The sequence below is a fragment of the Methanolobus sp. genome (assembly GCF_030682845.1).
In the GTDB taxonomy this organism is placed as follows: Archaea; Halobacteriota; Methanosarcinia; order Methanosarcinales; family Methanosarcinaceae; genus Methanolobus.
On record NZ_JAUXNK010000049.1, the window covers coordinates 1 to 57354 of the forward strand.

Here is a 57354-nt window from a genome sequence, read left to right on the forward strand (position 1 = left end):
TACTGCTTTTTCAGGCGCCAGTATGCCAATGAATTTAACTGCGTTCTTATCGGAATTAAGAGAGAACGGATAATCAGGTTCTATCTTCAGGGAAACAGCATCCGCGCGGCCATAGCCTACGTTTTCTACTTTGATTCGGACATCCACATATTTACCTATCTCGGCAGGGTATGGGTCATAGTCCAGCACGTCCACTTTCAGATTTGCACCGGAACTTGCAGATACCGGTGTGAATAATGTAAATATCATTCCAAGGCAGATCAATGTGCCTATAATCTTTCTTATAGTATCGTTTATCTCAGTCATCAGAACCACTTCAGTTATTTTTTATATATCCGTCTTTTATGAGCACGACCCTGTCTACATATTTTTGCATTTCAGGGTCGTGTGTGATCATCACTATAGTGCAGCCTTTGCGATGCAATTCAGAGAAGATACCCAGTATTTCTTCACTGGTCTTTGAATCCAGGTTACCTGTAGGCTCATCGGCAAGGATAAGGGAAGGTTCATTTATCAGGGATCGGGCTATGGCAACTCTCTGGCGCTGCCCTCCTGAAAGCTCCGTTGGCCTGTGGTACATACGGTCATCAAGACCAACCAGCTTTAGCAGGTCCTTTGCCCTTTGCGGGGCATTATGGCCCTTTTTTGAATTGGAGTAGGTAGGAAGCAGCACGTTCTCGTATGCACTCAGCCTCGGTATGAGGTTGAAGCTCTGGAACACAAAACCGATCTCAAAACCCCGAAGTTCTGCAAGCTCGTTTTCAGAGACGGAACATGTGTCCTTCCCCATGAGCACGACCTTGCCGCTTGTAGGCCTGTCCAGGCATCCGATCATGTTCATCAGGGTGCTCTTGCCGGAACCGGATGGACCCATTATAGCAACAAATTCCCCTTTCTTCACGCAGAGATCGATCCCGTGGAGGATCGGGACTTCCATATCCCCCAGACGGTAGCTCTTCTTTAGATCGCAGATATCGATCACAACTGTGCTTTCTGAAACTGAACTCTCCAAGTTCTTGCCAACCATGCATATACCTCTAGTAACCAGTCGAAAAACTCGTCTATTTTTCGACAAGTTAGACTATTGTGGCTTAGTACTTAAGAGTTTCTATGAATCGTCAAGTAGGTCTAATTACAAAAAGAGTGCAACTAATAAAAAAGTGCAACTAACATTACTCATGCCTCAAGGCTTCCACAGGATTCAGACCGGCGGCCCTGCTGGCAGGATAGACACCTGCAACCAGGCCGACAATAACTGAGATGAAAAAGCCCAGGAAGATCAGGTACATTGGAAAGATGCGCGGGATATTCAGATAGGTCTCGACGATGAACGATCCTGCCATTCCAAGCAGGGTTCCCAGGATACCTCCTATCACACCTACAACAATGGATTCCAGCATGAAGAGTGTCAGGATGTCAGACCTGGCATAACCCAGGGATTTTAACAGACCGATCTCCTTTGTCCTCTCGGTCACAGTCACAAGCATGATGTTCATGATTCCAATAGAACCTACAAACAGAGCCACCAGAGCTATTATCGTTATCAGTATGGTAAGGGAATTGGAAAGCATGTCGAGTTGCTCCAGGATATCTGCCTGGTTGAATATGCGGTATGGCTTTGCATCCTCATTGTCAAGATCCCTCGCAGGGACACCGAGATTGCGGGCAAGACGCCTGTCCACTTCCTCAGACACCGACCTTACTGATTCCACGCTTGCAGTCTTTGCAGAAAAGCCGCTGTAGTCATCCACGCCCAGAATGTCGTTCATGGTCTGGATCGGGATATAGATGCTCACATCCCTGTCAGGCCCGCCTTGGACAAAAGTATTGTCCTCGCCTGTCAGTACGCCTTTGACCCTGAACTTCTGGGTCACGGTCGTACCGTCATTCCTGCGGAAAGTGATATCAACGTAATTCTTTACAGGGATACTCCTGCCAAATTTCTCTTCAGCTACATCTTTTCCAAGGACAGCCACATACCGGTCCTTGTCTGTGAGGAAACTGCCGGATTCCACACGCAGGTTGGATATTTCCTGCGCATCCGCACTCACTCCCTGGACATCTATCTGCCGCGTCGAGGAAAGATAAGTGACAGCAGCTGTTTGCTGATTGAAAGCCGAAGCTCCCACCACACCAGGAGTGTTCTTTATCACTTCAAGCTGAGCGTCATAGAAAATATTCACATCCTGGCTGTATATGATTATGAAATTGGAACCAAGCGAACCAAGTTCATCAGTGAAATACTGGTTGAAGCTGGCGCCAAGCGAGACATTGGCAACTACTGCTGCCACACCTATGATAATACCAAGCGTGGTGAGGGCTGAGCGCAGCTTTGCACTCTTGATACTTCCAAGCGCTATGACCAATGCCTGCCTGATATCTATCATATATTAGTCCTTCCTCAGTGCTTCGACCGGGTTCATCCTTGCCGCCTTATTGGCAGGATAAACACCTGCTATCAGACCAACACCTACAGCTACCACAAAACCAATAGCAATCTGTCCTATGGGGAAGATGTTAGGCAACTCAAGATAACTGTTCACCGCCAGAGCTGCGGTAACTCCTAGTACAACACCAAGCACACCACCTATCAGCCCCACTACCATCGACTCTATGATAAACAGCACCAGAACATCCTTTTTAGTAAAACCCAAGGCTTTCATCAGACCTATCTCCCTGGTCCTTTCAGCAACTGTCACCAACATAATGTTCATTATGCCGATGGAACCTACCATGAGCGAGATCAGTGCAACCGATATCAGAAGGGAGGTCAGGGCCATAGATAACTGCCCTGTTTGCTCCAGTATCTCAAGCTGATCAAAGAGCACATAGGGTTTTGCATCATCATTATCAAGGTCCCTGTTTGGCACCCCGAGGCTGCGCGCCAGACGCCGGTCTATCTCGTCCCCGGTGGTCCCTACAGCTTCAAGACTCTCGGCCTTGATGAAAAAACCTCCATAATAGCTGACCCCGAGTATCTCGTTCATGGTGGCGATAGGTATGAAAATACGAATCTCCGGTTCGACTCCGGTCTGCGCAAAAGTTGTATTGGGATCTTGTATCACACCTTTGACTATAAATTTCCGGGTGACTACGCCTCCGTCCTCACGCCTGAAGGTAATCTCGATAGGATTCTTGACCGATATCCTCTTATCGAACTTCTCGTTGGCCACATCCGCACCCAGCACAGCCACGTACCTGTCATTATCGTCCAGGAATTCCCCCGATTCCATTACTATATTGGCGACCTCATCGTAGTCCTCGTTCACTCCCTGGATGTCTATCTGCCGAGACGTGGAAAGATAGGTTACCCTCGCCATCTGCTGATTTATAGGAGATACCCCGACCACCCCCGGAGTATTGCTTATAAGTTCAAGCTGGTTATCAAAGAAGATATTAGTGTTCTGGCTGTAGATGACAATGAAATTGGACCCCACAGCACCGATCTCATCGGTGAAGTACTGGTTGAAGCTGGCACCAAGGGTAACATTAGCTATCACGGCAGCTACCCCTATGACAATACCAAGCGTTGTAAGGGCCGATCTGAGCTTGGAACTGCCAATACTTCCCAGCGATATACTGAATGACTGCCTCAGGTCCAACATTAACTCAGCACCTATTGCTTTTCCTTCCTTCGCTTATAAAGCATGTAGCCTCCGACGGCTATTGCTGCAAGCAACAGGAGAGCCAGTGCAATACCAAATCTGTTGTCCTCTTCCACAGAGACATTCCTGAGCTGCCGGACACCCACCTGACTTGAATGCTGGTTAGCTCCATTCCGATAGTCAGCGATTATGGTCAGGTTCCTCGGAGAAAGAGAATTGTTGTCTGAGGAAGTTGCCTGGAACTGGATGGTGAAGAGCTCATCCGGGTCCATTGAACCTATGAAATACTCCGAGGGGGAGAACTCAACGCCTTGCGCCTCAAGCCGTACGCTCACAGAGGAGAGCCTGTTGGGATGGATGTTCGCGACATCGAATTCAAGCTCGCCTGCACCATTCTCAAGAACAAGAGGGCTTGAAGGTATGACCCTTACAGAAGATGAGTCGATTCTTACCGGGATTCTCCAGCTGTTACTTAAGGCATGAGAATTTCCCACAACCACAAGGTTAAGATAATACGTGCCATCCTCGATATCATCGCTCACTCTGATATTGTAGGTGAGGTTCACGGATTCCCCCGGACCTATAACACCGCTGCTTTGATAGGTGCCTGTCATTACTGTTATACCGTCAGTGCTCTCAAGAGAAGCAGATTGTATCCTGGCATTGGTATCAAATTCCTCTCCCCCTATAACCACAGAGCCGGAGATGGCGGTGTTGGCTAAACTGAACCTGATAGTTCCTCTGTCACCGGGCATGAATACTTCTGGCTCCATGACAGGGCTCCCCATGATCTGCACACTGCCCCTGCTGTCAAAGGTAACCGAGCCGACTCTTATATCGAACTCTTTCTGGTACCATACACCTTCAGTACCTTCCTGGTACCACACTTCTATTGATTCGATGCCATCCCTTGCATTCTCATCAACAAAAAGACGGTACTCATGCACAGCTGCCCTACCCGGACTCAGCACCCCTGTGGTCTTGTCCGCATTCCCGGGAGAATCCAGAGTAAAAGGGTATTCAGGTACCATTCTTACTGAAACATCTTCTGCCCGTGAAAAGCCCCTGTTCTCCACCTTGACCCATACGGTCACATATTCCCCTATCTCGGCAGGAATTGGCTGGTATTGCAATATGCTGACATCCAGGTCTGCTCCGGTTGCAGCTGTACACGGAGAGCAAAACAATACAGTTAATAAGATGAGCCCAATCGCCCAGGTCGATATTCTCCACATTCTATGATAACTATATGACATCTGATATCTCCTCCTCAGGTTGCACCAATCACTCCGTCCTTTAGATGAACCACCCTGTCAGCATATTCCGCAAGATTGGGGTCATGGGTGATCATTATGATCGTCCTGCCTTTACTGTGAAGCTCTTCAAAAATGTTCATGATCTCCTTTCCGCTCTTTGAGTCAAGATTGCCGGTTGGCTCATCGGCCAGTATGAGAGAAGGGTCATTGATCAAAGCCCGTGCAATTGCCACCCTCTGTTGCTGTCCGCCGGAGAGCGCCGTGGGTTTGTAATTCATGCGGTCCTGCAATCCTACCAGCCCTATGAGTTCCTTTGCCTTCTTCCTGCCGTCTATTCCTTCCTTTTTGTTGGCATATGTCGGTAGCTCCACATTCTGAAGAGCACTAAGCCGGGGAACAAGGTTAAAGGTCTGGAATACAAAACCGATCTCAAAACCCCTGAGTCGTGCGAGTTCGTTATCTGTGAGCTGGTTGACGTCTTTTCCCATTATGAGGACCATTCCACAGGTCGGCCTGTCCAGACATCCTATCATATTCATAAGAGTGCTCTTCCCTGAGCCGGACGGGCCCATTATCGCGACGAACTCGCCCTTTTTCACGGACAGATCTATGCTTTTCAGGATAGGCACTTCCATATCCCCAACCTGATAACTTTTGCACAGGCTGACAAGTTCAATAACAGGCTCTCTTTTATCGATGGTTTCGCTTGACTCAGCCATAGTTATTCCCCGCACATAACACTGGATTCATCTTTCCGGGGTCTAAATATCCGGCCCGGAATGTCTTTACAAATTAATAAATGAAATAAACGATTACAGATAAAGAAGACATGTCTTAAAATATAAATTGTTGCTTTGGATTGAAGTTCTAAAAACATTAATAGCAAAATATAAATATATCTGTCGCCTAAAAGAGTTGGCTATTAATAGTCAAGTTTGAATATACACATATCAAACCTGATTTCGCGGAGGTAGAAATATGCTGGAAGTACTGACAGACCCAAACGGGTTTTTTAAAAGAAAAAATAATGAAGAGATTGAATTTAAAACGCCTTTGTTGATAATACTGCTGATGGCAGCGGTCGGGGCCATCACTGCTGTGATAGTGATGCAGAATGTGATAGGAGGACTTCCAGAGGAAGCCGCAGCTTTTGCCGGGATTGGAACAGTGTTAGCGGTAGTAGGTGCAGTAATTGGAACTTTTGTTATGTGGGCGGTTTACAGCGCAATATTTTACGTGATCTCCATGCTCTTCAACGGTGAAGGAAGTTTTAAAAGAGTAATGGAATTTGTATCATACGGATTTATACCTTCCATCATAAGTTCCATAATTTCTGCGATCTTTACAAGCAGGGCCTATTCTAACATTGACTTCACCGATCCAATGATCGCAGATACATTGCTCTCTGATCCAACCCTTCGGATTGCCGGGATAGTGGGAATAATTTTCATGCTATGGAGCGCGAATATATGGATATTTGCACTGGTCCATTCCAGGAATTTGTCTGTTAAGAATGCAGCAATTACCGTGGGAGTGCCTATACTGCTATACGTTCTTTATACATTATATACACTCAGGATATTTGGTGCATGAAAGTGAGAAATGTCTTCAGAACACTTGTTGCGGCCTTCCTTGTTATGGTCGTATTTTCCACTTTTTCCCTTGCAGCTACCAGCGAAGTCCGCCCGACGGTCACGCTGAGCTATGAGATCGAACCTGAAGTATTCATGCCGGGGGATACAGGCACAATCACTGTCATCCTGCAGAACATGGCCACCGGAGGGATGTACGTAACCGAGGATGCTAAAACACTGAGCATGAATGCGTACATCGCCAGTGCGACCATAGGCGGGAACGGTAATTTTGAGATACTTGACAGTGGCTACAGCAACATCGGCCTCCTTGGACCAAAGGACTCACTGAAGCTTTCCTTCAATGTCAAAGCAAAGAATAATGCTGCCTTAGGAACACATTTCCTGAATCTGCAGCTCATCGGCGGGAGCAATATGTACGACCTGAACTACAGGATCCCTGTCAAGGTTGATGACCGTGACCTGAAGATCATTCTGTCAGATGTACCTTCCACTCTTATGAACGAGGTTTCCACCATTAGTGTAGAAGTAGTTAACAGAAGGCCAAATGCAGTAACAAGCGTCATCATAAGTCCGGAATGCGAAGGTATGGTATTTACACCTTCCGAATATTTTATCGGGGCAATTCCTTCAGGAGAGAAATCAACTGCTACCTTCACGCTGAACACTATGTACAGCAGTGCGGAGAAAAGGGATATGTCCTTCACAGGATCCTACTTTAATGGTGACAACCTCCGCCAGACCGTTAAGACCACAAGAGAAGTGGAGGTCATTGAACAGCATTCCCTCATTTTTACATCGCTTGATGTGAGCAGAACAGGAAACCGATACACAGTCTCGGGAGACCTGAACAATTTCGGGACCACTGATGCAAGGAATGTGATGGTGTCTGTGGCGGAGTCTGACAATGTGGTACCTGCCCAGCCTTATGCAAGATATTATATTGGTACGCTTGAAGCGGATGATTTCAGCAGTTTCGAACTATCTGCACAAGTATTATCCAGTGATACCTCAAGCATACCTATCGTTATCGAGTTCAGGGACCCAAATAATGCATACATGTCGGTTCGGGAGAACATCCCAATTGGCAGTAACACCCTTACTTCTGCTTCCACCAGTGCAGAGGACATGGACAGCCCGATGCTCCTCTGGGCAGTGGCAGGAATACTTGCTATCGGAATAACTGCACTGATCTATAATTCATGGAAGAAGCGCAAGGAAGATGAAGGCAGTTTGCAACCTGAAGAAGAAGAAGAAGAGGAAGACGATGGGGAGATCCTTGACTCTTGAAAGGTGCCAACATGCCAGAAACCATTGCAGACATCAGAAAAGTGACAAAGATCTACACTCTGGGCGAGAATAAGATATATGCCCTTAACAAGGTGAGCGCAAAGATAGAGAAGGGAGATTTTGTCACCATAATGGGCTCTTCGGGCTCCGGTAAGAGCACCCTCCTTAATATGCTTGGCTGTCTTGACCTGCCCACAAGCGGAAAAGTGCTGATCAATAATACAGACCTTTCTAAACTCGATGATGAAGGGCTTACCTCCCTCAGAAGGAACAATATCGGCTTTATTTTCCAGCAATTCAATCTTATCCAGACCCTTACAGCTGTGGAGAATGTGGAAATCCCCATGATATTCAACGGGGCTTCTCCCGGAAAACGTAGAAAGAGAGCACTGAAGCTGCTACAGAGAGCCCAGCTTCCACCGGAGTATGCTGATCACAAGCCCAATGAACTATCAGGAGGGCAGCAGCAGAGGGTCGCAATAGCCAGGGCCCTTGCAAATAACCCCACGATACTGCTTGCTGATGAACCCACAGGTAACTTGGACTCTAAGACAGGACACGGTGTCATGGAGCTCCTCAGGGAACTCAACCAGGCAGGCACCACCGTGATAGTGGTCACCCATGATCCCAGGATGGAAGAGTATTCCCGAACTACTATAAGGCTGCAGGACGGAGAGGTCGTTAATGAGAATCCCTGATCCCCTGAAGAACAACATGTATGCAGAACTTGCCAGAAGAAACCTTAAAAGGCAGGCAGTCCGCACGGTACTTGCAGCTATCGGCATCATCATAGGGGTTATAGCAATATCCTCAATGGGAATACTTGGTAACAGTCTGAAACTCTCAGTCACGGATTCCTTTTCAGATATCGGGGATAAGATCATAGTTTCGCCAGTTCCCGGAGAGGATTTTATTACAGACAAGCAGGTAGATCAGATCAAAAAGGTCAGTAACATCGAAAGTGTAATACCTGTGATATCCGGCGGGGAGATAGTCGAATACAAAAAAGGCGGAACCACTATACAGTATTATGTTGCAGTCTATGATATAAAGAAGGATGATCTGGATAAACTTGCCGACCTCCAGGAGGGCCGCCATTTCAAACCGGGGTCCACTGAATGCGTGGTGGGTTCCAGCATAGCGAAGAACCTGGATCTTAAGCTCGGTCAGAAGATTGAGATAGATGGCTCAAATTTAAGAGTTGTCGGAATACTCAAGGAGAGAGGACTTGGATTTGATATCAATACAGACAGCGGAGTTTTCACGTCCTCCGAAATGTATGGAAAATTATACCCTGACGCAGATGAAGGTTATGGTACGGTCATAGTTATAGTGAAGGATATCGACAAAATAGATAGTGTTATGAAGGATATCAAGGAACGTATCAACAAAAAAGATGAGCTTGTCACAGTCTTTGCCACGAACTCAATAACCGAAAGCCTTGACAGTGTCTTCAAGTCCATTTCACTTTTCCTAATGGGCATAGGCTCTATATCATTGCTTGTTGCAGGTGTGAGTATACTTAATGTGATGCTCATGTCCACCATGGAGCGGACAAAAGAGATTGGCATTATGAAAGCTGTGGGGGCCTCAAGGAGAGATATACTGAAGATGTTCCTGCTAGAAGCATTGTTCCTCGGGGTCATAGCCAGCACTGCAGGAGCGATATTAACCATTGGAGGAAGTTACCTCATAATGTCCCTGCTCGTCAAGAACACTTCATACCTGTTCACACTTTCCAGCATGTTCTACGTAGTGGAGGGTTTCTTTTTCGGGATAGCCACAAGCCTTCTTGGCGGCATGTATCCTGCGTGGAAGGCTTCAATGATGAGACCGCTTGACGCACTCAGGTACGAATGAGGAGCTTAAAACCCCTAAGGTTGTTTTCCTGGCCTAAGGGGCTCAGTTCCCAATGCAAACACGCTTTCACTTCAAGTTGTGGCTATTTACGATACCGGCACGCCTGTTAATGAAAGTTTGACATACACATCCCTTGAGACCGCCCAGAACTTCTATGGCACCCGGGATGTCATCAATGGCATCTACCTGAGACTGGAAGATTTTAACCGTGACAGGGAGATAGCTTCCATCCTAAGGGAAGAAGGATACAGGGCAACAGGCTGGACCGTGAACAATCCGGACATTCTGCGTACCCTGGCAATTGAAAGAACATCCAACAACATCACACTGGGATTTATCCTCCTGATAGCATCCTTTGGGGTTGTGAGTACCTTGAACATGGTAGTGATGAGCAAGATCAAGGAGATAGGTATCCTCATGGCCATGGGTGCGAACAGGTCCGGCATCAGACTCATCTTTTTGATTGAAAGTGGAATACTTGGACTTACTGGGGCTCTGCTGGGAACGCTTGCCGGGATTGCCATCGCTCTTGCCATAGGAGGTTATCCTCTTCCGGAAGGGGTGTACGGGATCACTACAATACCGGTGCTGATACGTCCCGGCGATGTTATCTGGATAATAGCCATCGTCTTCCTGCTCAATCTGATAGCCGGCATCTATCCCGCACAGCGCGCCGCCAGCCTTGACCCTGTTAAGGCCATCTCCAGATAACGGGAATCTGAAGCGCTGTGTCACAGCACAATGCAAGCTTTATTCATCTTGTGCGGCCTGAAGAAGGGAAGTCGATTCCCTCAAACCTGCAAGTGCATAATTTCCTTTTGTGCAGGAGGTAGAGAGCAGATTTGAATAAGGCATAGAGCCGGAAGTAGAAAGAGAAAAAGGATTTTGAGAAGAATCCTCCTATGTAAATTATGTGTTTATCGTCCCGGACAGAATCATCGATAAACCTTACGACACCATCAAAGTGATTCCTGTCGAGGACATCCCCCTGATGCATGGCAGGACCTATAACAATGACGTCGGTTTCCATGCCATCCTAGCTCAGGCTTTTATCAATGAAACCGTAGTTGAAGAGTACGGGTATGGGAGAGATGAACTCAGTTTTGAATTGTGACCCATCCTTTCGGTATTTAAGGAAGCTGTATTTAGGAGTCTCGATCACAATCCTCATAGCAGCGTATTAGCGTGCTATATAGAAAAAGGCTATCATTTTAGAAGCGAACGGGGAAGGATTGAATGCACAGGTTATTGGTGCTGGTATTGTGGAGAGTACTAGAAACCCGTTCGCATATATACAAATGACATCCCGATATATATACTTTCGTATACGTACGAACAAAATGCCCTGCTTACTCATCCTGTTAAAACTGGAAATTTAAATCATTCACTTTCGATAGCTTCAACAGGATCCAGCCTGGAAGCTCTTCTTGCAGGATAGATTCCAGCTGCTAAGTTGATAATGAAAGAGAATACGATAGCATAGATGAAATTGCTCACTTCAAGGCTTAGAGGGAGCGTTGTCAGCCCAAAATACACCTCACTGGGCAGGTCTATTTGGTAATTCGAGAGCAATACAACTCCAATGTATCCCAGGATACAGCCCAGCAATACACCCATAGTGCCCAAGATGAGTGATTCCAGCAGGAAGATGTTAGTTATATGCCTTCTGGAAGTGCCCATAGCCATCAGCATGCCTATCTCCCTCTTTTTTTCCGCAACCACGGTAATAAGAGTATTCGCAACACCAAAACCGGCTATGAGATAGATAAGTCCGTAATATAGCCAGACAATGACCATCTGCGTGTTTAGCAGTTCCAGGATATCCCTGTTGGCTTCTTCCCAGCTTACCGCATCCAAGCCCGTGGATTCTTCGATAGATCCGGATATTGTCTCTGCCTGGTACGGGTCGTGGGTACGTACGTTTATGCTGCTTGCAATCCCGCTCCCTCCAAAGAAGGACTGGGTGGAATCAAAGCGCGCATATGCAAGGGTCTCATCCGTAGGTGTACCGGTGTGAAATATACCGACTACTTTGTATGACATAGGACTTGCTGTGGGTGTCACTGCAGAAACGGTATCCTCTACTTCGACTCCAAGCTCTTCTGCGAGCCTGTTTCCAAGAACTATCCCGTTATTACTTCTTGAAAGAGTGGAGAAGCTTCCTTCAACAATGTCTTCGCTGATGCGCATGACAGCATCTTCTGCCACGGGATCTATCCCATAGAGCTCAACGCCCTGGGCCCTGTCTCTGTATTGCAGCGCAGCCTGCCCTGCGAATACAGGTGAAACAGCTAAAACCCCTTCAGTATTAAGAATCTGCTCTGAATAGTGTCTGTAGAAATGTATGTATTCCGTGGTGTCTTCCATGGGGGTTACGACAATGTGAGGTGAGCTCTCTACTGTAAGTGATACCAGCTCGTTCGTGAATCCAGACATAAGAGACATCAGCACTACAATAACGCCTATGGCGAGAGCTACAGCAAATACAGCGAAGAATGTTAGTCTTTTGCGTGCACTGATGTGCCGAAGGGCTATATCCAGTTCGTACATCTGTCCCTCTCTTACCCAGCCTAATGATTATTTGAGTATCTGGCTATAATATGTTTTGCATGTAGGAACTATACAGTAAATTCAAAGGTCCGCAAGTACATATCTCATCTTTGGGAAAGCGCAAGTTCAAGGCCGATAATCATAAAGACGCCTGCTTTTGTGCGATTGACATATTTACCGATACCGGGCCTTCCTATCAGCCTTGTGCCAATATGCCCTGCAAATACAGAGACCAGGAAGAATATAGCCAATGCCTGGACAAGGAACACACATCCCAGAAAGACCATCTGCAGAGGAACATTCCCGGCCCCGGCGTTCACGAATTGAGGCAGGAAAGCAAGGAAGAAAATGGACACTTTGGGATTGAGCAGGTTCATGAAGACGCCTCTTTTGTAAAGCAAAAGAGCACCGTATTCCCGTTCAGACACCGAGGATATGAACCTGTCACCTTCCTGAATGGCCCTGAAAGCAAGATAGAGCAGGTAGACAGCGCCTGCATACTTCAGGACTGTGAAGGCAAGGGCAGATTTATAGATTATGGCAGAAACACCCAGCGCAGCCGCAGTCGTGTGGAACAGCAGACCGGTGCAAAGGCCGCAGGCTGTAGCTATTCCGGCCCCTTTGCCTGAGGATATGCTCTGCGTCAGCACAAAAATAATATCCGGGCCCGGAAGCAGTGTGAGAGCTGCAGAGGCTGCAATAAAATACAGTAGCTGTGCGGGTTCTATCAATAGTTCACCTTGTCCTTATCTTTAACTCTGCTCTTGAATTGCTCAAGCCAGATGTATGAGACGAAATGCTATAAATAAAACTTCCTATTATGAACTATCCTGAGACAAGATACCAGCGGAGGAAATTCTATCAGAATACCGATACCTTATGGAAAAGATTTCATTGACCTTGACGTGCAAATCCCCCACGAGGTCATTGCACCCAACCAGGTGGATGTGGAGAATGAATCAGAGATCATCAATGAGGCTTTGAAGAATCCCATTGGAACAGGATCACTTGAGGACTTCATAAAGAGCAGTGATAAAATTCTGATACTGGTAAATGATGCCACCAGGCCAACACCCACGGCAAAAGTACTCCTTAAAATGCGCGATATCCTGCGAAGTCACGGAGATGTACGATTCCTTGTCGCAACCGGTGCGCACAGAGGACCTACCGAGGATGAGGCAAAATACATTTTTGGAGAGGTTTACGATGAATTCAGGGACAGGATCTTCGTGCACGATGCCCGCAGGGATGCGGATATGGAATTCCTGGGTATCTCAGGCAATGGCACTGAAATGTACCTCAATAAGATGGTGAATGAAAGCAGGAATATCATTGTCATCGGAAGTGTGGAGCCTCACTATTTTGCAGGTTATACGGGCGGAAGGAAAGCATTCCTGCCGGGCGTGGCATCATACAGGACCATCGAAATGAACCATAAACACGCACTCTCCGAAGCTGCCCAGCCCCTGGCCATCAAAGGGAACCCTGTTGCAGAGGATATGAATGATGCTATGAAAGTGCTTAAGGACCTTAACATATTCTCCATACAGACTGTCCTCACGGCAGACCACGGACTCTATGCCATGCTTGCAGGCGATCTTTTCAAATCATTTGATGCTGCAGTTGAGAAGGCGAACGAGGTTTTCTGTGCCAGTTGCAGCCGCAAAGGCAATATAGTGCTTACAGCCGCACCTTACCCCATGGATATTGACCTCTACCAGTCTCAAAAGGCATTGGAGAACGGCAAGCTGGCACTGGAAGACGGCGGGATAATAATCCTTGTATCCAAATGCAGGCAAGGAGTGGGTGATGACGCGTTTTTGAACTTGCTATGCTCTGCAAATACATGTGAGGATGTGATGTGCAGGATAGAGGAAGGTTATAAGCTCGGATACCACAAAGCTGCCAAGATGGCGCAGATTGGTGTGTATGCAGAGATGTGGGCTGTATCAGAACTTGATGATGCAACGCTCAGAAAGGCAAAATTGCAGCCACGCAAGAATATACAGGAAACATTTGACAATGCAGTTGCAGAGATAAAGAGTCAGGGAAAAGAACCATATGCAGTGATCCTGCCACAGGGTAGCCTGACCGTTCCGCTCCTGAAGTGAAAATATAAAAAAGATTTAAAGCTGCATGTAACGTGCAGCTTCACCCAGGTCTTCTTCTATCCGCAGGAGCTGGTTGTACTTTGCAGTCCTTTCACTTCGTGCGGGGGCTCCTGTCTTGATCAGGTCTGCAGATATCGCAACTGCTATATCCGCGATAGTGGTGTCTTCAGTTTCTGCCGAACGGTGGCTGACGACCACACTATAACCATTGCGCACTGCCATGTTCGCAGCGTCAAGAGCTTCGGAAACAGAGCCTATCTGATTGACCTTGAGCAGGAGAGCATTGCCTGCACACATCTCTATACCCTTTGCAAGGCGTGATACATTGGTCACGAAAAGGTCATCACCTACGATTATAGTTTCCCAGGCCTCTGTTGTGAGGGTTGCGAAATCCTCGAAGGATTCCTCATGGAAGGGGTCCTCGATAAGTAGTATGGGGTATGTCTCTATGAGTTCAAGGTAATAATCAACCATCTCGCCTGGTGTAAGTAATTTCCCGTCGATGGAATAGTTCTGCCCGTCAAAGAACTCTGATGCTGCAGCGTCAAGACCAAGAGATATCTCAGATTCCGTGTAGCCGGCCTCTTCAATGGCAGTGATAAGAGCATCGAGGGCATCTGCGGTCATCTCAAGCGGAGGAGCATAGCCGCCCTCATAACCCACATTCAATGCTGATGCACCGTATTTAGATTTAAGGACTTTTCCGAGTGCATGATAGGTTTCCACACCCATACGAAGGGCTTCGGAATATGTGTCAGCACCTTTTGGCTGGATCATGAACTCCTGTATGGAAAGTTCATTGCCTGCATGCTTTCCACCATTGATGACATTCATAGTGGGAACAGGAAGAGTATAGGCATTGACACCACCAAGATATCTGTAGAGGGGCACACTGAGCGAGTCAGCAGCTGCTTTTGCAACGGCCATCGAGACTCCCAGTATTGCATTGGCGCCAAGCTCCATCTTATTGTCAGTACCATCCAGGGCAAGCATCAGGCCATCGATCTCACGCTGGTTCCTGACATCCATTCCCAGAAGCTCACTTTCAATAGTAGTGGCCACGTTGTCAACTGCATCAAGAACACCTTTTCCACCATAGCGTTCTTCCTTATCACGCAGCTCCAGAGCTTCATGAGTTCCGGTAGAAGCACCTGATGGCACACTGGCCCTCCCAAAACCACAGGAAGTACGAACGTCTACTTCAATAGTCGGATTACCTCGTGAATCCAGGATCTCACGTGCATGGATCTTCTCAATCCTATATTTATTATCCTCGCTAATATACGCCATCCTATTCCACCTTTGAATTATACATCTACTTCGCAATTACCGTATATATCGTTACCGTTCATTGGGAAGTTTTGGCGCTCGTGAAGATATTTGCAAACTCAATTATATCTACATAAATTATATAAACATACAAGTATTATAGTCTATAAATGAAAACTGATCATACCAGTCTTTTAACAGGTAAAGGGCACGAGATCATAGAATTACTACAGGGTCTGGATGTACCAAGGACAGAAGCCATATGCATAGCATGCCTTGTCTGCGGAAAAGAGCTCACATCCCAGAACATAGAGCAAGCTTCAGGTCTCAGGCAGCCGGAAGTAAGCATCGCAATGCGTCCCTTAAGGGAAAGAAAATGGATAGAGGAACGCAACGAGAAAAAGAACAGCGACAAGGGCAGGCCTGTAAAGTACTATACACTTGTCGTGCCCTTTGAACAGATCGTTGGGACTTTTGAGAATGGCGTCCTGAAAAGAAACAGGGAAATAGCAGAAGCCCTTGAACATCTCAAAGAGCTTAGTGCAAACAGTTAGATTTGATCATTTGCTGAATCTCACGGGCGCAAAGCCCCTGCTTGCATCAAAGATCCTTTCAGCAGTAATACCTGTAAGTTCAAGGATAAATACTTCCGCGACCATGAATATCTCACTTTTACCACGCATGCAGCCTACTTTAGGTTCCGCACCCCTTCCAGCAGCAGCATGCAGATGTATCTTTGGCTGGCCGTTCTCTGAAAAGATATTCCCCACGCCCAATACCTCATGCACATCCTGGAAACCGGCCCACTGGACCTCAGGTGGAATTTTATTTTCCTTAGGCCCGACAACAAGACTGGCTTCCTTAACAGCACCAAGTAAAACAAACATGGCAGCTTTTATGTTTTCATTCCTTGCAAGATTCTCCAGTTCATGGAGCAGGTCGTCACCGTGATCCATCCGAACCACGAAAACCCTTCCTATTGATCCTTTAGTATATTCCATGGAAGCACCCCTGTTAATCCTCGTATATCTTCCCTTCAACCAGCCGGATTATACGGTCTGTCTTCTTTGCCATCTTCTCATCATGTGTCACCAGAATGAATGTCTGCCCCTTCTCATGGTTCAGCTCTCTGAGCAAATCGTATATCATATCACTTGATTTTGTATCAAGATTGCCGGTAGGCTCGTCCCCTATAACTATGCCCGGATTGTTAGCAAGCGCTCTTGCAACAGAAACTCTCTGAGCCTGTCCTCCTGAGAGCTGGCTTGGCAGGTGATCCATTCTTTCAGCCAGCCCCACATCCTTAAGTATACCTGAAGCTACCTCTCTGGCATCTTTCTTATTGGCCCCGGCTATCAGCAAAGGCATCATTACATTCTCAAGTGCGGTGAAATCAGGCAACAGGTGATGATACTGAAAAACAAAGCCAAGGATCTCATTTCGCGCCTTTGAACGTTCCTGTTCGGACATTTCAGTTACAACGCGGCCATCTATGGTGATAGTACCCGAAGTTGGTGTGTCAAGTATACCGATCATATGCAAAAGAGTACTTTTTCCCGAACCAGAAGGGCCTATTATGGAAAGGAATTCACCTCTCTGAATGTCGAGGTCTATGCCGTCAAGGGCGCGTACCTCTACACCGCCAGGATAGACTTTGGAGAGATTCCTTATTTCGATGATACTGGATTTGTCATTCATAACCGATCAAGGATTTTAAACTACATTTGAGCTTACACTATTTCAATGTATTCAAAGATAATGATAACAGAAAGCGCAGAGATGACACAAATGAAGGTTTGGAGTCAGAGACTCCTGCAGGGAGGAAAACACTGCTGAAAAAGAATCAATAGGATGGGTCCATGCCATCTATCTGTGAGAAGGCCTTATCCAGCTCTTTCATACTATCAACTCTTTCTTTTTTCTTCTTTTCGTAATTGATGGCTTCCACAGCTATGGCGTACAGTTTCTCAAGCTCAACTGCAGACTCAAGAGTGAGCACGGTGAGCACCTGCGGCAACTCATCGTTGCGCACAATGATCCCTTTGAACACCTGACCTACACTGCTTGACAGCTTTTCAACCTCAGAGGAGACTTCATCGATGCTCATGTATTTCCGGTCACCCCTGATAATGATCATCGACCTGCTTGCCTCTTGGTAGGCGTCTGTAGAGAAAAGCAGTCCTTCTGGAGAGAGAGCCTTCTTTATAACAGCCCTGATGGGCATTTCCGAATCTGCTTCATAGAAGCCGATAGTTGCAATCCCAGCACCGCCACTCATTACTGTTTTGAAATCACCCAGATCAGTCACCATCATCATTTCACTGTCCAGTGCATCAAGCAGGAACAAGAGCCGCCTGGCGATCATATCGTTAATCCCATTATAGGCTGACTCCACATTCCCGCCCATTTGTTTGAGGAACTGGTTGTCAGCAAGGATAATGCCGTCGGTGCCGCTTTCACGCAGATCTTTCAGGCAGAAGGCAGCATTTTGCAGATAAAGTGTTCCTTCTTCCCTGAAAGGCAGAACAACAATTGCATAAATGGGATAATTACACTTTTGCTTTAGTTCTTTTATCAGCATCGGTGTAAAAGAGGAGCCTGTTCCTCCCGAAGCAGAGGTGATAACAAAAGCAACATCAAAATTCCCTCGTTCCTGGATGTTCTTCATAATGAGGGTCTTGTTGTCCTCAAAGACATGTTTGCCCACATTCCGGTTGGCACCGACTCCATGCAGATGGGGGGTGTGTATGCGGTCCTTCGCCTTGGTGAAACTCATTTCCTTGAGGTCGTTCACCGCAGTGTTGATAGCAATTGTCTGGACGTTACTTTTATATTTTTGATGAGCCAAGTATTTAGCAAAGCGGCTCTTGGTGCCAAAAGCGTCCCTGTTGATAGCATCAAGAATACGGTTTCCGCATTGTCCGTTCCCAATTATTAGTATATTGAGCAAGAGAGTCCTCCTATGATAAGTATAATAGTAATATAATAAATCTTGTGCTCAGCATTTTCCAGTAACTGTATCAGAACTTGTACTGCCTGTGCCTGTAGAATAACCAGCCTGCTACAGCCCCGATCACAAGCAAAGGAGCCAGATACACATAAACGGGCTGCTCAAGCAGATGATCATATTTCCCCTTCTTGACATAGATAGCATTGGTCACAGAAGTTGAGCTGGCAACTTGAGAAGTAGGATTTATCCCGTCGCTGAAACGGTAAGAGTTTTGGGTTGACAGTGTATAGGTACCTTCATCCATAGCCTTCAGATTGAAAGATATCTCTTTTTCCTGCTGAACACCGAAAGACTCCAGATAGATGGTCGGCACGCCTGAGATAATCTCAATAGCAGAATCGCCGCCGGAATATTTCAGGCCTGTGGGAACTGCCAGATTCACCGTAACAGCGCTTGCCGAAGACTCACCGATGTTCTTTATCCGGATAGTTCCCTGAAGGTTACCCCTTCGGTCAACAGTATACTTATCAACCACCAACGTGACATCGAGATTGGCTTTCTTACTACTGTCCTCGACTATTATAGTAGGCGTATTAGAAGATGCCTGAGGCAGGTCATCCCCTATACTGTTGGAATAGATAGCAGTAGTGGGATTTAAAACAAATGTCCCGGGTTCCGTCGCTTTCAAACTGTATGCATAAATAAGTCGAGTCTCACCTTTTTTAATTACAGTCTGTCCAGAAGGAGATATCAAAGTCTGCTGCAATACGAACTTAGCAGAAGTAGGGTCAGAAAAAAGGACTTTTTCAGCGTCACCATCTCCACTGTTTGTTACTGATACTTTTACATTTATGACGTCCCCTACCATAATACTATCTGCGTCAACTGTTTTGGTAATTTCAAGGACAGGAGTTTTGGGAAAAACTGCATTTTTATGGCCACCTTTAACTTCACCCAATGTTTTACTATTTATAAAACTTCCATCCGTGACGGTGATCAACAGTTTAGCGCGGAGAGCTATGCCAGAATGTATGGAGATTAAAGTTACTTCTACATCTTCGCCTTCAACTGTGAATTTGAAGGAGCTACCTACCGATACGAACTTATCGTGTGTTGGAGTGGCACTTTCACCTTCAAATACATAAATAGTTGCAGCTCCATGTTCAGAGAAGACCTCAGCTACGTCGATAACATAATTGTTTATCTGAAATCCATCGCCCTCTAATAGAGTATCATTAAACAATATTTTTCCCGAGGCACTGCCTGCTGATATCAGTAGCAGGAGTACAGCCAGCGAGATGAAAGTAAGTGTTTTTCCAAAATGCTTCATGTTCCCTCAAACAGTTAGCCATTAACAAACTCTGGTTCCGTATAAGCCGAGAAATATGCGGCGGTTAATATAAAGCTTGTGTTATGTAATCATTAGATGTATGAACTAATATCTATTAAATCTTGCTCTTTTGATTGGAAAATTCAAGGCTGATATCTATCCATCTGGCCTGATGTATAAGTGAGCCCATGGAGATCACATGGACGCCTGTTCGTGCATAAGCTTCAATGTTATCAGGCCCGATACCCCCGGAGACCTCGATGATAATATGCCCGGGGATTACTGCTCTTTTCAGGCTGGCCATAGTATCCGCGACCTGATGCGGATCCATATTATCCAGCATGATGATATCCGCCCCAAGAGCCGCAGCCTGAAGTGCATCGTCACCTGACTCGACCTCAACTTCTATCTTCTGGGTAAAACTTGCATTTTTCCTTGCAGACATTATGGCAGCCTCGATGCCCATCATCTTGACATGATTATCCTTTATCATGACAGCATCCGATAGGTTGAACCTGTGAGGGTCGCCACCGCCCGCAATGACAGCAAGCTTCTCATACTTGCGCAGACCCGGAGTGGTCTTTCTTGTACATGCAACCCTCGCATTTGAGATACGTGCGACACTATCCACGCACCTGCGCGTCAATGTTGCAATACCGCATAAGTGACCCAGGAAGTTCAGAACTATGCGCTCGGCCCGGAGTATGGATACTGAACTGCCACTTAGTGAAAAAATAGTGCTGCCCCCTGCAATCCTATCCCCGTCTGCGCAACTGCTCACGGCACTTATTCCGAGATAATCAAAAAAGGATCTTGCAACATCCACTCCAGCCATGACACAGTCTTCTTTTGTGAAAATAATGGCTTCGACTTCCCGGTCAGGAACAAGGGTACAGGAAACATCATTGTACCCAAGGTCCTCCGCTAGAAAATATTCTATATCAGTGATGAGCATCCTTTCTTTCACAGTGGGGTAATTATCTTCAATGGATTTATATTCTTCCGGATGCAAGGAAAACCTACTTAAGTAATCAATGTAAGCAGTGGAGTAAAAATATCTGTCAATGTATGCGATTTCATGGTGTGAAGAATGCTCAGGATAGGAGTGATAGGCTGCGGGACCATCGGCAAAGGGATATGCAAGGCCATAGATGACGGAGCTGTGAAAGCCGAACTTGTTGCAGTCTATGACAGGAATACCTGCGATGCCGAGAAACTAAAGGGGCAGTTCAATAGATGCAAGCCTGAATTCATGGAAATCGCCGAGATGGTGCAAAATATAGACCTGCTGGTGGAATGTGCCTCGCAGGAAGCGGTCTATGACGTCGTTCCGCTTGCACTCATCTCTAAGTGTGATGTGATGATATTGAGCGTCGGAGCTCTTGCAGATGAGGAACTACGCCGCAGAATAGAGGATCTGGCTACTGAAAACAGTTGCAAGGTATATATCCCATCCGGGGCCATTGTCGGCCTCGACGGACTGAAATCCGCGTCTATTGGAGAAATATACTCCGCTACCATCACAACCAGAAAGCCTCCACGCGGACTTGTCGGTGCACCATTTGTCATCCGCAACAACATAGACCTTGACAGGATAAATGCTCCTACCGTACTGTTCGAAGGTCCGGCAAGCGAAGCAGTCAAGGCTTTCCCGGCAAACGTCAATGTAGCAGCCACTTTAAGCGTTGCAGGCATAGGATTTGAGAAGACAGAAGTAAGAGTAATTGCCGATCCGACGATCACACGCAATATACACGAAATCACAGTGGTGGGCTCTTTCGGAGAATTTGCAACAAAAGTTGAGAATGTCCCCTCCCCTTCAAACCCTAAGAGCAGCTATCTTGCACAACTGTCTGCAATAGCGACTTTGAAGAAGATATCGAGCCCTTTTCAGATAGGGACCTGAAAATCCGCCAGACTTATTGAATAAATTTCTAGTGATCCCATGCAGGATATAAGAAAAACCATTGAAAGGATCAATGAACTAAAGCATATGCGCAATGCTGTCATCCTTGCCCATAATTACGAAAGGGGTGAAATCCAGGATGTAGCTGATTTCACAGGCGACTCCCTTGGTCTCAGCCAGCAGGCAGTGCAGCAGAAGGCAGATGTTATAGTATTTTGCGGAGTGCATTTCATGGCAGAGAGCGCTGCCATCCTGAGCCCGCACAAAACCGTTCTGCTGCCAGAGCTCCATGCGGGATGCCCTATGGCATCAATGGTGACTGCCGGCGCTATGCGTGAAGAAAAGAAGAAATATCCAGAAGCTGCTGTTGTCTGTTATGTCAATTCTACTGCAGAGGTCAAAGCAGAGAGTGATATCTGTTGCACCTCGGCAAATGCCATCGAGGTCGTCAACTCCCTTAATGAAGAGGAAGTGCTCTTTGTTCCCGACAGGAATCTTGCAGATTATGTGGCAAGGAACACTGATAAAAGAATAATCCCATGGAATGGACACTGTCCCACACATAACCAGATACTTGTAAGCGATATGATAAAAGCCAGGAAAGCGCATCCTGATGCAGAAGTGCTTGCACACCCGGAATGTCGCAGAGAGGTCCTTGACCTGTCAGATAAGATATACAGTACCACAGGAATGCTGGATCACGCCGGCAGATCAGCAACTAAGGAGTTTATTGTTGCAACTGAAAAAGGCATCCTTCACAAACTGGAAAAGGATAATCCTGGCAAGAAATTCTATAGTGCATCCGATTTCGCTGTATGTCCCGATATGAAGGCCATAGACCTTGATGCCCTTTTGCTCAGCCTTGAGAAGATGCAGCATATAATATCTGTTCCGGAAGATGTGAGAGTCAGGGCAAAGCTTGCACTTGACCGCATGCTTGCGATCAAAAGGAACAGATAGAGAGCGGAGCTTAACAAAAAATGAAGGCATATCTGGAACTGATGCGTTATGGCAATTGCATCATGGCTGCGATTGCTGCATCCATAGGGGTTTTTATTGCATACAATATTCTGTCAGTGAATACTCCGGGTAGTTTGCCATTCCCTTTCTACGGATCTGCTCTTGTATTTCTGACTGTTTTCCTGGTGACCGGAGCCGGGAACGCCATCAATGACCATTATGATGTTGAGATAGACAGGATTAACAAACCCAAAAGACCGATACCTTCAGGAAGGATTGGCACCTCTACAGCTCTTTATTTCTCACTTGCATTATTTGTAGCGGGTACGGTCAGCGCGTTCATGATAAACATTCCCTGTGGAATTATAGCTATTTTCAACTCCTTGCTCCTGATATATTATGCAAAGAGCCTCAAGCGCACGGCTTTCCTTGGAAATCTGGCTGTGGGCTACCTTACCGGATCGACCTTCCTCTTCGGAGGAGCAGTATTCTTTGAAAGAGGCGGGCTTGAAAGCGTTTTCGTGTTATTCCTGCTTGCAACTCTTGCAACAGTTGCCAGAGAGATAGTCAAGGATATAGAAGACATGGATGGCGACATGAAGGACGGCGCAAACACTCTCCCAATAGCTATCGGCGCCAGAAAGGCGGCTTATATTGCAGCATCCATAGGCCTTGTCGCTGTGCTGGCAAGTCCGCTGCCTTACTTGCAGTCCCTTATGAGTACCAGGTATCTTTTCCTCGTAGCTATCGCTGATCTGCTGTTCGCGATTGCAGTCTATGAGATACTGTTAAAGGATAACCCTGCCGGATCGTCCCGCCTGTTCAAGATGGCAATGGCCTTTGCACTGCTATCCTTCCTTGCCGGGGCCTGACTGACATAGCTGGCTCGGTTCAGTACAGAGAGACCATTCCCCTTGCAAGCTCCATGGTGAACCGCTGAATATTCTCCAGCTCGGTATCTATTACTTCTTTGACTTCTTCCCTGACAGAATCAACAGAACCTTTTTTCATGAGTATCTGGGCTGCTGCGACCTTTGGCTGATCGATAGCGACACCGATGTCACTCAAAAGCCACACATACGCCTCCTCCACATCAGGCACACTGGTATATATCCGGTCTGCAATGCGATGTGAGAGTATATTGTATATCTTGCCCACATGGCTCACCGGGTTCTTGCCAGCCGCCGCCTCACTGCTTGCCGGGCGGTTAAGAGAGATTATACCGTTGACACGATTGCCACGGCCCACCTGCCCGCAATCTGCATCCTCGGCTGAAGTCCCTGTAACAGTAGTATAGATACCTTCCAGACCGCGCCCGGGAACGTCAAGGTTGTTCAGTTTGAGAGATGTGTTAAGTGAGACTTTATTCTCTTCCAGATAACCTGATATGTAAGCCTGTATGGAATCTATCAGATCATCCTTCATGCGGAAGTAATGTTCTTCAGATTCTACAAAGCTGTCTATAAGAGGCATGGCTACGGTCATGTCAAAGCTCTTTCCCCTCCTGACTCCCATCACCTTTATATCTTCACCTGACTCCGGATATTGTTCCTTGAATGTGGAAGAGTTAAGATGCTTTTCCGTATCTAACACCATCCTTTCAGTGAAGGAGAGGGGCGCATATCCTACAGCTGCAGAAGTATCATTGGCTCCCAGGAGCTCTCCACCCCTCCTGAAAATATCTGTCAGTTCCGAGGAACCTGGTTTTAGTTCCACCTGGTAGTCCACATGTTCAGGCTTGACAAAGCGAAGATTCTCATCGAACCATCTGGTGGCCGTATCGATAGCTATGCCGCATACATCTATCTCCTCTCCTTCTGCCTCGAAGGTAGCGCGGTCCCCGATAACCAGGAGCATGGGATTCACAACCATCCCGCCTCCAAAGATGCCCGCTACCTCCCCGGCCACTAGCAGGCACTTGTCTGTATTATGGTGAAGTATGGTGCCAAAACGCTCCAGATATTCCCCGGACAGGTTCACCGATATCCTGTCCATCACAGCATCGCATATACTGTCAGGGTGCCCTTTTCCTTTCCTCTCTACTATCTCCAGGTCCTGCGCAGCCGCACAGGATGCCCTGAATTCCTCTACTGATATATTCCTCATTTCTTTACCCCCCATGTAACCCCTACATGTTTTCCTATTAGCGCGAATGTGGTCCTGATACAATGGCCGGCGGGCGTATCAGGGTTTCAAGCAAGCGATCATATATCCGATTCCTTATCCCAGGATAGATTTGCTACTGATGCGTGCTCCATGTATTCCTGCAGTATCATAGGAAATGTGCTTGCTGGAACAAACCTCACCCCAAGTTCTTCCGCCCATTTCTGTATCCCAAAATCACTTGCCACTACCGCTGCTTCCAGTTCCCTGGCAAGGATTAGCACGTCAATGTCCGGAGCACTGTCAAGAATTCCATAGCGCAGAGCACTTCGATATTTGTTCCTGAACTTACCGATATGGACCCCGATGACACCTCTCTCGACATCAGCCTCAATATCTTTCTTGTTATCTGCTTTTGTCGGGATGAGCAGGCAATCGGTGGATGACTCCCATATGGTTTCCTCGGCTATTACCATTCCTTTGTTGATGCGCTCCCTCATGTGCGAGACATATTCATGGAAAACTTTGGATGGGATCTGCACGTTATACCTGTCCGGAGCCTTTTTCACCAGCCATGTATCGATCTTTGCTATGACATCGGCATCACAGCCATTGTTCTGTGCGAAATCACGCAGCTCATTGTACACGGATGGGAAGGGCACATAACAACTGATACCAAGCTTCAGGCGTGCAGATGCTATCAATTCCAGCACTTTCCTCATCCCGTCGCACATACCCGCAACATTAAGCTTTTCGCGGGCCTGCAGATCGGTGAGTGCGGTAGTATCCAGAACAAAACGTTGCCTTAGCATATAAACCCCTGAGCAGATCACAGGTTTTGTTTAAGCTTAACCTGCTATTAATAAAGGGAATCCCAGGCTTAAGTATTTTTGGTAGTCCCCGGTAATCTATACATTATAAAATGGGAGTAGATTACAATAAATATATATACATACCTATTTAAACTATTATCAAAACTATCAGGGATAAAATGACAAAAGTACTGGTTGTTGAAGATAATCTTATGAACATGGAGCTTGTCACCTTTATTCTGACAGCCGGCGGCATTGATGTCACACAAGCTTTCGACGGACCTGAAGCACTTGACAAGATAAAGGAAAAAACATTTGACCTTATACTCCTTGACATCCAACTCCCGGGAATGGATGGGATCGAAGTTATCCGGAACATAAATACAGATAAGGTAGTCCTGAATACACCTATAGTTGCATTGACAGCCCATGCGATGCAGGGAGATGAACAAAAGTTCATCGATGCGGGATGCGTCGGGTATATCTCAAAACCGATAGATATCTCAACCTTTGTAGAGAGAGTAAACTCATACATAGCAGGCGGAGGAGCAAAACCTGAAGATACGTAACAGGACAATTGTAATCCTTGCAACCACATTCATCTGCCTGTTCGTCTTGCTTGCCTTGACTACAGAATTAATAATTGAGGATAGTTTTTCCAGCCTTGAAGAGCGGGAAGTTGCAACTAATGTTTTCAGAGCCAAAGCATCTATTGATTCCAGGACAAATAATCTTCTGGCTACGGCGAAGGATTGGGGCCAATGGTCAGACACCTATGAGTTTATGCAGGGAGACAGCAGTTATATTGATAATAATCTTGATGTCGTGACTATGGCAAACCTGCAGATAGATATGATGCTGTTCTATGATATCTCCGGTAATCTCTACCATGCTGCCGGAGTGGATCATCATACCTATGAAGAAAGAGAGATATCAGCAGCTTTTATCGACCACGTAAATAAAGAGCATCTTCTTTTCTCAGAGCCCTCTCTTCAAAAACAAATCTCAGGAATAATAAGCACTCCAGAAGGACCGATGATGGTTGGAACAAGTGCTATAACTCCAAGCCCCAGCGAAGAAACTGTTGCAGGCACTATTGTGGTCGCAAAGTTCCTGGATCCCGAGTTTGTCGAGGAAATGGAGGAAATGACCCAGCTATCTATAAATATAAAAGAGGTTGATGATGAGGTTTCAACTCTGGCTGAAAACACCGCCATCCTGCAAGGTAACGGACGTTTAAAGATAGATACTATAAATAAGGGCACTGTCACAGGCACCACCATAGTGGATGACATTAACGGCATCCAGGTACTGAACCTGCAGATAGAGATGCCAAGGGATGTTTACCAGCAGGGTCAGTCTGCCATGAAGTATGTACTGTTTGCCATGATTATAATTAATTTACGGGCTTGTACTCTTGCTACTGATGGAAAAATCCGTGCTGGCGCGTCTTACCCTTCTCAGCCGTAACGTAAGCGCGATCACTGAGAAGGGATCGCTTTCTTCCCGTGTGCATATGGATGGAAACGACGAGTTGCACATGCTTGCAGACGACATAAACTATATGCTGCAAACACTGGAAAATAACGAAATCGAACTCCAGGCGGCTGAGCATGAGAACCAGCAGAAGATGGCTACAGTGCTTGCAAACATAATCAGCGGGATTCTGATCATAGACTCTCAGACAAAAAGAATAGTAGATGTCAACCCTGCGGCAGAGGAGATCATCGGGCTTCCTAAAGAAGACATAGTAGGACATAAATGTCACGATTTCATGTGCTCTGCAGAGAAGGGAAAATGTCCGATAAGTGATATTGGGATGAGTATGAACAGGTCAGAGTGCATGATGCTCAATGGAGAAGGTCAAAAGATATGGATTCTTAAATCGGTAGTACCTGTGACGCTATCAGGAAAGGATTACTTTGTCGAGAGCTTTGTGGACCTGAGAAAGATAAAGGAAGTCGAAGAGAAACTCATCCAGGCAAGGGTAGCAGCTGAGACTGCAAACCGTGCCAAGAGCGATTTCCTTGCAACCATGAGCCATGAGCTGAGAACACCTCTTAACTCTATAATCGGATTTTCTGACCTTATAGCCAGTGGTAGCGTTGGAGAAATATCCGACAGGCAGAAGCGATTCATTGAGAACATATCCACAAGCGGGAAGCATTTGCTTGCTCTCATAAATAACGTACTCGATCTGTCGAAGGTAGAAGCAAACAAGATGGAGCTGCATTGTGAGATTTTCTCTGCTGCAGATGTATTCTCCGAAGTGAAACAACTCATCTCACCCCTTGCTGCCAAAAAAGGACTCATGGCAGAATTCATCATAGAAAATGACATTACAAACATATATGCGGATAAGACAAGATTCAAGCAGATACTCTTTAACCTGATCAGTAATGCCATCAAATTCACACCATCAAAGGGCACTGTCACTATTTCTGCAAGCCGGAAAGAATATATGGCAAGGTTCACTGTCACAGATACAGGCATAGGGATATCAGAGGATGGGAAAGGCAGACTGTTCCAGCCCTTCACACAACTGGATTCTTCAATAAACCGCCAGTACGCAGGAACAGGACTTGGACTATCCCTTGTGAAGCAATTCATAGAGATGCACAATGGAAATATATGGGTTGCCAGCGAGGTTGGAAAAGGCACAACCTTCACTTTTGAATTGCCCCTGATAAAAGGAGATGGAAATAAAGTAAGTCCGGGAAAGGCTGCAGGCATAGAGAATGCATTGGACGAGACAAATATTGTGTCTGGAACTATCAGGCCGGAAAATTCGATTTGCGAGAAGCCATTGATCCTGGTGGTCGAAGATGATGACAATTCCAGGGAACTGCTTGAGATAACCCTGGAAAATGAAGGTTACCGTGTGGCATCCGCGTCCTGTGGAAGGGAAGCTATCAAGCTTGCCGGGAAATTAAAGCCTCTCGCGATCACTCTGGACATCATGATGCCCGGTATGGATGGCTGGGATGTCCTCAAACACCTGAAAGAAGAGGAATGGACAAGGGAAATACCCGTGATCATTACTTCCATGCTGGATGACAAAGAAATGGGCAAGACATGGGGGGCAGTTGACTATTTCATTAAGCCTGTCGAGAAAGAGTTTCTGATAGCCACGCTGGAAAAGATAGAAAAGGATGCTTCAAAAAAATAATTTGTAAAAATGCAGCGGACAAATCTCGGAAGGCCCCTTCCTCTGAACTTGCTCTCCTTGAATGCGTTTGTAACCACATTCAGTTTTTCAACACATTCAGAGCCTATCCAGATATTCAGCGAGCTTGTCCAGAGATTCGAACCAACCCTGCTCCATATTAGCAAGATCGGTTTCGCTGATGCTTTCAATGTTGGGGTATTTCAGGGTCAACTTCGTCTTATCATCCTGTCCTTTGAATGTCACTGTAACAAGCATTTCAAGTGGCCATTCTCCGCTCGTCCCATAGTAGGAAGCCGGGACAACGTTGCCTTTCTCATCTGCAAAGGAATCCGTGGCTACGATTCTCTCCATGGGCACGATCTCGCGATAAACGCCGGTGCTCCAGAAGTCCTGGCCCTCGGGTGACCGCATGCAATAGAGATATGAGCCACCTGATCGACCCTGCAGAAGGGTGATGTGAAACACTCCCATTCCCCCTTCACTTCAATAATATTTGCTTAAGCTCAGAACATATTATCTCCTGGATGCAAACTGCACAACCCTATCCCGAGGGAATAATGCCAGAACTACTTTTCTGCCAATTACCAAAAATTCTTATCAGGACTGTAGCATAACACGCAGCCTGATTTACGAGAAACAGATTAAAAATCAAAAAATACCGGTGCTTTCAGGACATTGAAATTGCATCGACAGGGCAGGTATCCACACAATCACCACAATCTACGCATGCTTCCGCATCAACTACGGCAAGGTCTTTACCATTCATTGAGATCGCTTCCACGGGACATGAATCTACACATGCTACACACCCGGTACAAAGATCCTTATCGACAATAGCTGGCATCTGATTTCACTCCTATATTTACCTTTACAAACGACAATATAATGATAGTGTGGAACCCTCGGATAAATACCTGTCGGATTTGACTTGAATACAAGTGTTATTTATATTTTTTCATATATAATTATTTAATAGAAGGTGCCTCCCGGTTATTAATAAGAACGGACACCGATGTAGGTGTTGACTTTGAGGCAATACCCAGAGGTTTTAACGCGGTACTGGATGCTGTGATAAATCCATTGAACATGGCTGCCGATTACGTGGACCGTATTGCAAAAGGTGCTATTCCGGAAAAGATCACAGAACAGTACAACGGAGACTTCAACACCATCAAGAACAATCTCAACACCTGCATCGATGCAATAAATGCCATGGTTGCTGATGCCAATATGCTTTCCAATGCCGCTGTTGAGGGTAAACTTGATGCCCGTGCGGATGCATCCAGGCACCAGGGAGACTACAGGGAAATCATCGAAGGTGTCAACAATACACTCGATGCTGTTATCGGTCCTCTGAACGAAACTGCAAGGGTGATCACAGCCTATGCTGAAGGCGACCTGAGCACCAGGGTGACAATCGACGCAAAAGGAGAATTCAGGCAACTGGGTGATACACTGGATGGCTTTGGTGATACGCTACAGAGCATCATCAATGATTCATGCGAGGTTTTGAATTCCATCTCGTCCAATGACCTGACAAGGAAAATAAATGTTCACGGAGTTGGAGACTTCACACAACTCACAGATGGTGTGGAGAACTGCAGGTTGTCCCTGAACGAGATCGTTGCTCTTGTGAGCGAGAATGCTGAGAGTGTTGCATCTACGGCCGAGCAGATATCTTCCTCCAGCGAGCAACTCTCAGCCGCCAGCGAACAAATCACCAGCATTGTGACCGAGATATCCAAGGGTACGCAGATGCAGTCTGCCAAAGCTGAAGAGGTCTCAAGGGCAATGAGCGATATGAGCATAAGTGTCCAGGAAGTTGCCACTAATTCCGAGAAGGCTGCGCAAGGTGCTGTTGAATCCAACAGGCTCATCCAGAGCCTCGGAGATATGTCCAATGACCTCCTCTTAAAGATGAACGGCATCAAATCTGCAGTCGGTGACTCTTCCGCTGTCATCAAGGAGCTTGATGGCAAATCCAAACAGATAGGAGAGATCGTCAGTCTCATCACAAGTATTGCAGACCAGACCAACCTGCTTGCTCTCAATGCAGCAATAGAAGCTGCAAGGGCAGGAGAACATGGCCGTGGTTTTGCAGTGGTTGCAGATGAGGTTCACAAACTTGCTGAGGATTCAGGTAATGCCGCCAAGCAGATAGCACAGCTCATCCATCAGATGCAGAGCGGGACCCAGAATGCTGTCGCTTCCATGAAAGCAGGGACAGATGAAGTTGCTGCAGGAGCAGCCTCTCTTGAGAAATCGGTCGTTGCTATTGGAAAGGTCGTCGAGGCCGGGGATTCTATAGTAAGGATGGTCCAGGAGATTACCGCAGCTGCAGAAGAGCAGTCTGCTTCGATAGAGGAGGTCACATCTTCCGTGGAAGAGGTCTCTGCAGTTTCGGAGCACTCCGCAGCAGGAGCACAGGAGGCTTCTGCGTCTGTAGAGGAGCAGACAGCTTCAATGCATGAGCTCTCAAAGTCTGCCCAGGAACTTGCGGGCGTGGCTGCAAATATGCAGTCAGTGGTATCTAAGTTCAGGCTGGATACCGGAAGTGGTGATGCATCCATGAACTCAGATAGTGTCCGGAAAAGAGGAACTGAAGCATCTTCAAATATGAAGATGAAAAAAGCAGGGACTTCAAAGAAAGCATTTGTCTGATGCCGTGTGACTCTGCAGTGAAGTTTAGAGGATCAGATACAGAAAGGGATAAAAAAGTCCCTTTTTGTCACATAATTTTTTTCTTTTTTGAAACATTCCATGGATTCGCTTCCTACTGGTATCCGGTTTCCCCGCCAAGATCGGGGACCTTTTCTTCCTCATTGGCAGCATATCTTGCAAACGCCTCGGAGGCCTGCTCATAGAGGCTCATTGCGGTGCGGGACGTAGTTGGTTTGACACGACGTATGGCTTTCATGAAATGAACGGATGTTATCTTGATACCTACTACCCTGGATTTGGCTTCCTCCCTGCTTAGACCGGGAGTGACGATCTCGCGCAGGGCAAGCATGGAGGCTTCGCGGCAGATAGCTTCGATATCAGAGCCTACGTAGCCTTCGGTCATATGTGCCAGCTCATGGACATTCACATCATCAGCAAGAGGTTTACCATGGAGATGTATGTCAAATATTTTTTCCCGGCCTTTAGTATCCGGAGGGCGCACATATATGAGCCTGTCAAAGCGCCCCGGACGCAACAGAGCCGGGTCGACGATGTCCGGACGATTGGTTGCAGCGATTATTACCACGTCCCTGAGCTCTTCAACGCCGTCTATCTCAGTGAGTATCTGGCTCACCACACGCTCGCTTGAGTGGGCATCGATGCTTGATCCACGCTCAGAAGCCATCGAGTCAATCTCGTCAAAGAATATTACCGTCGGAGCAGCCTGTTTAGCCTTGCGGAAGGTTTCGCGCACTGCACGCTCCGACTCGCCCACATAGCGGCTTAACAGTTCAGGGCCCTTGATACTGATGAAATTGGCCTCACTCTCGGTGGCCACAGCCTTTGCCAGCATGGTCTTACCGGTGCCTGGAGGGCCAAAGAGCATGATTCCACGCGGAGGCCTTGTACTCACTGCCACAAACAGTTCCGGATACTTCAAAGGCCACTCCACAGCCTCAGAAAGCTCCTGCTTGGCAGCATCCAGACCCCCAATCTCATTCCACCTCACCGAGGGCACCTCCACAAAAACCTCACGCATGGCTGAAGGCTCGATATTTCTGAGAGCATCGTCGAAGTCCTTCCTGATCACCTGCAGCTTTTCCATGAACTCTGGAGGGATCTCATCCTCCACATCATCTATTTTAAGGTCGGGTAACATCCTCCTGAGAGCGTGCATCGCAGCCTCCTTGCACAGGGAAGAAAGATCTGCACCCACAAACCCATGCGTGACAGCGGCTATTTCCTCGAGGTTAAGCCCTTCCTCAAGAGGCATGCCCCTTGTATGGACAAAGAGTATCTGAAGACGACCTTCACGGTCAGGTATTCCTACTTCGATCTCACGATCGAACCTGCCACCCCTGCGCAGGGCTTCATCAATAGAGTTGGGGCGATTGGTTGCGGCTATGACAACTACCTTGCCCCTTGATGTAAGGCCATCCATCAGGGACAGCAATTGCGCAACTATCCTGCGCTCCATCTCACCCAGGACCTCATCACGCTTGGGGGCAATGGAATCGATCTCATCTATGAAAATTATCGAAGGAGCGTTCTTTTCTGCATCCTCGAATATCTGCCTCAGCTTGTGTTCACTCTCCCCATAGTACTTGGAGACAATCTCAGGGCCGCTCACAGATACGAAATTTGCATCTGTCTCACTTGCAACAGCTCTTGCTATCAGTGTTTTTCCCGTGCCTGGGGGACCATATAGAAGAACACCTTTGGGAGGGTCTACTGCAAGCTTCTGGAACAACTCCGGGTGTTTCAGGGGCAGTTCGATCATTTCCCTTACAAGCCCCAGCTCGCGCTTGAGACCCCCGATGTCTTCATAGTTGATCTGTCCTGCAACGCCCTCCTGCACCACAGTACTCTCCCTGAGATTTATCTGGGTATTCCTGGTAACCACCACAGGACCCGCAGGAATTGTTGAGAGCACTACAAAAGAAACGGGATTGCTGACAGCTTCCACCCTGATTGCCTGTCCTTTAATTATCGGGCGCCCCTCAAGTATCCTCAGGATGAAGCGCGGACCTCCTACAAGGCGGCTTTCTTTTGTGGGTGCGAGAGTTATCTTCTCAGCCTCGCTGACAGTAACCTTCCTGACCACCACCTTATCATCGATGCTGACCTTTGCATTATTCCTGAGGTTACCGTCTATCCGAATGATCTCCTTGCCAGCATCTTCCAGGTATCCGGGCCAGACGATAGCATAACATTTCTCCTTGTTCCGGATCTCAACAATATCACCGCTGATAACCCCGATAGATTCCATAAGGACCTTATCAAGCCTGGCAATTCCCCGGCCTGCATCCCTTGGGTAAGCCTGTCCCACACTTAAGGTAATTTCCTCAGTCAACTATGATCACCACAATAGAATATACGGCATATGCTAACTAGGTAATTGCTCAAACGGGATTTAAAAAGATTCCCACGACAAATAAGAAGATAAAAATGAAAGAGAGATCACATCTCTTTTTTCAGTTTAGCGACCAGTTCTTCCTGTATGACAGAAGTACGGTCACCGCCACATACCATGCCCCGCACGCCGATTATATCAGGCCGGATGCGCCTGAGCATGGGAAGATCCTCAAACTTGAGAGTGCCAGCCAGCGCGGATTCAAGACCATGGTCCCTGATAGCACCTGTGAACATTGTCAACTCTTCCTCGGTCATGAACTCAAAAGTTGAGCGCCCGTCCTTGATGCCTGTATCCACCATTACAACATCGACACCTGCCTGCGCACCGATGGCAGGAAGCAGGTGAGGAGATATGGAATTTATTCTCCTGTGATCAGAATAACCTGATGCTACAACCTTTTTGGAAGAGTCCAGGTCCTTGACAGAGCGTGTGATGTTGGTCAGCATCTCCAGAGCCTGCTCCTCAGTCTGGATATCATAGAGACCCACCTTGATATAGTGAGCACCTGCGACAGCAGCGCCAAGAGCCGCAAGGGAGGCGGTGCCGGGTTTATAGTTGAAGTCCCCTATCGTCGCACTTATAGGCTTTTGAGAGCCTATGGCCTCTTTCACGGATCTAATTACCCAGGGAAAATTAGCTCCCAGTGACCCTTCTTTAGGGTTTTTCACATCGATAATGTCAGCACCACCTTTGTGTGCTGCTATTGCCTCCTCAGGGCTAATGGGACTGACAAGTAACTTCATAGCATAACCTCTTTTTTATAGCATGACAGATGTATGAATTAAATATGTTTCGTATCCTTTTTGTTCTTGACGTATTCAACCGGACAGTAGTTCATGCGCAGGGCGGAAACAGGAGGGAATACAAGCCCATTCACTTTTCCAGCCGCATTTGCGATAGTTCGGATGCTATCAGGATAGTTGATACAGTAAAACCCAGAGAGGTATACATTGCCGACTTAAATCTCCTTGAAGATATAGGCAAGAGGGAAAAGAACTTTGAAGTCATCCAGGAAGTAGCCCGGAGAGCAAAGACAATGGTTGATGCCGGAATAACATCTCTTTCCGAAACTGAGGATATACTGGAGATAGTACCCACAATCGTACTTGGCACTGAAACAGCCTCCCTTGAAACAATAGAGGAAGTGTCTGTAAATTATCCGGGCCGCGCTGTAGTCAGTATTGACAAAAAATACGGCAGGATACTTACCAAGGATCCCGCTATGCCGGATGACCCCTTTGAGATAGTAAAGATACTCAACAGGTTCGATCTGCAGGATATAATAATCCTTGACCTTGACAGGGTCGGTACAACAAGCGGTGTAGACTCACAATTCTTAAGTAAAATAGCATCGATGTCAGAGCACAATGTACTTCTTGGCGGAGGAGTCCGCAACATCGAGGATATAGAAACACTTGAAAAAATAGGCCTTGAGGGCGCCCTTGTGGCAACTGCCCTTCATAATAGATCACTTCCTCTTGAGAAAGTACAATAAGATCACAATTCATTAGTTAATGGTGTAAATATGGCAGAGAATGAGGAATTAGTTGAAGTTGGCGAAGGATATGCCGAAATAAAGATGGGAGCAGGCTGGTTCCTGACAATCACCCTTGCATCCAGTGAAAAATACGAGAATGAATACATAGAGATAGCAAAAGAGAGAGCCGGGCAGAAAAAAGGGCGTTTCAACCTGAACCCCAAGTATGCGCGCACATTGGGCGAGGCGCTTATCAAATTCGCCGATGCTAACGAGCTTTAGGCCTATCCGGGTTACATGCAGCTTTGCTGAATGTGACCCAGAAAACACTGCCTTTTCCCTCAGGATTATCCTCGACTCCGTAACCGCCGCAGTGCATTTCCATGATACGTTTCACGATCGCAAGTCCAAGGCCTGTGCCCTTGACACCTTTCTTTTCCAGGCGCTTGAAACGATTGAAAACCGAGGTCTTATTCTCATCCGGAATTCCATCGCCCTGATCAGTCACTGTAACCCTGATAGTATCAGCATCTGTCAGGAAAGAGATGTCTATTCTTCCATTTTCCGGACTGTACTTGACAGCATTGGACAGAAGATTTGCAAATACTTCGCTCACTAAAGGATTCACATTGGAATAACATGGGCCTTGTGAAGAAAGGTTCATGGTTATGTTCTTTTCCTGTAAGTAGGATGTGAAATCCAGCAAAGTACTCCTGAACAGGTTCACAAGGTCAGTATGATAATAGTCTATCTCATCAATGCTGTTAAGCTTCTCATATTTGGAAGCACTCTCAATGAGATCAATGAGCCTTTTAGTGCTAGCTTCTATCACTTTAAGCAAATTGAGCTTTTCCTTGTCAATTTCCATTTCCTGCAAGATCTCAACATAGCCTTTGATAGTGCCGGCAGGAGTCAGAAGGTCATGTCTGATGATGTCTGAAAAGAGATCCTTTAATGCATTCAGCTGTTCCAGTTCTGCAGTATGTTTCTCAAGCTCCTCCTCATATTTTTTCTTATCGCTTATATCCAGTATTATCCCCTCAAACATGAACGGTTTACCCTGCTCGTCCTTGTGAAGCAGGGAAAGTTCACGAACCCAGAGAAACTCGCCGGTTTTCCTTAAAAGCCTGTATTCATGAGAAAAGCACGCTTCATCAGCCAGTGTGAACCGGCAAACAGCCTCAAGCAGTTTAGCCCGGTCCTGCGGGTGGATCATATCAATATAATGCATCTTCCCTGATTCGAGTTCCTCTTTGGTGTAACCAAGCTGAGAAATGTTCTCTGATACGAACAGGACAGGCCACCCCTCTTCAGAGGACCATTGCAGAACAATCACAGGGACTTCCCGATAGATCGATTCGAGCTTGCCGAAACCGGATAATTTATCAAGCAAACCCCTCTCCCGAAGGAAATAGTCACTGGTATCTTCAATATAGCAGACCATTCCATAGTAAGCGCCGTCTTCACCAAACAAAGGCACAAGGGATACTGACTGGTGCCGGAGACCTTTTTTAGGTGTGATTATTGGCATATTCTGCCAGGAAGATCTCTGAAGGGAATGTTTAGTATCCAGATAGAACTGCCTGAAGTTTGCTTTCCCTCCAAGAGTATAGTCCGGAATTGAATGGAACAGGCTCTTACCGATAACATCACAGGATGACATTCCCGAAATAGATTCCATTTCTTTATTGAAGAAAACAAAGTTATCATCTTTATCAAAGATGCATATACCCACCGGAGCATCCTGCAGAACCATAGAACCGAATCTCTGTCCTGTATTATCCAATTGTTCACCCACTAATCCTGACAAATGGAAGTCAATAGGTATCTTACACAGGTATTATAAATACATTACTTGCCCACCATATAATATTAATAGGTGCATAAAAGAAGAAATAAAGCAAGTCAATATAAAAACTGCTTTCAAAGGAGATAAACTCCCAGAGTCACAAATATGAAGAGATCGTCCTGATTACATCAGACTCGATCTTATCAGTACTTCTGCAGGCATCTATTATGACAAAAGAGGAGGGGTTTTCTTCAGCCAGGCGCAGGTAGTTCTTCCTGACCCCCTCCAGGAAACTAACTTTCTCGAACTTGGTCTTTTCGCCCCTGGTACCACATCGTGCAACTGCTTCCATAGGGTCAATATCAAAAAGAATCGTCAGATCCGGTGCTATAGTCCACTCTTTATGGATGTCCTGTATCCATTCAAGAGGGTCTTTGAACCTGCCTTGCAGTGTCATTCCCTGATATGCATAGCGGCTGGCGGAATATCTGTCGGAGATAACATTCCTGCCACTCTCCATGGATGGCAGGATCAGTTTGGAGATATGTTCGGCGTGGTCTGCTGCAAAAAGAAAAAGCTCTGCAAGGTGATCCGTGTCAGCATGTATGGCACGATTGACAGCTTCACCTATCCAGCTTCCCGTCGGCTCCCGGGTGAAAACGAAGTCACTAAAATCCGGATTTGAGGCAAGGGACTTTGCCATGGTAGATTTGCCTGAGCCGTCGATCCCTTCAAGAGTTATGAGTTTTCCCTTTGATGGCATGTATCATGAAAGAGAACGGATGATATTTAGCCTATTTGCATCCACGAGAAGTTCATGCACGAGACACGTTCTCAGAATCGCACTGGAAACATTTTACAGGAAAGCGATCCGGGTCTTCCTGGAACAGGAAGTCGCATATGTTGCATCGGAAATATACTGTTGATGGGTTGTAGTCATCCATGATATCACCTTAATTAATATAGAAAATAGTAATATAAAAATCTCTGCCAAAACATATAAAGTAAGGATGCCCATTTTCTGAAAAGGACAAATATATGACGACAATAGGAGTGATCACCAGAGGAAAGTACGGCAGGCGGCTTATTGAAACACTGCTGGCAAAGACAGCTCTTGATGTCGTTCACACATCAGTGCCTGAACAACTCCCGGGTTTTATTGATGAACCGGAAGGATACCTGAGCGAGCTTGCCCTTGATGACGCTGTATTCAGATCAGATATAGTGATAACTTACTCTCTTCATCCTGACCTCACTGCTGCGATTGCGCAGAAAGCCGGAAAGGATGGCGCCAGGGCACTCATCGTACCTGGAGGGGCTTCAAAAGCACCGTTAAAGGAGCTGGAACATATCTCAGAGAAATATGGGATGTACATCGAGATTGAAGATATCTGCTGTACCCTTTCCGATAATCCTGCAATATATGATTTCTCTTCAAAGCTGGCAAGCCCGGTGCTTTATATAGAAACAGATAACGGAAAAGTGTCAGATGTAAAGGTTATCCGCGGTGCTCCTTGCGGGAGTACCTGGCAGATGGCAAAAGAGCTGATAGGCACAAAGATAGAGGATGCGCCTGCCAGGGCAGGCTTGCTGATACAACAGTATCCTTGCAGAGCTGTGCGTGGAACCCTTGGCGGCATCCACCAGTCCGCCGAAATTCACAAGAGTGCGGTTGAGAAGGCCCTTCTCTCGAAACAAAAGAAGGAGGAGTAGGTAACTACAATACATAATCAGAGGAACGTTTGTGATGGACAATGCTGAGATTGCGGATATCCTCAACCGCATGGGCAGGCTGCTGGAATTCATGGGAGGGGACCCATTCAAGATAATGGCCTACGAAAAAGCTGCCAGGAGCATCAAAAGACTTGAAATGGACATAAGTAGCATCCATCAGGAAGGGCATCTCTCAGACGTACCAAATGTGGGGAAAGCCATAGAGGAAAAGATAGAGGAACTGTTGACCAAAGGGACTTTTGAAGCATACGAAAAGACTCTGGCTGAAATTCCTCCCGGAATTATCGAAATAATGGATATATCCGGCATCGGTCCCAAAACTGCAAAGATACTGTATGAAAGACTTGCCATTGAATCCACAGGAGAACTTATCAAAGCGGCAGAAGAGCATCGCATCCGCCGGCTCCCGCGTATGGGACCAAAACAGGAGGAAAGAATCCTGAAAGCAGCCAGGAACCGGGTTCAGAGCAGCGATTTCAGGAGAACTCCTCTTGCAGTTGCGACCGCCATTGAACAACAGATCACTGAGAAACTGAGCGTCAGCCCATATATAAAGAAGGTCGTACCTGTCGGAAGTCTTCGAAGAAAAATGGAAACAGTTGGGAATATTGACCTTTTTGCCCTTTCCGATGAACCTGAAAAAGCCATTGATGCCTTCATGCATCTTGGAAAAGCTGCTCCGGTGCCGGAAATCAGGAATCTGCATGAAGGAAGTGCACATGCAGCTATTGTCCATGAAAACGGCATAAGGATAGACCTGTATGTATGCTCCGGAGGTTGCTGTGGGTCACTGATGCAGTATCTTACAGGTTCAAAAGAACATAATGTCCGCCTGCAGGAAGTAGCGCGTGCCCAGGGATACACTGTCAGCGAGAAGGGATTGATCTGTAAGGAAAAAAGCCGAGATGAGGAAGGATTAACAAATGAAGCCGGAGAGTTTTCAGAAGAAGCAGACATCTATGAACTTCTCGGGCTTGGATACCTCCCGCCTGAACTCCGGGAGGACCGGGGTGAGGTCGAGGCAGGCCTGGAAAGGAGGCTCCCTGTGCTGATAGAGCGAAAAGATATCAAAGGAGACCTTCATGTCCATTCAAGATGGAGTGATGGAAGGAACACTATTGAAGAGCTTGCGTTACATGCAAGAGGACTTGGCTATGAATATATAGCCATAACGGACCACTCACCTTCCACGGGAGTCGCGAACGGCCTGTCCGAGCAGAGATTGCTTGACCATATACGCGAAATAGATGAAATCAATGACAGAATTGACGGTATCAGACTGCTCTCGGGCACTGAGTGCGACATCAGATCCGACGGCAGGCTTGATTACAGCAGCGAGGTCCTGGAGGGACTTGATATTGTTGTCGTTGCCGTGCATGCTGGTCTGGAACAGGACAGAAAAAGCATGACAAAGCGTGTTATTGCTGCGCTTGAGAATGAACATGTGGACATACTTGCCCACCCCACCGGGAGAAAGTTCGGAAAGCGTTCAGGATATGATATAGATATGGAAAAGGTCATGCAGGCGGCTTTTGATAATGACAAGGTCCTTGAGATCAATTCTTCACCTTCAAGGCTTGACCTGAATGACATGCATGCAAGAATGGCAAAGGAAGTAGGAGTGAAGATAGCCATCAATACGGACACGCATTCACTTGCACACTTTGACAACATCGACTATGGTATCGATGTTGCCCGCAGGGCATGGCTTGAGCCTGCGGATGTCGTGAATACGCGTGGATTAAAAGAGATATGTTCCATGTTACGGATATGAAACAGCATTAGATGGACATATTTTAATTTCGGTCTTTTCTCTTTTGTAGTTTTATACGTTGTCCCAGAATACACTTTCCACCCCTGTGGCCTCCAAGGGGATTGAATGTGGTACCCATGGAGTTCATGCACCTTGCCATGACAGCTGCGCCGCGTGCAAGGCCGTCATCCACGAAAACAACGTTCTCCTCGATCTTACGATTGATTCCAAGGTCATCCAGGTACTGCAGGATAAGTCTGGGTTTAGCTCCTGTAATACCTGCCCTGCCAGTAATACCGATGGCAGTATCTTCAAACACAAGGCCTTCTTCCTGTGCTACTTTCACCAGGCGTTGAACTACCCTTGCCATGACTATATCAATTACTGCAAAGAGTGTCTTTAGATTATGCTTCTCATATATCTCCGCTCCTATCTCTGACAACTTGTCCATATCTGTGCCATTGTTGCCAACATCACATCCGATGAGTACAACACCTATGGCATCGGCTGCCTCCGAATTGACTGGAACGCTTCCGTATCTCTTGCGGCCTTTAGGAACTCGCTCTATGAGTATGTACTTGTGGATCCGCTCAGCATACTCTTTTATAGCCTTACTTTTCAGTTTAAGGGAAAGCATACCCAGTGAGGTCTTGTCTGCGACATCAAGAGCAGTTCCTTTCTTGGAATCTACCAGCCCTGTCCCTTTGATAATGGCATCAGGGATCGCACCTGCATAACCACAGAAGTTCCCGATGGTCTTTGCATAAGGCAAATCAGGGCTGATGACCCTGCCATCAAGCGTGGTACCGAAGTCTATGGAGATGCAGGGGTTGCGAAAATCGATATCCACCCATTTGGCTCCCTCCTTTATCCCTGCGGTTGCCAGTTCGCCTTCCATCTCATTCGCGACGATCTCAACCCCTGTCGCTCCGGTGGGAGGCGTGACACTCGCCACAGCCCCGTCAAATACAACCTGTTCGAGCTTTGTGTGCTTGCGAAACCTCTCAGGCACATTGGACATACCCATTGGCGGCGTCATCCTGTTTGGAGGTACACCTGCCATCAGGCAGCCATCAGCAAGGGCTTTTATAAACTCTCCAACCTCATCAGGAGTGTCAAAGCCGGCAACAACACCTGTGGACCTTACCACAAAATGAATATCTTCCTTGATATCGAGATTTGACTGCTTCACTGCTCTAAGCAGGGTGTCCCGCACCATTTCGGCAACCGACTGGCGTGTCAGCTCCACACCATTGAGAGTTCGCCCAAAAACCTCTTCTCCTTCCTCGGGAGGACGGACATCTCTGGTCATGGTCACGATCTTGTTGACAAGGCGGGTCTTCCCGTCCTCGAGATTTGTGGCAGTAAGGATGCACTTGGTTGTGGTGTTGCCTACCTCTACCGATGCTACTATAAAATAAGGTTTGGATTTAAGGTCTATCAGGCGCACTGAAGGGCTTTCTGCGATCCTTGGTTTAAATCCCATTTTTCATTCCTCACATTAAAGGCTGCAGTCTCTGGATAATCCTTTGTTTTGGAACCGCACCTATTATCCTGTCTACAAGCTTGCCATTCTTGAAAACCAGCAGTGCCGGTATGCTGGTTATAGCATATTTTCCAGCAGTAGATTTATTATTATCGACGTTAAGCTTGCCAAAGACCACCTTTCCCTGAAGTTCGGCTGCCAGTTCGTCGATGATAGGAGAGATCATACGGCATGGACCACACCACTGCGCCCAGCAGTCCACAACCGTCAGGTTATATTTTAAGATGAACTCATCAAATACAGCATCTGTGATCTCGACAGGGCTACCCGGGTGCTCACGTTTCTCAAGCCCCTTCTTCAAACCTTCCATTTTCCTCTGCCTTATCTCATCTATTTCGTCCATTTGCTTACCTACCTTTAAAGAACCGGATCATCAATAACACTATAAAATGACGCTTTTTATCACTGCTATTTTTTCTGTATGTAGTTACATGCTTTGATAACTTAAAGTTTTGCATGGTTGTGCAATAATTGTACATAACCATACTGATATGTAATAGAATTATAATATAAATGTTACATCATTAATCATTGCGACTGATAGGAATGGCAGATAAAAAAGGAAAAACCACTCCTGTAACAGACAGGACCATTTTTGACCAAAAATGCATCACATGCGGGACATGGATGCAGAGGACCGTGAAAGTAGGAAGGAACGGGATAGGTTCATTCACATATTTCTGTCCGGAATGCGGCTTGTCTTATACTGTGGATGAATGAGCAAAATGGAAAAATGGTCGCCTGGACAACTGCAACAGATAGAGCCTTATGATTTTGAAAAGCTTCTGGCACAGCTTTTCAGGAAGATGGGATATGCGGTTGAAGAAACACAGTATTCCCATGACAGGGGCATCGACCTAATAATAAGGATAGTTCACTTCGGACTCTCGCACTCATGGATAGTGCAGGCAAAAAGATATACAGATCCCGTGGGAGTGAAAGCTGTCAGGGAGTACAGTAGTCTGAGGTACCGTGACAGGGTCGATGGGGTAATTATAGTTGCTACCTCCAGTTTTACGAGGCAAGCACAGGATGAGGCTGCAGAGCACAACGTCAAACTCATAGACGTTAACCTCCTTGTTGAGATGCTGAACCATTACCTCCCCGAAGAGAACAGGGGATTGTGTACAAAAGAAGCAACAGAAAATGGTGATGTACGGAACCATGAATCTTTTACTATTATGAGGAGAGGAGAGGAATTGCTTGCTGAGGAGCCTGTAAGCCTTGGAAAAGATAAGATGGTCATGGTGATAACAAGCAAGAACATCTTTTTCAAAAAGGAGTCAGGCCTGATTTCCAGAAAAGAAAACATAGAGCAGCGTATAGAGATGAAGGACATGGCGGGAGTACATGCTGACCAGCAGGGCCTCTTCCTTATAGCAGGGCAGAAACGCCTGAAAGTGTATCCTTTGTCCGCAAAGAGAAAAGACAGGATACTGGAACTTCTTGAGAGCCTCAGGCCAGAGTATGTGCGTGGGGAGCACCTGCTTAAGTCTGCAAGGAAGAACTCGACAATGACAATCCTCACAAATAAGCGACTGGCTCAGATTGGCATTGATAACGGGGAAATGGAAGACATTCCGTTATCAAAGATAATAAGTGTTGAAGCAGACGGCGGGTTCTTTAAAAAGGACAGTATCATTGTCTTCGAATCCTCAAATGGTGTGGAAAAGCACTTTTTTGAAGTGGACAACGCCCTGGAGTGGAAAGCTGTCATCGAGCAAAAGGTAAGGGTGGGCTGACATGAGCCTTTCGCATTGTTAACTGTCAAGAAACCCTTAATACCAAAGCACGAAATATAAGTTATACAACCTTGAACAGTTAATGGGAGTATAACATGAACCAAGAGACCATAAAGATCGAAGGGATGATGTGCGGACACTGCCAGATGACAGTGGAAAAAGCAATCAGGGATGTAAAGGGCGTCCAGGACGTGAACGTCAGCCTCGGCGACAAGCAGGCTGAAGTGTCCTACAATCCCGGGATCACAGACCCTGCAACTATAAGGTCCGCGGTCGTCAAAGCAGGCTATAAGGTCATGGATTAAGCAGGGTTTTTGCTGCGGATATTTTCTTGTGTTATCAGATATGAATACACATATCAAAGTGTATGGAATGACCTGTATGCACTGTCACAAGCGCGTGACAGATGCAATCATGGCCATTGAAGGCGTTTCTTCTGTTGATGTCAGTCTTGAGGATGAGAGCGCCACGTTGGAGTTTGACTCCGGGAAGACCAGCCTTGAAGAGATCAGGCAGGCTGTCACGGATGCTGGATATGAGGTCGGTGCAGAGGAATGCGAACTGGAGGAGCCTGCCGGATTGCCTGAGGCTGCCACGCAGGGACAGACTGCATGCCGGATAATCCCTGAAGAAGCGATAGATGAGCAAAAAAGACCTGATCCCGGTGTTTTGGAAGATTCCGTTTTCAGGATATCCGGTATGAAATGCTCGTCATGTGCTCAGAACATACAGGGCGTTCTGGGCAAACGCGACGGGGTTATCTCAGTTACGGTGAACCTTCCTCTTGAGAGAGCCACTGTAAGGTACGAGCCTGCAAAGGTCAGCCCGGAGAAGCTTGCAGAGGATATAGAATCCCTTGGCTACCATGTTGTGAAGGATCGTGTGACTCTCAATGTGGGAGGAATGACGTGCGCTTCGTGTGCCCAGAACGTCGAGAAGGTGCTAAAGAGGCTTGACGGTATCAGTTCGGTCAATGTTAACGTGTCCGTGGGGAAAGCCCGGATCGAGTACAATTCCTCTGTGGTTTCGGTAGAAGATATGAGAAAGGCCATCGAGGGCATCGGTTACTCGGCTTCCATGCCTGTTGACAGGCAACTTGCCGAGGACCGGGAAAGGAAAGAAAGGGAAGACGAGATCCGGAGACAGAGGAACAACCTCATAATTTCGGTAGTGATTGCAATCCCTGTCATGTTAGGAAGCCTGAAGCCGGTCTTCCCTGATTACTTTGGCTTCGTCCCGGATATCCTGGCCAACAGGAACGTGCTGTTTCTGCTTACAACCATCGTCATGGTATTCCCAGGAAGACAGTTCTTTGAGGGAACTTACCGGGGCCTGAAGCATGGAGTGACCGACATGAACCTGCTCATCGCCACAGGAACCGGCGCGGCCTACATCATAAGTGTTGCTTCAAGCTACCTGGACCTGGGGCCCGGCTACCATCATCTGTATTACGATACTGCCGTTATGCTTATTGCGTTCATTGTGCTCGGGAGGTACATGGAGGCCCGCGCCAGGGGCAGGACATCCGAATCCATCAAGAAGCTCATAGGGCTCCAGGCAAAGACCGCACTCATAATTGTCGACGGGCAGGAAAGAGAAGTGCCTGTTGAGAGCGTCGAGGTCGATGACATTGTTTTTGTCAGGCCAGGGGAAAAGATACCTGTTGACGGCGTAGTGATCGACGGGACATCAGCAGTTGACGAATCCATGATCACGGGAGAGAGCATCCCTGTTGACAAGAGCAAAGGGGATGTTGTGATCGGCTCTACATTAAACCGCAGTGGAGCCATGAAACTACGCGCCACCAATGTGGGCGCCGATACCGCACTTGCGCGTATAATAGAACTGGTGGAGAACGCACAGAATTCCAAGGCACCCATACAGAGAATTGCAGACGTTGTCGCCGGCCACTTTATACTCATAGTCCATGTACTGGCACTGGCAGCTTTCTTCTTCTGGTACTTTATCGGATTCGAGAGGTACGACGTGACCCTGAACTCAGGGATAGCGAGCCCCTTCCTGTTCGCACTGCTCATCTCCATCACGGTGCTTGTGATATCGTGCCCCTGTGCAGTAGGTCTTGCAACCCCTGCGGCCATAATGGTGGGCACAGGCAAGGGTGCTGAGAACGGTATACTCATCAAGGGCGGAGAAGCACTTGAAAGAACGCTGAAAATAGACACCATTGTCTTTGACAAGACCGGGACGCTCACAAAGGGAGAGCCTGAGCTTACGGACATAGTTCCTGTTGCAGAGCTCAGCGCCGATGAAGTGCTTGAGATGGCAGCGAGTGCTGAGAAGGGTTCTGAGCATCCGTTGGGAGAAGCCATCGTCAGGGGTGCAGAGCAACGCAAGCTTAAGTTAAGGGACGTTGAAGGTTTCAGGTCCATTGCCGGTAAAGGTGTGGAAGCGACCATTGAAGGCAGCAGGATATTGCTTGGGACCCGCAAGCTGATGACAGACAATGGTATTGACATCTCTTCGGTGGAAAAGACAATGGAAAGCCTTGAAGCACAAGGCAGGACAACCATGATAGCCGCAAGGGACGACAGGTTAGTAGGACTTGTAGCAGTCGCCGACACCCTCAAAGAGAACTCGAAGGAAGCTGTGGAGAAGATACGCAGCATGGGCATCGAGGTTGTTATGATCACCGGCGACAACCGCAGGACGGCCGATGCGATTGCATCAAGCATTGGTATCACACGGGTGCTTGCAGAGGTGCTTCCTGAGGACAAGGCCTCTGAGATCCGCAAACTGCAGGAGGAAGGCCGTATCGTTGCGATGGTGGGTGACGGCATTAACGATGCTCCCGCCCTGACCCAGGCAGACATCGGCATAGCCATGGGAGCAGGAACCGATGTTGCCATGGAGTCAGCACAGATAGTGCTCATCAAGAACGATCTGAGAGACGTGATAGCTTCCATCAGGCTTAGCAGGCTCACAATGAACAAGATCAAGCAGAACCTCTTCTGGGCCTTCGGCTATAATACACTGGGCATACCTCTGGCTGCGGGCCTGCTTTACCCGGTGGTGAAGACTATTCTCATCAGCCCGGAACTTGCAGCGGCCTTCATGGCACTGAGCTCGGTATCAGTAACCACTAACTCCATGCTGATGAAGAGAAAGAGAATAAAATAGAACAACAGCCGGAGGCCAGATATATATGAACGATCAGAACATGAGCAGAAAGAAAGGCAGGTACACCCTCATAGCAAGCCTGGTGACATCCATCCTGTTAGTGATCCTCTTTGCAGTCCTCTCCACGGCAGTGAACAGTTCAAGGGCAGTGCCACTTTACACACAGGTTGACATAATCGCAGGGATGATATTCGTCTTCGTGCTCAGTATGATTGTGTCGGCCTCTGTATGGCCTGCGGTCATTGAGAAAAGGGTGAAGGACAGGTAGAGCAGCAGCTATATTCTGCACTTCAATCAATATTACGGCTCGAGGTCAGAGTGTGGGTTGATGTCGCATCCCGTACAAGGCAGGCACATGGTTTCGAAGATATCAGCGCGCAGTCCATGCTCATCCAGCTTTTCCCGCAGGAAACGATTGAGCATAAGAAGTCTTTCCGCAGAAGGCCTCTCAATGAACACCTCACCTTCTCTCAGAGGATGTCTCGCAGCAGCCCTGAGTATGGGGACGACACCAATGGAAACCAGCTCTTCTATGCCTTTCATGGCAGACTCGTCAGATTCCCCGAGACCGATGATGAAGTTGGAACAGACCTTGTTCCGGCCGAATATTTCCACGCCTTGCCCAAGAGCCTGAAGGATGAATTCGAGATCCTGTTCCGGACAGACCTTCCTGTAGATATCCCGGTCCATTGTCTCCACATTATACTTCAGTTCATCCGCACCAGCACTTTTAAGCCTGCGGGTGGAGTCCTCTGTAGGATAGACAGAAACACCTATGGGGACAGAGTATATATTTCTGAGCTGTCGGATGAGCTTTTCAGCCCGGTCAACTTCCGCTTCTGCTGACTCCTCGACACCGGAAGTTATGGATATTGCCTGCATCCTGCCGGTGCTGTGGGCTTCCTCCATCATCTTCAGCATCTCATCCATGGACTTGACCTTGCCACTGAGCTTGGGAACAGGGCAGAATTTGCAATCGAAGATGCATTTCTCGCACATGGTGATGAAAGCCTGGTCAGGACAGTGGATGAGTTCAGGCTCAATGCTGCCTCTCGCAAGTTCGGTGCCGTCTTTGCTTATGACAAGCTCACTGTCCTGCATCCGGGCTTGCAGTGGTGAATCCTTTTTGACGGCAAGACGGACACGGTGCCCTGCAGAACTGAAAAAGAAGGCTACATTCCCGGCTCCGGGACCGGCTGTGGGGATGGTTAACCTGTGAATGAGAGAAGGATCCATGTTCACGGAACCTATTGAGATAAGCTGTGCTTTGGTTTCTGGCCTCATGAGTTCTCCGATACCAAGGGATGAGACGTTTTTTAGTTACGATATGTGCTATCTTCTGTGCAGGAATATTTTATTCTTTTCCTAGAATCAGCCAGGACATCAGGAAACTTCATGATTATACGCTTCAATTTTTATTATATAGATAGAAGGTATATTTATCTGGCATAATAACACAACTTTAAAAAGGTAAAGTATGCCAATCGATCCCATATGTAAGAACAAGGTGCAGGAAGACACTCCGTACTTCACAGAATACGGAGGGAAAAAATATCGTTTCTGCTCACCCGAGTGCAAAACAAAGTTTGATCACCTTGAAAAAAGCGTTATACGCCTCAAAAGGTCCATTGCCGAGAATGAGCGGATATCTTTTGGAAATCTGAGACGGGACATCATCAAGCCTGGAATATGCACCCTTTGCGGAGCCTGCGCTGCATCATGCGAATCCATTGCAATCGAGAACGAGCAGCCAAAACTTGTAGGCAAATGCACTGCCTGCGGAGTATGCTACAACCAGTGTCCCCGGACAATAACCACCGAAGAAGGCCTCATCGGCAAGATACGTCACGCCTACTGCGCAAAGACCGCGATACCGGACCTTAAGGGACAGGACGGGGCGGTGGTCACTTCCATGCTGGCATACGCCCTTGAAGAAGGACTCATAGACTGCGCCATAGTGACTGTGAAATCCGAGGAAGAGCCCTGGAAACCAGTGCCTGTCATAGCAAAGACATATGATGAAGTTGTAGAAGCCGCCGGGAGCATTTACAGCCACAGCATGACTATCGAATCCCTGATGAGTGCCGTAAAGCAGGGCATGAGAAGTATTGCATTTGTGGGTACAAGCTGCAATATTGATGCAGTTTACAAGATGCAGAAGAGCCCTTACGGTTTCCTGCACCTGTTCATGCGTGCCAATATCCTGAAAATGGGACTTTTCTGCATGGACACTTTCTCTTACGAGGGGATAAAGGAGTTTGTCCAGAGCAAGGACATGCGCCTGGAAGATATCGAGTCCATGAAGATCCGCAAGGGAAAGTTAGAGCTGCAGGCTTCGGAGGAGCTAAAGGTCTTTGGCCTTGAGGAACTGGACCGTTACAGGAGCAGTTCATGCAAGTACTGCACTGATCTTACTGCAGAAAGTTCTGATCTCTCCTTTGGAGGCGTCGGGACCCCCAAGAACTGGACCACGGTGCTTGCACGCTCGGGGCTTGGCTACGAGATCTATAATGAGGCGGCGGATAATGGTTACATAGAGTCCCGTCTGCTTAAGGAAAAGGAAATGAACAGCGTGCTCAACCTTGCAAAGATGAAGAAGATCCAGATGTATTCACTGCACCGCAGGGAGAATCCCTGATGAAGCATGCCAGCCACATGCACCTCCAACCTATTTTTAGATGTAAATTATATTTCAGTTGCCAGTTTTTTCGAACTCCATCCCCCTAAGATGGACAATTTTCCGCAGGCATCCTGAAAGAGAACTTTTGGGCATTAAGCCTCTATATTTTTAAGGACAGTCGCACAATATCCAGTCATGCCCTCCCAAAAATACCACGATTATGTCCACGGCTACTCCGAAAGGGAGTCTGTCCGCCTCTGCGACCAGGCAAGCACACTTGAAGAGCTCCTGCACAGCGATACCAAGTACCCCGCAGGCAGCCAGGTACTTGAAGCCGGATGCGGCATCGGCGCCCAGACAGTAATCCTCTCAAGGAACAGCCCGCAGGCCCGGATAACATCCATAGATATCTCAGAGGATTCCCTGAACAAAGCCAAGGAACGTGCCGCCAGTGAGGGGGTAAAAAATGTGGAGTTCCGAGTGGAGAACATCTTCGAGCTGCCCTTTAAGGATGAGAGCTTCGACCATATCTTCGTCTGCTTCGTGCTGGAACACCTCAAGGAGCCCGTCAAGGCGCTGACCAGCCTGCACAGGGTACTGAAGAAAAGCGGCACAATCACAGTTATCGAAGGAGACCACGGCTCATGCTTCTTCCACCCCGAGACCGAAGCCGGAGTAAGGGCCTGGAACAGCCTGGTGGAAGTTCAGGCAAGGCTGGGTGGCAATTCACTTATCGGCAGGCAGGTCTATCCACTTCTCAGGAAGGCAGGCTTCAGTGATGTTACTGTCTCTCCCCGCATGGTCTACAGCGATGCCAGCCGCCCTCACATGGAGGAAGGCTTTGTGAGAAAGACCATCATCCCCATGGTGGAAGGCGTCAGGGAGAATGCCATCGAGATGGGGATAATCGATGCAGGAACTTTTGATAGGGGAATTGGGGACCTGCACAGGACGGCGGGGGAGGAAGGGACGTTTAATTATATGTTCTTTAAGGGTATGGGGAGGAAATGACATCCCCTTCTTTTTCTTTTGATGCCAGAGAAGCAGAAGAGTGACTTAATTGCACTCGACCCTTTTCAGCACCATTTCCTGTGCAAATGCGTCAGCTACTTCTATGGTTGCGGCTTCTATCCGGGTTGTGTCTCCCATGATATCCATAAGGAACACATTTCCGTCCTTCTTCCGGGCCTTGATTATATCCGTCGCCACGACCGTCCTTTCGCCGTTCTCTTCCAGGTATACAGTAAAATCGCACATACTATCGTCCTCTGTTAATCTTTCTCATAATCAGCCGTGATGACATTCATTATATTCCTTATATCTTCAAGGACCGGGGAATCCGGCGCCATGTCCAGTATGAGGCTTCCCATCCTGTCAGCCTCTATGACCTTTTCGTCATATCTTACGGGGTAGGTCCTTTCTCCGTTGAGACACAACTCATCAGCCACCAGTTCAAGTTCTTTCCCGTCACGGATCTTATTGACAACAACAAGCTGCCTTTTGATGTTAAGGTCCCGTGCCAGCTTCAGAACGTGCCTTGCCACTTCCATGGATTTGGGGAAAGATTCCGCGATTACAAGGTTGTGATCGTAGTTCACTGCCAGGCCCCTGCCCAGTATCTCGGAACCTGCCTGTGAATCCACTATCACGATATCATACTGGTCTGACCACAGCGCTAGATAATCTATAAGGCGCTTGACTATGGAGATATAGGAACAGATGCATCCACCGCCACCTTCTGAAATGGTGCCCATGACAACAACCTTCACATCATCCTTCGCAGTCACCTGGTATTTTTCAAGGAATGCGTCGATGTTTATATTCGAGCTGTGGGTATGCCCCTCTTCCTCCCCGTCAAAGTCATCCTCGTAGAACTGCTCGTGTATCTCCTTCTTATCTTCCGCAAGGGTCCTGACCGTAGAAAAAGGCACGCCCAGTGACATTGCAAGGTTCATGCTCGGGTCGGTGTCTATGACCATTACGCTAAATCCCTGCCTGGCAAGCAGGCGTGAAAGAGTGGCTACGATAGTGGTCTTTCCGGCTCCTCCTTTGCCGGTCGCGATAATCTTCCTCATGTATACATTTCTCCATTTTTGATTGACGTGGCTCTCATCTCATGAGACCACTTTAATTAGATCACATATTCAGGAAACGTGATTTATGAAAACACATCATAACTTAAATGCATTTCGTATTAAGAACACACATCAAAATAAGACTAAATATTTAATTAAGTACAACTTAAGGAGTTCAAGACATCCCCATAACCGCCTGTGTTCCGAATTTTCGATACAACAGAGGATGATCAAGTGAAACAGTCATAATACAGGCACACCATATATTTGTGAGGGTTTAGAGCCGATATGCAGATATTCAGGTATGGAAAGAGGGAGCTGGATCATCTTAAGAAAAGGGATGAGGCACTTGGCGCTGCCATAGACCGGATCGGGATGCTGGAATTCGAGGTAGTCCCCGACCTGCTCGCGAGCCTTGTAAAGAGCATCATCACCCAGCAGATATCAACTAAGGCAGCCTGGAGCATCTGGAACAGAATGCTTGGACATTTTGGAGCGGTCACACCCAGGACAATTCATTCCGCCAGCGCCGAAGATATTCAAAGATGCGGACTGTCCATGCGCAAAGCACGGTCTATCAAGGAGATTGCCAGAGCTGTGATAAATGGGGAATTGAACCTGTCTGAGCTGCACGAACTCCCCGACAAGGAAGTCATCAGGCGCCTTTCCTCTCTGAACGGCATAGGCACTGGACGGCGGAAATGCTCCTCATATTCTCCATGGAGCGCCCCGATGTGGTCAGCTGGGGAGACTCTGGTATACGCCAGGGAATGATGAGACTTTACGGCCTCCAGACCTTAACGAGAAGGCAGTTCGAGGAGTACAGGGAAAGATACTCTCCTTACGGGTCGGTGGCATCACTGTACTTGTGGAGATTACCGCCTGAGCTTTGATGAGGGAAACTGAAAATCACCCAAAAAGAGATCCCGGATTAAGATGGTACTTCAGGCTTCTTTTCTCCCCACAGCCACAAACCCATTCACCCTGTTCCCTGTCCTCGTCACAAACTCATCGAACTTGAAGAACTCGATCTCAAACCCGTTCTCGGCCAACAGGAACACCAGCTCCTTTTCCGTGAAGTGATGGGCCACGTAAGCGACTTCCCCGGTCTCCCGGTCATAGGCAACGATGGAGCCCTCCTCCTTTGTCAGCGGCAGGTCATTGATGTAGCGCTCACGATAGAGCTTTGAATGCCAGGTCTGCCCGAAATCCGCAAGGTACAGGTGGCCGCCTGGTTTCAGAACCCTGCACGATTCCCGGATAATCCTTGCACGATCCTCTTTTGTGGTAATGGTGGTCAGGAAGGCTTGCATGATTGTAATATCAAAGGCTGCATCAGCAAAAGGGAGAGTTGTGGCATCTGCCCGGATGAATAAAGGAACTTGAGGAAAACCACGGGATATGGAGGATGACCTGGCCATCTGCAGAGCTTCGGAGTTGATGTCAATGCCTGTAACTAAGAAACCCTCTGATGCCAGGGGAATGCTGGCATTTCCGGCGCTACAGCCGATATCAAGTATATGGCAGGCCGGAGAGGTGAACCTGTGGATGACAGGATCAAGTTTGATGGTTGCTGGAATATCCTTTCCTTTAAGGCAGAACCATGGGTTTGTCTGGTCGTTCATCCTGTTTTCATTTCCTCCCTCGCTCCCTGATAGATTAGCAGACTTTCAGCTTGAAAAACCTCTTAGTTTAGAATTATATCACAAATCCGGAAGTATCTTCAACCATACCTACTCCGCTGCCGGTTTCTTCCAGTGTTATGACTTTATCATCGGTTTCGATCTTCAGATCTACGACATCTACAAGGTTTTCTACATATGTGAAATTGAAATTGTTTTTGAATTCAAAGAGTTCCTTACAATAACTCTTCATAACCACAAAGACCCTGTCATCCTCAGCCGTGATTACCCATCTTTTATCTCCTTTTTCTGAAGGATACTCATGAACTTTGGCCTTTTTAAATCTGTGAATGTTCTTTGTATCGGCATCATAGAATTCCATAAAATTACGGATATTATATTCCAGTCCCACAAACTCGATATTGGGTATATAATACGTTAGTATTGACCCGTTCCTGAAAACTATTCTCGACCATTTCCACGGAATGAGCGGACCGACAACAATTACTTTCTGAACATAGCATTTTCCGGAGAACTCCTTCTCAAACAACATTCCCTTAAAATCAAAATACAGGTTGGCCACCCTGTACCCGAATACGCCTTTGAAGTTTTCCGACAACTCCGAGTTGCAGTTCTCGTCTGCCGGCTCTGTGATATCCAGACAGCATATCATCTTGTCTCCACTTGAAATATCGAGTGTGTATTTTGGGAAGGACCCATGGAAACTTGCCAGGATATCCTGTGTGGAACAGGTCACTTTATCGTCCTTTACCTCGATAGTTCCCAGATGGTCAGTAATCTTTCTCTGAACTTCGTCATATGCCCAGGAAACACAATATCCTTCTGTTCTATCATTTATTATCCGGCTGTTCTCCACATACCTGCCATTGACCTCGATATCTCCCGCAGACCTGCCAAACATCAGGAAAAACTGGCATCTTGAACCATCGTTTGCTGTGAATTTCATGAACCAGTACTCTTTCCCGAACAGAGGCAAGTGCTCGAAAGAAAAAAGAATTTCATTAATGCCTTTATTGAGTTCCTTCTTCAGCAGCAATCTTTCAATTTTATCTTTACTTTCTTTTATCGTCTCAATCGAGGCAATAAACGCTTTCTTTTCAACCTCAGGTAAGTTTTTGATGTAATCGTTCCTCTCTTTTATGAAATTCAGAAGCCTGTCCTTTTCGATTACAAGTCTCTCTTCAAAGTTTTTGTTTTTAGGTTCTTTGTCACTTATTGTGGCAGTCACTTTATCACCTGTTGGCTCTGTGATATTCAGGCAGCATATCATGGTCAATATCAGTTCATTAAGGGTAATTACTGAACTGATGTCTTAAGTATAAATGCTCCTACATAACAGTGGCATGGAAATTTGAATGATGATTGAAGGGAAGATTATGGGATCTGACCAAGCATCTATATCAGCGAACGTCGCTTTTGGTGAACTACTAGATATATCATGTTTAATGATGTTGAAAAAGGACACGGGACATATTTTTAACAGATTCTCTTTTATCTACAGCTTTCTATTAAACGCAGTTTCGAGTTTACCTTTAATCTACGAGTCATGGATAGCATTTTTAGAAGCAACATTTTTAATATAATCGTTTGCCTTTCTAAGGTAAAATGCAGACTTATGACTATATTATTCCATATATGAGGAACTTGCGATGATCACAAAAGAGAAGGTTGAACATATAGGCTGGCTCGCGCGTATCGAGATAGATGAGAAGGAATCGGATGCGTATGCAGAGAAACTTAACTCTGTTCTGGATTATTTCGGGCAGCTTGATGAGGTTGATACTGATGGCGTTGAGCCCACCTATCACGTAATGGATGTCGTGAATGTCTTCAGGAAAGACGAAGTGCGGGAGTCCCTGCCGCAGGAAGAAGTGCTTGCGAACACCGAGCACAGGCAGGAAGGTAACTTCAAAGCCCCAAGGATCATGTGAGGTATGTGTATGGCAGCATGGACAGACATTTCAGGCATTAAGCAACGCATTGAAGCAAGTTCTGCGGAAGAGATTACCGCCTCATACCTTGAGACCATCGGAAAAAGCAGGATCAATGGTTTTACAACCGTCTGGGACAAGGCGCTGGAAGTTGCCCGGGGAATAGATAAGGATGGGAACAGCGGACCTCTGGCAGGAGTTCCTATCGCCATCAAGGAGAACATCTCCACCACAGGACTTTCCACAACCTGCTCGTCAAAGATACTGGAGGGATACGTGCCGCCCTACGATGCACACGTCATCGAGAAGCTCAAAGCGGCAGGTGCCGTTATCCTTGGGAAGACCAATATGGATGAATTTGCAATGGGCACATCCACCGAATCCAGCTGCTACGGGCCCACGCTCAACCCATGGGATATCGGCAGGGTTCCCGGAGGCTCATCCGGCGGCAGCGCAGCAGTTGTCGCAGCAGGTGAGGCACCCCTATCCCTCGGCTCAGATACCGGCGGATCGGTAAGATGCCCCGCGGCCTTTTGTGGTGTGGTAGGACTGAAGCCTACATACGGTGCTGTTTCGAGGTACGGGCTTATCTCCTATGCCAATTCCCTGGAACAGATAGGTCCTATGGCAACCACTGTTGCCGATATCGCTATACTTATGGATGTTATCGGCGGTTACGACCACCGGGACAGCACATCCATCAACAGGGAGAACACATACATTGATTCTCTGAAGGAGGATGTGAAAGGACTGAAGATTGGTGTGCCCGATGAATATTTTGGTGAAGGTATTGACGAGGGTGTTAAAAAGGCTGTATGGGATGCTATAGGAAAGTATGAGGACATGGGAGCTTCCTGGAAAAAGGTGTCAATGCCGCACACTAAATACGCCCTGGCATCATATTATATCATAGCTATGAGCGAGGCATCATCCAATCTTGCACGTTTTGACGGCACAAGGTACGGTTTAAGGGTTGAAGGAGAGAACTGGCATATAATGGCCTCAAAGACCCGTGCGCTGGGATTCGGTGAAGAGGTCAAGCGCAGGATATTGCTTGGCACATACGCACTATCTGCCGGATATCACGACAAGTACTATCTCAAGGCACTCAAGGTAAGGACCCTTGTTAAACAGGACTTTGAAAGAGCACTTGCAGATGTTGACGTGCTCATGGCACCCACCATGCCGACACCGGCCTTTAAGATAGGCGAGAAGATAGATGATCCGCTCTCACTGTACCTGGCGGACGTGAATACCGTACCTGTCAACCTTGCAGGCGTACCTTCAATATCTGTTCCCTGCGGATTTGCAAACGGTTTGCCGGTGGGATTACAGATAATAGGAAAGCCTTTTGATGAGAATACCATACTTCAAGCTGCCTACAGCTTTGAGCAGAACACCGACCATCACACAAAGAGACCTTGGGAGGTGGCATAAATGGTGTACGACAACCCTGATGGTGTCAGGATAGGACTGGAAGTGCACGTCCAGCTGAACAAGCTTAATACAAAACTATTCTGCGGCTGCTCCACGGACTACCATGATGACGAGCCCAACACCCATGTATGCCCCGTATGCCTGGGACTCCCGGGATCACTGCCGGTGATCAATGAAAAGGCGGTTGATTTCGCCATGAAAATAGGACTTGCCCTGAACTGTGAAATTGTAGGGCAGACCCAGTTCCACAGGAAGAATTACTATTATCCGGACCTGCCAAAAGGATTCCAGACAACCCAATACGATTATCCTATCGCCAGCAGGGGAAAGGTCATAATCGAAGGTGAGGACGGGGAACGCGTTATAGGGGTCACCCGTGCCCATATGGAGGAAGACCCTGGCAGGCTGCAGCATATAGGTTCCATCGAGAAATCCAAGGGTACGTTCATCAACTACAACCGTTCGGGCATGACGCTTATCGAGATCGTCAGCGACCCGGACATGAGAAGCCCAAAAGAGGCAAGACGCTACCTGGACAAGCTCAGGAGTATACTGGACTACCTGGATGTATTCAACGGCGACCTGGAAGGTGCCATGAGAGTGGATGCCAACGTTTCAGTCTTTGGCGG

59 protein-coding genes and 1 pseudogene (1 of these 60 only partly in view) are annotated in these 57354 nt (G+C 47.2%); 30 read left to right on the plus strand and 30 right to left on the minus strand.

Annotation, left to right across the window (positions count from 1 at the left end; all coding sequences use genetic code 11):
- From Q8J68_RS05600 to Q8J68_RS05625, 6 genes and pseudogenes are all read right to left on the minus strand, one after another.
- Positions 1–306, minus strand: a pseudogene (locus Q8J68_RS05600) (hypothetical protein); the annotation flags it as partial.
- Positions 307–316: 10 nt separating this feature from the next.
- Positions 317–1027, minus strand: coding sequence for an ABC transporter ATP-binding protein (locus tag Q8J68_RS05605; RefSeq protein ID WP_305310554.1), 711 nt, complete (start codon positions 1025–1027; stop codon positions 317–319).
- A 145-nt stretch (positions 1028–1172) separates the two neighbouring features.
- The gene (locus Q8J68_RS05610) at positions 1173–2387 is read right to left on the minus strand and encodes an ABC transporter permease (RefSeq protein ID WP_305310555.1); all 1215 of its coding nucleotides are present in this window, start codon (positions 2385–2387) and stop codon (positions 1173–1175) included.
- A gap of 3 nt (positions 2388–2390) precedes the next feature.
- Entirely contained in the window at positions 2391–3605 is a 1215-nt protein-coding gene (locus Q8J68_RS05615; protein WP_305310556.1) for an ABC transporter permease, read from the minus strand.
- Between the two features lie 11 nt (positions 3606–3616).
- Entirely contained in the window at positions 3617–4861 is a 1245-nt protein-coding gene (locus Q8J68_RS05620; RefSeq protein WP_305310557.1) for a COG1361 S-layer family protein, read from the minus strand.
- Positions 4862–4875: 14 nt separating this feature from the next.
- On the minus strand, positions 4876–5580 hold the full coding sequence (locus Q8J68_RS05625) for an ABC transporter ATP-binding protein (RefSeq protein ID WP_305310558.1): 705 nt from the start codon (positions 5578–5580) through the stop codon (positions 4876–4878).
- Between the two features lie 259 nt (positions 5581–5839).
- Here Q8J68_RS05625 and Q8J68_RS05630 point away from each other — a divergent pair, with 259 nt between their 5' ends.
- The 6 genes from Q8J68_RS05630 (at position 5840) to Q8J68_RS05655 (ending at position 10717) form a co-directional block, all read left to right on the plus strand.
- Positions 5840–6454: a YIP1 family protein gene (locus tag Q8J68_RS05630; RefSeq protein WP_305310559.1), complete on the plus strand. Its 615-nt coding sequence runs from the start codon at positions 5840–5842 to the stop codon at positions 6452–6454.
- Positions 6451–7743 (plus strand): COG1361 S-layer family protein, encoded by a 1293-nt coding sequence (locus Q8J68_RS05635; RefSeq protein WP_305310560.1) that lies wholly within the window; start codon positions 6451–6453, stop codon positions 7741–7743. The genes Q8J68_RS05630 and Q8J68_RS05635 overlap by 4 nt, the downstream gene beginning before the upstream one ends.
- Before the next feature lie 11 nt (positions 7744–7754).
- Positions 7755–8441, plus strand: a complete 687-nt coding sequence (locus tag Q8J68_RS05640; RefSeq protein WP_305310561.1) for an ABC transporter ATP-binding protein — start codon at positions 7755–7757, stop codon at positions 8439–8441.
- On the plus strand, positions 8428–9603 hold the full coding sequence (locus Q8J68_RS05645) for an ABC transporter permease (RefSeq protein ID WP_305310562.1): 1176 nt from the start codon (positions 8428–8430) through the stop codon (positions 9601–9603). Before Q8J68_RS05640 ends, Q8J68_RS05645 begins: the two co-directional genes overlap by 14 nt.
- Positions 9604–9681: 78 nt before the next feature.
- Positions 9682–10314 carry an ABC transporter permease gene (locus Q8J68_RS05650; RefSeq protein WP_370867607.1) on the plus strand — a complete coding sequence of 211 codons (633 nt, stop codon included), beginning with the start codon at positions 9682–9684 and terminating at the stop codon, positions 10312–10314.
- Positions 10315–10516: 202 nt separating this feature from the next.
- Positions 10517–10717, plus strand: coding sequence for a hypothetical protein (locus Q8J68_RS05655; protein ID WP_305310563.1), 201 nt, complete (start codon positions 10517–10519; stop codon positions 10715–10717).
- 266 nt (positions 10718–10983) lie between these two features.
- On the opposite strand, the gene Q8J68_RS05660 is transcribed toward Q8J68_RS05655, so the two are convergent.
- Entirely contained in the window at positions 10984–12153 is a 1170-nt protein-coding gene (locus Q8J68_RS05660; protein WP_305310564.1) for an ABC transporter permease, read from the minus strand.
- Between the two features lie 104 nt (positions 12154–12257).
- On the minus strand, positions 12258–12884 hold the full coding sequence (locus tag Q8J68_RS05665) for a LysE family translocator (RefSeq protein ID WP_305310565.1): 627 nt from the start codon (positions 12882–12884) through the stop codon (positions 12258–12260).
- Between the two features lie 141 nt (positions 12885–13025).
- Here Q8J68_RS05665 and larA point away from each other — a divergent pair, with 141 nt between their 5' ends.
- On the plus strand, positions 13026–14264 hold the full coding sequence (gene larA / locus Q8J68_RS05670; RefSeq protein WP_305310609.1) for a nickel-dependent lactate racemase: 1239 nt from the start codon (positions 13026–13028) through the stop codon (positions 14262–14264).
- Between the two features lie 15 nt (positions 14265–14279).
- Here the strand turns inward: larA and eno are convergent, their stop codons facing one another.
- Positions 14280–15554 carry a phosphopyruvate hydratase gene (eno, locus tag Q8J68_RS05675; protein WP_305310566.1) on the minus strand — a complete coding sequence of 425 codons (1275 nt, stop codon included), beginning with the start codon at positions 15552–15554 and terminating at the stop codon, positions 14280–14282.
- Positions 15555–15703: 149 nt separating this feature from the next.
- Between eno and Q8J68_RS05680 the strand changes: the two genes are divergently transcribed.
- Entirely contained in the window at positions 15704–16087 is a 384-nt protein-coding gene (locus tag Q8J68_RS05680; RefSeq protein ID WP_015053200.1) for a transcriptional regulator, read from the plus strand.
- Positions 16088–16093: 6 nt separating this feature from the next.
- Here Q8J68_RS05680 and Q8J68_RS05685 read toward each other — a convergent pair whose 3' ends face one another.
- The 5 genes from Q8J68_RS05685 to nadC all read right to left on the minus strand — a co-directional run bounded on the left by Q8J68_RS05685 (position 16094) and on the right by nadC (position 20768).
- Positions 16094–16534: a PPC domain-containing DNA-binding protein gene (locus Q8J68_RS05685; protein WP_305310567.1), complete on the minus strand. Its 441-nt coding sequence runs from the start codon at positions 16532–16534 to the stop codon at positions 16094–16096.
- 13 nt (positions 16535–16547) lie between these two features.
- On the minus strand, positions 16548–17231 hold the full coding sequence (locus tag Q8J68_RS05690; RefSeq protein WP_305310568.1) for an ABC transporter ATP-binding protein: 684 nt from the start codon (positions 17229–17231) through the stop codon (positions 16548–16550).
- A 145-nt stretch (positions 17232–17376) separates the two neighbouring features.
- On the minus strand, positions 17377–18483 hold the full coding sequence (locus Q8J68_RS05695) for a cell division protein FtsZ (protein ID WP_305310569.1): 1107 nt from the start codon (positions 18481–18483) through the stop codon (positions 17377–17379).
- A gap of 70 nt (positions 18484–18553) precedes the next feature.
- The gene (locus Q8J68_RS05700) at positions 18554–19813 is read right to left on the minus strand and encodes a hypothetical protein (RefSeq protein WP_305310570.1); all 1260 of its coding nucleotides are present in this window, start codon (positions 19811–19813) and stop codon (positions 18554–18556) included.
- Positions 19814–19928: 115 nt separating this feature from the next.
- Complete coding sequence (nadC, locus tag Q8J68_RS05705) at positions 19929–20768, minus strand: carboxylating nicotinate-nucleotide diphosphorylase (RefSeq protein ID WP_305310610.1); 840 nt, start codon at positions 20766–20768, stop codon at positions 19929–19931.
- Positions 20769–20903: 135 nt separating this feature from the next.
- Here nadC and Q8J68_RS05710 point away from each other — a divergent pair, with 135 nt between their 5' ends.
- From Q8J68_RS05710 to Q8J68_RS05720, 3 genes are read left to right on the plus strand one after another with little or no spacing between them, the layout of a single operon-like run.
- Positions 20904–21719, plus strand: coding sequence for an aspartate dehydrogenase (locus tag Q8J68_RS05710; RefSeq protein WP_305310571.1), 816 nt, complete (start codon positions 20904–20906; stop codon positions 21717–21719).
- A gap of 39 nt (positions 21720–21758) precedes the next feature.
- A complete protein-coding gene (gene nadA, locus Q8J68_RS05715; RefSeq protein ID WP_305310572.1) occupies positions 21759–22679 on the plus strand; it encodes a quinolinate synthase NadA in 921 nt (306 codons plus the stop codon).
- A gap of 20 nt (positions 22680–22699) precedes the next feature.
- Positions 22700–23551, plus strand: a complete 852-nt coding sequence (locus tag Q8J68_RS05720; RefSeq protein ID WP_305310573.1) for a geranylgeranylglycerol-phosphate geranylgeranyltransferase — start codon at positions 22700–22702, stop codon at positions 23549–23551.
- Between the two features lie 19 nt (positions 23552–23570).
- On the opposite strand, the gene Q8J68_RS05725 is transcribed toward Q8J68_RS05720, so the two are convergent.
- Positions 23571–24785: a methionine adenosyltransferase gene (locus Q8J68_RS05725; protein ID WP_305310574.1), complete on the minus strand. Its 1215-nt coding sequence runs from the start codon at positions 24783–24785 to the stop codon at positions 23571–23573.
- Between the two features lie 98 nt (positions 24786–24883).
- Positions 24884–25594 (minus strand): RNA ligase partner protein, encoded by a 711-nt coding sequence (locus Q8J68_RS05730; RefSeq protein ID WP_305310575.1) that lies wholly within the window; start codon positions 25592–25594, stop codon positions 24884–24886.
- Between the two features lie 179 nt (positions 25595–25773).
- Here Q8J68_RS05730 and Q8J68_RS05735 point away from each other — a divergent pair, with 179 nt between their 5' ends.
- The 3 genes from Q8J68_RS05735 to Q8J68_RS05745 are packed head-to-tail and all read left to right on the plus strand — an operon-like array spanning position 25774 to position 28763.
- Complete coding sequence (locus Q8J68_RS05735; protein WP_305310576.1) at positions 25774–26163, plus strand: response regulator; 390 nt, start codon at positions 25774–25776, stop codon at positions 26161–26163.
- Between the two features lie 55 nt (positions 26164–26218).
- Positions 26219–27064 (plus strand): CHASE4 domain-containing protein, encoded by an 846-nt coding sequence (locus Q8J68_RS05740; protein WP_305310577.1) that lies wholly within the window; start codon positions 26219–26221, stop codon positions 27062–27064.
- Complete coding sequence (locus Q8J68_RS05745; protein WP_305310611.1) at positions 27021–28763, plus strand: ATP-binding protein; 1743 nt, start codon at positions 27021–27023, stop codon at positions 28761–28763. Before Q8J68_RS05740 ends, Q8J68_RS05745 begins: the two co-directional genes overlap by 44 nt.
- A gap of 96 nt (positions 28764–28859) precedes the next feature.
- On the opposite strand, the gene Q8J68_RS05750 is transcribed toward Q8J68_RS05745, so the two are convergent.
- Both Q8J68_RS05750 and Q8J68_RS05755 read right to left on the minus strand, forming a co-directional pair.
- Positions 28860–29234, minus strand: coding sequence for an SRPBCC domain-containing protein (locus Q8J68_RS05750; protein ID WP_305310578.1), 375 nt, complete (start codon positions 29232–29234; stop codon positions 28860–28862).
- Between the two features lie 196 nt (positions 29235–29430).
- Positions 29431–29607, minus strand: a complete 177-nt coding sequence (locus Q8J68_RS05755; protein ID WP_305310579.1) for a 4Fe-4S binding protein — start codon at positions 29605–29607, stop codon at positions 29431–29433.
- Positions 29608–29798: 191 nt separating this feature from the next.
- On the opposite strand from Q8J68_RS05755, the gene Q8J68_RS05760 reads away from it, so the two are divergent.
- Positions 29799–31424, plus strand: coding sequence for a methyl-accepting chemotaxis protein (locus Q8J68_RS05760; protein WP_305310612.1), 1626 nt, complete (start codon positions 29799–29801; stop codon positions 31422–31424).
- 112 nt (positions 31425–31536) lie between these two features.
- Here Q8J68_RS05760 and Q8J68_RS05765 read toward each other — a convergent pair whose 3' ends face one another.
- Positions 31537–33777, minus strand: coding sequence for a CDC48 family AAA ATPase (locus Q8J68_RS05765; RefSeq protein ID WP_305310580.1), 2241 nt, complete (start codon positions 33775–33777; stop codon positions 31537–31539).
- 107 nt (positions 33778–33884) lie between these two features.
- Complete coding sequence (locus tag Q8J68_RS05770) at positions 33885–34583, minus strand: (5-formylfuran-3-yl)methyl phosphate synthase (RefSeq protein ID WP_305310581.1); 699 nt, start codon at positions 34581–34583, stop codon at positions 33885–33887.
- Between the two features lie 44 nt (positions 34584–34627).
- Between Q8J68_RS05770 and Q8J68_RS05775 the strand changes: the two genes are divergently transcribed.
- Together Q8J68_RS05775 and Q8J68_RS05780 are read left to right on the plus strand one after the other, a co-directional pair.
- The gene (locus Q8J68_RS05775; RefSeq protein ID WP_305310582.1) at positions 34628–35335 is read left to right on the plus strand and encodes a HisA/HisF-related TIM barrel protein; all 708 of its coding nucleotides are present in this window, start codon (positions 34628–34630) and stop codon (positions 35333–35335) included.
- Positions 35336–35365: 30 nt separating this feature from the next.
- Positions 35366–35599: a hypothetical protein gene (locus tag Q8J68_RS05780; protein ID WP_305310583.1), complete on the plus strand. Its 234-nt coding sequence runs from the start codon at positions 35366–35368 to the stop codon at positions 35597–35599.
- Here Q8J68_RS05780 and Q8J68_RS05785 read toward each other — a convergent pair.
- From Q8J68_RS05785 to Q8J68_RS05795, 3 genes are all read right to left on the minus strand, one after another.
- The gene (locus tag Q8J68_RS05785; protein WP_305310584.1) at positions 35586–37103 is read right to left on the minus strand and encodes a PAS domain-containing sensor histidine kinase; all 1518 of its coding nucleotides are present in this window, start codon (positions 37101–37103) and stop codon (positions 35586–35588) included. The two genes, Q8J68_RS05780 and Q8J68_RS05785, sit on opposite strands and share 14 nt — an antisense overlap.
- Positions 37104–37263: 160 nt before the next feature.
- Positions 37264–37869, minus strand: a complete 606-nt coding sequence (gene tmk / locus Q8J68_RS05790) for a dTMP kinase (RefSeq protein ID WP_305310585.1) — start codon at positions 37867–37869, stop codon at positions 37264–37266.
- A 52-nt stretch (positions 37870–37921) separates the two neighbouring features.
- Positions 37922–38050: a hypothetical protein gene (locus Q8J68_RS05795; protein ID WP_292461861.1), complete on the minus strand. Its 129-nt coding sequence runs from the start codon at positions 38048–38050 to the stop codon at positions 37922–37924.
- Between the two features lie 94 nt (positions 38051–38144).
- On the opposite strand from Q8J68_RS05795, the gene Q8J68_RS05800 reads away from it, so the two are divergent.
- Positions 38145–38819: a DUF166 domain-containing protein gene (locus Q8J68_RS05800; RefSeq protein ID WP_305310586.1), complete on the plus strand. Its 675-nt coding sequence runs from the start codon at positions 38145–38147 to the stop codon at positions 38817–38819.
- A 34-nt stretch (positions 38820–38853) separates the two neighbouring features.
- A complete protein-coding gene (gene polX, locus Q8J68_RS05805) occupies positions 38854–40614 on the plus strand; it encodes a DNA polymerase/3'-5' exonuclease PolX (RefSeq protein WP_305310613.1) in 1761 nt (586 codons plus the stop codon).
- A gap of 22 nt (positions 40615–40636) precedes the next feature.
- Here the strand turns inward: polX and Q8J68_RS05810 are convergent, their stop codons facing one another.
- Positions 40637–42079: a methanogenesis marker 14 protein gene (locus tag Q8J68_RS05810; RefSeq protein WP_305310587.1), complete on the minus strand. Its 1443-nt coding sequence runs from the start codon at positions 42077–42079 to the stop codon at positions 40637–40639.
- Positions 42080–42089: 10 nt separating this feature from the next.
- Positions 42090–42482 (minus strand): thioredoxin, encoded by a 393-nt coding sequence (trxA, locus tag Q8J68_RS05815; protein ID WP_305310588.1) that lies wholly within the window; start codon positions 42480–42482, stop codon positions 42090–42092.
- Between the two features lie 188 nt (positions 42483–42670).
- Here trxA and Q8J68_RS05820 point away from each other — a divergent pair, with 188 nt between their 5' ends.
- The 5 genes from Q8J68_RS05820 to Q8J68_RS05840 all read left to right on the plus strand — a co-directional run bounded on the left by Q8J68_RS05820 (position 42671) and on the right by Q8J68_RS05840 (position 47287).
- Positions 42671–42859 (plus strand): hypothetical protein, encoded by a 189-nt coding sequence (locus Q8J68_RS05820; RefSeq protein WP_305310589.1) that lies wholly within the window; start codon positions 42671–42673, stop codon positions 42857–42859.
- Positions 42856–43881 carry a restriction endonuclease gene (locus tag Q8J68_RS05825; protein WP_305310590.1) on the plus strand — a complete coding sequence of 342 codons (1026 nt, stop codon included), beginning with the start codon at positions 42856–42858 and terminating at the stop codon, positions 43879–43881. The genes Q8J68_RS05820 and Q8J68_RS05825 overlap by 4 nt, the downstream gene beginning before the upstream one ends.
- 95 nt (positions 43882–43976) lie before the next feature.
- Positions 43977–44186: a heavy-metal-associated domain-containing protein gene (locus Q8J68_RS05830; protein ID WP_305310591.1), complete on the plus strand. Its 210-nt coding sequence runs from the start codon at positions 43977–43979 to the stop codon at positions 44184–44186.
- A 40-nt stretch (positions 44187–44226) separates the two neighbouring features.
- Positions 44227–47019 (plus strand): heavy metal translocating P-type ATPase, encoded by a 2793-nt coding sequence (locus Q8J68_RS05835; RefSeq protein ID WP_305310592.1) that lies wholly within the window; start codon positions 44227–44229, stop codon positions 47017–47019.
- A gap of 25 nt (positions 47020–47044) precedes the next feature.
- A complete protein-coding gene (locus Q8J68_RS05840; protein ID WP_305310593.1) occupies positions 47045–47287 on the plus strand; it encodes a hypothetical protein in 243 nt (80 codons plus the stop codon).
- 32 nt (positions 47288–47319) lie between these two features.
- Here the strand turns inward: Q8J68_RS05840 and Q8J68_RS05845 are convergent, their stop codons facing one another.
- Positions 47320–48303 (minus strand): radical SAM protein, encoded by a 984-nt coding sequence (locus Q8J68_RS05845; protein ID WP_305310594.1) that lies wholly within the window; start codon positions 48301–48303, stop codon positions 47320–47322.
- Between the two features lie 193 nt (positions 48304–48496).
- Between Q8J68_RS05845 and Q8J68_RS05850 the strand changes: the two genes are divergently transcribed.
- Positions 48497–49657, plus strand: coding sequence for a Coenzyme F420 hydrogenase/dehydrogenase, beta subunit C-terminal domain (locus Q8J68_RS05850; protein WP_305310595.1), 1161 nt, complete (start codon positions 48497–48499; stop codon positions 49655–49657).
- 177 nt (positions 49658–49834) lie between these two features.
- Positions 49835–50650, plus strand: coding sequence for a methyltransferase domain-containing protein (locus Q8J68_RS05855; protein ID WP_305310596.1), 816 nt, complete (start codon positions 49835–49837; stop codon positions 50648–50650).
- Between the two features lie 45 nt (positions 50651–50695).
- Here the strand turns inward: Q8J68_RS05855 and Q8J68_RS05860 are convergent, their stop codons facing one another.
- Complete coding sequence (locus Q8J68_RS05860; RefSeq protein WP_305310597.1) at positions 50696–50896, minus strand: CooT family nickel-binding protein; 201 nt, start codon at positions 50894–50896, stop codon at positions 50696–50698.
- Positions 50897–50910: 14 nt separating this feature from the next.
- Entirely contained in the window at positions 50911–51714 is an 804-nt protein-coding gene (locus tag Q8J68_RS05865; protein ID WP_305310598.1) for an ArsA-related P-loop ATPase, read from the minus strand.
- Between the two features lie 288 nt (positions 51715–52002).
- Between Q8J68_RS05865 and Q8J68_RS05870 the strand changes: the two genes are divergently transcribed.
- Complete coding sequence (locus Q8J68_RS05870) at positions 52003–52488, plus strand: DNA-3-methyladenine glycosylase (protein WP_305310599.1); 486 nt, start codon at positions 52003–52005, stop codon at positions 52486–52488.
- Between the two features lie 170 nt (positions 52489–52658).
- On the opposite strand, the gene Q8J68_RS05875 is transcribed toward Q8J68_RS05870, so the two are convergent.
- Both Q8J68_RS05875 and Q8J68_RS05880 read right to left on the minus strand, forming a co-directional pair.
- Positions 52659–53339: a class I SAM-dependent methyltransferase gene (locus Q8J68_RS05875; RefSeq protein WP_305310600.1), complete on the minus strand. Its 681-nt coding sequence runs from the start codon at positions 53337–53339 to the stop codon at positions 52659–52661.
- A gap of 73 nt (positions 53340–53412) precedes the next feature.
- Positions 53413–54585 (minus strand): hypothetical protein, encoded by a 1173-nt coding sequence (locus Q8J68_RS05880; RefSeq protein WP_305310601.1) that lies wholly within the window; start codon positions 54583–54585, stop codon positions 53413–53415.
- A 421-nt stretch (positions 54586–55006) separates the two neighbouring features.
- Here Q8J68_RS05880 and gatC point away from each other — a divergent pair, with 421 nt between their 5' ends.
- The 3 genes in view from gatC to gatB are tightly spaced (at most 9 nt apart) and all read left to right on the plus strand, a layout consistent with a single transcriptional unit that may run on beyond the window.
- Positions 55007–55288 (plus strand): Asp-tRNA(Asn)/Glu-tRNA(Gln) amidotransferase subunit GatC, encoded by a 282-nt coding sequence (gene gatC / locus Q8J68_RS05885; RefSeq protein ID WP_305310602.1) that lies wholly within the window; start codon positions 55007–55009, stop codon positions 55286–55288.
- A 9-nt stretch (positions 55289–55297) separates the two neighbouring features.
- Complete coding sequence (gene gatA / locus Q8J68_RS05890) at positions 55298–56725, plus strand: Asp-tRNA(Asn)/Glu-tRNA(Gln) amidotransferase subunit GatA (protein ID WP_305310603.1); 1428 nt, start codon at positions 55298–55300, stop codon at positions 56723–56725.
- Positions 56726–57354 carry the start of an Asp-tRNA(Asn)/Glu-tRNA(Gln) amidotransferase subunit GatB gene (gene gatB, locus Q8J68_RS05895; protein ID WP_305310604.1) on the plus strand. 793 nt of this gene lie beyond the right edge of the window, so only the first 629 of its 1422 coding nucleotides appear in the window; it begins with the start codon at positions 56726–56728; the stop codon falls past the right edge of the window.

What these genes read in the sequence shown, in the direction of transcription:
- Q8J68_RS05630 (WP_305310559.1), top strand. Translation starts at nt 5,840, where the DNA reads ATGCTGGAAGTACTGACAGACCCAAACGGGTTTTTTAAAAGAAAAAAT.
- Q8J68_RS05640 (WP_305310561.1), top strand. Translation starts at nt 7,755, where the DNA reads ATGCCAGAAACCATTGCAGACATCAGAAAAGTGACAAAGATCTACACT.
- Q8J68_RS05700 (WP_305310570.1), bottom strand. Translation starts at nt 19,813, where the DNA reads ATGAAGCATTTTGGAAAAACACTTACTTTCATCTCGCTGGCTGTACTC.
- Q8J68_RS05635 (WP_305310560.1), top strand. Translation starts at nt 6,451, where the DNA reads ATGAAAGTGAGAAATGTCTTCAGAACACTTGTTGCGGCCTTCCTTGTT.
- Q8J68_RS05825 (WP_305310590.1), top strand. Translation starts at nt 42,856, where the DNA reads ATGAGCAAAATGGAAAAATGGTCGCCTGGACAACTGCAACAGATAGAG.
- Q8J68_RS05750 (WP_305310578.1), bottom strand. Translation starts at nt 29,234, where the DNA reads ATGGGAGTGTTTCACATCACCCTTCTGCAGGGTCGATCAGGTGGCTCA.
- Q8J68_RS05645 (WP_305310562.1), top strand. Translation starts at nt 8,428, where the DNA reads ATGAGAATCCCTGATCCCCTGAAGAACAACATGTATGCAGAACTTGCC.
- Q8J68_RS05770 (WP_305310581.1), bottom strand. Translation starts at nt 34,583, where the DNA reads ATGAAGTTACTTGTCAGTCCCATTAGCCCTGAGGAGGCAATAGCAGCA.
- Q8J68_RS05865 (WP_305310598.1), bottom strand. Translation starts at nt 51,714, where the DNA reads ATGAGGAAGATTATCGCGACCGGCAAAGGAGGAGCCGGAAAGACCACT.
- Q8J68_RS05610 (WP_305310555.1), bottom strand. Translation starts at nt 2,387, where the DNA reads ATGATAGATATCAGGCAGGCATTGGTCATAGCGCTTGGAAGTATCAAG.
- Q8J68_RS05605 (WP_305310554.1), bottom strand. Translation starts at nt 1,027, where the DNA reads ATGGTTGGCAAGAACTTGGAGAGTTCAGTTTCAGAAAGCACAGTTGTG.
- nadA (WP_305310572.1), top strand. Translation starts at nt 21,759, where the DNA reads ATGCAGGATATAAGAAAAACCATTGAAAGGATCAATGAACTAAAGCAT.
- Q8J68_RS05795 (WP_292461861.1), bottom strand. Translation starts at nt 38,050, where the DNA reads ATGGATGACTACAACCCATCAACAGTATATTTCCGATGCAACATATGC.
- Q8J68_RS05860 (WP_305310597.1), bottom strand. Translation starts at nt 50,896, where the DNA reads ATGTGCGATTTTACTGTATACCTGGAAGAGAACGGCGAAAGGACGGTC.
- Q8J68_RS05730 (WP_305310575.1), bottom strand. Translation starts at nt 25,594, where the DNA reads ATGCTAAGGCAACGTTTTGTTCTGGATACTACCGCACTCACCGATCTG.
- Q8J68_RS05615 (WP_305310556.1), bottom strand. Translation starts at nt 3,605, where the DNA reads ATGTTGGACCTGAGGCAGTCATTCAGTATATCGCTGGGAAGTATTGGC.
- Q8J68_RS05745 (WP_305310611.1), top strand. Translation starts at nt 27,021, where the DNA reads ATGGAAAAATCCGTGCTGGCGCGTCTTACCCTTCTCAGCCGTAACGTA.
- tmk (WP_305310585.1), bottom strand. Translation starts at nt 37,869, where the DNA reads ATGCCATCAAAGGGAAAACTCATAACTCTTGAAGGGATCGACGGCTCA.
- Q8J68_RS05810 (WP_305310587.1), bottom strand. Translation starts at nt 42,079, where the DNA reads ATGGGATTTAAACCAAGGATCGCAGAAAGCCCTTCAGTGCGCCTGATA.
- Q8J68_RS05725 (WP_305310574.1), bottom strand. Translation starts at nt 24,785, where the DNA reads ATGAGGAATATATCAGTAGAGGAATTCAGGGCATCCTGTGCGGCTGCG.
- Q8J68_RS05620 (WP_305310557.1), bottom strand. Translation starts at nt 4,861, where the DNA reads ATGTCATATAGTTATCATAGAATGTGGAGAATATCGACCTGGGCGATT.
- Q8J68_RS05835 (WP_305310592.1), top strand. Translation starts at nt 44,227, where the DNA reads ATGAATACACATATCAAAGTGTATGGAATGACCTGTATGCACTGTCAC.
- eno (WP_305310566.1), bottom strand. Translation starts at nt 15,554, where the DNA reads ATGGCGTATATTAGCGAGGATAATAAATATAGGATTGAGAAGATCCAT.
- gatC (WP_305310602.1), top strand. Translation starts at nt 55,007, where the DNA reads ATGATCACAAAAGAGAAGGTTGAACATATAGGCTGGCTCGCGCGTATC.
- Q8J68_RS05755 (WP_305310579.1), bottom strand. Translation starts at nt 29,607, where the DNA reads ATGCCAGCTATTGTCGATAAGGATCTTTGTACCGGGTGTGTAGCATGT.
- trxA (WP_305310588.1), bottom strand. Translation starts at nt 42,482, where the DNA reads ATGGACGAAATAGATGAGATAAGGCAGAGGAAAATGGAAGGTTTGAAG.
- Q8J68_RS05685 (WP_305310567.1), bottom strand. Translation starts at nt 16,534, where the DNA reads ATGGAATATACTAAAGGATCAATAGGAAGGGTTTTCGTGGTTCGGATG.
- Q8J68_RS05800 (WP_305310586.1), top strand. Translation starts at nt 38,145, where the DNA reads ATGACGACAATAGGAGTGATCACCAGAGGAAAGTACGGCAGGCGGCTT.
- nadC (WP_305310610.1), bottom strand. Translation starts at nt 20,768, where the DNA reads ATGCTCATCACTGATATAGAATATTTTCTAGCGGAGGACCTTGGGTAC.
- Q8J68_RS05870 (WP_305310599.1), top strand. Translation starts at nt 52,003, where the DNA reads ATGCAGATATTCAGGTATGGAAAGAGGGAGCTGGATCATCTTAAGAAA.
- Q8J68_RS05775 (WP_305310582.1), top strand. Translation starts at nt 34,628, where the DNA reads ATGTTTCGTATCCTTTTTGTTCTTGACGTATTCAACCGGACAGTAGTT.
- Q8J68_RS05830 (WP_305310591.1), top strand. Translation starts at nt 43,977, where the DNA reads ATGAACCAAGAGACCATAAAGATCGAAGGGATGATGTGCGGACACTGC.
- Q8J68_RS05735 (WP_305310576.1), top strand. Translation starts at nt 25,774, where the DNA reads ATGACAAAAGTACTGGTTGTTGAAGATAATCTTATGAACATGGAGCTT.
- Q8J68_RS05855 (WP_305310596.1), top strand. Translation starts at nt 49,835, where the DNA reads ATGCCCTCCCAAAAATACCACGATTATGTCCACGGCTACTCCGAAAGG.
- Q8J68_RS05660 (WP_305310564.1), bottom strand. Translation starts at nt 12,153, where the DNA reads ATGTACGAACTGGATATAGCCCTTCGGCACATCAGTGCACGCAAAAGA.
- Q8J68_RS05845 (WP_305310594.1), bottom strand. Translation starts at nt 48,303, where the DNA reads ATGAGGCCAGAAACCAAAGCACAGCTTATCTCAATAGGTTCCGTGAAC.
- Q8J68_RS05780 (WP_305310583.1), top strand. Translation starts at nt 35,366, where the DNA reads ATGGCAGAGAATGAGGAATTAGTTGAAGTTGGCGAAGGATATGCCGAA.
- Q8J68_RS05710 (WP_305310571.1), top strand. Translation starts at nt 20,904, where the DNA reads ATGCTCAGGATAGGAGTGATAGGCTGCGGGACCATCGGCAAAGGGATA.
- Q8J68_RS05850 (WP_305310595.1), top strand. Translation starts at nt 48,497, where the DNA reads ATGCCAATCGATCCCATATGTAAGAACAAGGTGCAGGAAGACACTCCG.
- Q8J68_RS05875 (WP_305310600.1), bottom strand. Translation starts at nt 53,339, where the DNA reads ATGAACGACCAGACAAACCCATGGTTCTGCCTTAAAGGAAAGGATATT.
- Q8J68_RS05720 (WP_305310573.1), top strand. Translation starts at nt 22,700, where the DNA reads ATGAAGGCATATCTGGAACTGATGCGTTATGGCAATTGCATCATGGCT.
- Q8J68_RS05690 (WP_305310568.1), bottom strand. Translation starts at nt 17,231, where the DNA reads ATGAATGACAAATCCAGTATCATCGAAATAAGGAATCTCTCCAAAGTC.
- Q8J68_RS05680 (WP_015053200.1), top strand. Translation starts at nt 15,704, where the DNA reads ATGAAAACTGATCATACCAGTCTTTTAACAGGTAAAGGGCACGAGATC.
- gatA (WP_305310603.1), top strand. Translation starts at nt 55,298, where the DNA reads ATGGCAGCATGGACAGACATTTCAGGCATTAAGCAACGCATTGAAGCA.
- polX (WP_305310613.1), top strand. Translation starts at nt 38,854, where the DNA reads ATGGACAATGCTGAGATTGCGGATATCCTCAACCGCATGGGCAGGCTG.
- Q8J68_RS05625 (WP_305310558.1), bottom strand. Translation starts at nt 5,580, where the DNA reads ATGGCTGAGTCAAGCGAAACCATCGATAAAAGAGAGCCTGTTATTGAA.
- Q8J68_RS05840 (WP_305310593.1), top strand. Translation starts at nt 47,045, where the DNA reads ATGAACGATCAGAACATGAGCAGAAAGAAAGGCAGGTACACCCTCATA.